The sequence below is a fragment of the Pannonibacter indicus genome (assembly GCF_001418225.1).
Classification (GTDB): domain Bacteria; phylum Pseudomonadota; class Alphaproteobacteria; order Rhizobiales; family Stappiaceae; genus Pannonibacter; species Pannonibacter indicus.
This window is the reverse complement of the sequence record NZ_LIPT01000002.1, coordinates 168,174-224,801: the sequence shown is the minus strand read 5'-3', so window position 1 is coordinate 224,801 and position 56,628 is coordinate 168,174. Positions and strand designations below refer to the sequence as shown.

Annotated in this window: 52 protein-coding genes, 1 tRNA gene and 1 pseudogene (2 of these 54 running past the window's edge); 30 read left to right on the top strand and 24 right to left on the bottom strand. The window is 62.7% G+C overall.

The window, feature by feature from the left end; all coding sequences use genetic code 11:
* The 8 genes and pseudogenes from ASC48_RS03975 to ASC48_RS03945 all read left to right on the top strand — a co-directional run.
* A protein-coding gene (locus tag ASC48_RS03975) for an extracellular solute-binding protein (RefSeq protein WP_055454508.1) crosses the window boundary here: on the top strand, positions 1-803 show its end. 1,132 nt of this gene lie to the left of the window's left edge; only the last 803 of its 1,935 coding nucleotides appear in the window; the start codon falls outside the window, past its left edge; its stop codon occupies positions 801-803.
* A gap of 52 nt (positions 804-855) precedes the next feature.
* Complete coding sequence (locus tag ASC48_RS03970; protein WP_019963744.1) at positions 856-1,971, top strand: microcin C ABC transporter permease YejB; 1,116 nt, start codon at positions 856-858, stop codon at positions 1,969-1,971.
* 3 nt (positions 1,972-1,974) lie between these two features.
* Positions 1,975-3,129 (top strand): ABC transporter permease, encoded by a 1,155-nt coding sequence (locus tag ASC48_RS03965; protein ID WP_055454507.1) that lies wholly within the window; start codon positions 1,975-1,977, stop codon positions 3,127-3,129.
* Between the two features lie 26 nt (positions 3,130-3,155).
* A complete protein-coding gene (locus ASC48_RS03960) occupies positions 3,156-3,395 on the top strand; it encodes a hypothetical protein (protein WP_141658864.1) in 240 nt (79 codons plus the stop codon).
* Complete coding sequence (locus ASC48_RS03955; protein ID WP_055454505.1) at positions 3,395-3,859, top strand: type II toxin-antitoxin system VapC family toxin; 465 nt, start codon at positions 3,395-3,397, stop codon at positions 3,857-3,859. The genes ASC48_RS03960 and ASC48_RS03955 overlap by 1 nt, the downstream gene beginning before the upstream one ends.
* Before the next feature lie 4 nt (positions 3,860-3,863).
* Positions 3,864-4,661: pseudogene (locus ASC48_RS20320) on the top strand (ATP-binding cassette domain-containing protein); the annotation flags it as partial.
* 24 nt (positions 4,662-4,685) lie between these two features.
* The gene (locus tag ASC48_RS20315) at positions 4,686-5,495 is read left to right on the top strand and encodes an ATP-binding cassette domain-containing protein (RefSeq protein ID WP_482809922.1); all 810 of its coding nucleotides are present in this window, start codon (positions 4,686-4,688) and stop codon (positions 5,493-5,495) included.
* Positions 5,496-5,790: 295 nt separating this feature from the next.
* Positions 5,791-7,848, top strand: coding sequence for a methyl-accepting chemotaxis protein (locus tag ASC48_RS03945; protein WP_055454503.1), 2,058 nt, complete (start codon positions 5,791-5,793; stop codon positions 7,846-7,848).
* Between the two features lie 117 nt (positions 7,849-7,965).
* On the opposite strand, the gene ASC48_RS03940 is transcribed toward ASC48_RS03945, so the two are convergent.
* The 6 genes from ASC48_RS03940 to aroA form a co-directional block, all read right to left on the bottom strand.
* Complete coding sequence (locus ASC48_RS03940; RefSeq protein WP_055454502.1) at positions 7,966-9,183, bottom strand: lytic murein transglycosylase; 1,218 nt, start codon at positions 9,181-9,183, stop codon at positions 7,966-7,968.
* Positions 9,180-10,136 (bottom strand): NAD(+) diphosphatase, encoded by a 957-nt coding sequence (gene nudC, locus ASC48_RS03935; protein WP_055454501.1) that lies wholly within the window; start codon positions 10,134-10,136, stop codon positions 9,180-9,182. Before nudC ends, ASC48_RS03940 begins: the two co-directional genes overlap by 4 nt.
* Positions 10,137-10,166: 30 nt before the next feature.
* Entirely contained in the window at positions 10,167-10,577 is a 411-nt protein-coding gene (locus ASC48_RS03930) for an HIT domain-containing protein (protein WP_055454821.1), read from the bottom strand.
* Between the two features lie 156 nt (positions 10,578-10,733).
* Positions 10,734-12,431, bottom strand: coding sequence for a 30S ribosomal protein S1 (rpsA, locus tag ASC48_RS03925; protein WP_055454500.1), 1,698 nt, complete (start codon positions 12,429-12,431; stop codon positions 10,734-10,736).
* A gap of 333 nt (positions 12,432-12,764) precedes the next feature.
* Complete coding sequence (gene cmk / locus ASC48_RS03920; RefSeq protein ID WP_050473402.1) at positions 12,765-13,391, bottom strand: (d)CMP kinase; 627 nt, start codon at positions 13,389-13,391, stop codon at positions 12,765-12,767.
* Positions 13,388-14,743 carry a 3-phosphoshikimate 1-carboxyvinyltransferase gene (gene aroA, locus ASC48_RS03915; RefSeq protein ID WP_055454499.1) on the bottom strand — a complete coding sequence of 452 codons (1,356 nt, stop codon included), beginning with the start codon at positions 14,741-14,743 and terminating at the stop codon, positions 13,388-13,390. The genes cmk and aroA overlap by 4 nt, the downstream gene beginning before the upstream one ends.
* 292 nt (positions 14,744-15,035) lie before the next feature.
* On the opposite strand from aroA, the gene ASC48_RS03910 reads away from it, so the two are divergent.
* From ASC48_RS03910 to ASC48_RS03900, 3 genes are all read left to right on the top strand, one after another.
* Complete coding sequence (locus ASC48_RS03910) at positions 15,036-15,419, top strand: TIGR02300 family protein (RefSeq protein ID WP_055454498.1); 384 nt, start codon at positions 15,036-15,038, stop codon at positions 15,417-15,419.
* A 299-nt stretch (positions 15,420-15,718) separates the two neighbouring features.
* Positions 15,719-15,794: transfer RNA gene (locus ASC48_RS03905), tRNA-Ala, on the top strand.
* Between the two features lie 109 nt (positions 15,795-15,903).
* Complete coding sequence (locus tag ASC48_RS03900; protein ID WP_055454497.1) at positions 15,904-16,251, top strand: cupin domain-containing protein; 348 nt, start codon at positions 15,904-15,906, stop codon at positions 16,249-16,251.
* A 115-nt stretch (positions 16,252-16,366) separates the two neighbouring features.
* Here ASC48_RS03900 and ASC48_RS03895 read toward each other — a convergent pair whose 3' ends face one another.
* The 6 genes from ASC48_RS03895 to ASC48_RS03870 form a co-directional block, all read right to left on the bottom strand.
* Positions 16,367-17,107, bottom strand: a complete 741-nt coding sequence (locus ASC48_RS03895) for a FadR/GntR family transcriptional regulator (RefSeq protein WP_082440002.1) — start codon at positions 17,105-17,107, stop codon at positions 16,367-16,369.
* 41 nt (positions 17,108-17,148) lie between these two features.
* A complete protein-coding gene (yjfF, locus tag ASC48_RS03890; protein WP_055454495.1) occupies positions 17,149-18,129 on the bottom strand; it encodes a galactofuranose ABC transporter, permease protein YjfF in 981 nt (326 codons plus the stop codon).
* The gene (locus tag ASC48_RS03885; RefSeq protein ID WP_055454494.1) at positions 18,126-19,160 is read right to left on the bottom strand and encodes an ABC transporter permease; all 1,035 of its coding nucleotides are present in this window, start codon (positions 19,158-19,160) and stop codon (positions 18,126-18,128) included. The genes yjfF and ASC48_RS03885 overlap by 4 nt, the downstream gene beginning before the upstream one ends.
* Entirely contained in the window at positions 19,157-20,722 is a 1,566-nt protein-coding gene (gene ytfR, locus ASC48_RS03880) for a galactofuranose ABC transporter, ATP-binding protein YtfR (protein ID WP_055454493.1), read from the bottom strand. Before ytfR ends, ASC48_RS03885 begins: the two co-directional genes overlap by 4 nt.
* 93 nt (positions 20,723-20,815) lie before the next feature.
* Entirely contained in the window at positions 20,816-21,778 is a 963-nt protein-coding gene (gene ytfQ / locus ASC48_RS03875; protein ID WP_055454492.1) for a galactofuranose ABC transporter, galactofuranose-binding protein YtfQ, read from the bottom strand.
* 190 nt (positions 21,779-21,968) lie between these two features.
* Entirely contained in the window at positions 21,969-23,654 is a 1,686-nt protein-coding gene (locus tag ASC48_RS03870) for a Na/Pi cotransporter family protein (protein ID WP_055454491.1), read from the bottom strand.
* Between the two features lie 472 nt (positions 23,655-24,126).
* Between ASC48_RS03870 and ugpB the strand changes: the two genes are divergently transcribed.
* The 4 genes from ugpB (at position 24,127) to ASC48_RS03850 (ending at position 28,357) form a co-directional block, all read left to right on the top strand.
* Positions 24,127-25,458 (top strand): sn-glycerol-3-phosphate ABC transporter substrate-binding protein UgpB, encoded by a 1,332-nt coding sequence (gene ugpB, locus ASC48_RS03865; protein WP_055454490.1) that lies wholly within the window; start codon positions 24,127-24,129, stop codon positions 25,456-25,458.
* Positions 25,459-25,527: 69 nt separating this feature from the next.
* Positions 25,528-26,412, top strand: a complete 885-nt coding sequence (ugpA, locus tag ASC48_RS03860) for a sn-glycerol-3-phosphate ABC transporter permease UgpA (protein WP_050473392.1) — start codon at positions 25,528-25,530, stop codon at positions 26,410-26,412.
* 11 nt (positions 26,413-26,423) lie between these two features.
* The gene (gene ugpE / locus ASC48_RS03855; RefSeq protein ID WP_055454489.1) at positions 26,424-27,272 is read left to right on the top strand and encodes a sn-glycerol-3-phosphate ABC transporter permease UgpE; all 849 of its coding nucleotides are present in this window, start codon (positions 26,424-26,426) and stop codon (positions 27,270-27,272) included.
* Entirely contained in the window at positions 27,272-28,357 is a 1,086-nt protein-coding gene (locus ASC48_RS03850; protein ID WP_055454488.1) for a sn-glycerol-3-phosphate import ATP-binding protein UgpC, read from the top strand. The genes ugpE and ASC48_RS03850 overlap by 1 nt, the downstream gene beginning before the upstream one ends.
* Before the next feature lie 60 nt (positions 28,358-28,417).
* Here the strand turns inward: ASC48_RS03850 and ASC48_RS03845 are convergent, their stop codons facing one another.
* Positions 28,418-28,915 (bottom strand): GH25 family lysozyme, encoded by a 498-nt coding sequence (locus ASC48_RS03845; protein ID WP_208975528.1) that lies wholly within the window; start codon positions 28,913-28,915, stop codon positions 28,418-28,420.
* A 289-nt stretch (positions 28,916-29,204) separates the two neighbouring features.
* Here ASC48_RS03845 and ASC48_RS03840 point away from each other — a divergent pair, with 289 nt between their 5' ends.
* Positions 29,205-29,756: a response regulator transcription factor gene (locus tag ASC48_RS03840; RefSeq protein ID WP_055454487.1), complete on the top strand. Its 552-nt coding sequence runs from the start codon at positions 29,205-29,207 to the stop codon at positions 29,754-29,756.
* A 91-nt stretch (positions 29,757-29,847) separates the two neighbouring features.
* Here ASC48_RS03840 and cydX read toward each other — a convergent pair whose 3' ends face one another.
* The 8 genes from cydX to ASC48_RS03800 form a co-directional block, all read right to left on the bottom strand.
* The gene (gene cydX / locus ASC48_RS03835) at positions 29,848-29,961 is read right to left on the bottom strand and encodes a cytochrome bd-I oxidase subunit CydX (protein ID WP_055454486.1); all 114 of its coding nucleotides are present in this window, start codon (positions 29,959-29,961) and stop codon (positions 29,848-29,850) included.
* A gap of 12 nt (positions 29,962-29,973) precedes the next feature.
* Complete coding sequence (cydB, locus tag ASC48_RS03830) at positions 29,974-31,134, bottom strand: cytochrome d ubiquinol oxidase subunit II (protein WP_055454485.1); 1,161 nt, start codon at positions 31,132-31,134, stop codon at positions 29,974-29,976.
* Between the two features lie 5 nt (positions 31,135-31,139).
* A complete protein-coding gene (locus tag ASC48_RS03825; RefSeq protein WP_055454484.1) occupies positions 31,140-32,741 on the bottom strand; it encodes a cytochrome ubiquinol oxidase subunit I in 1,602 nt (533 codons plus the stop codon).
* Between the two features lie 173 nt (positions 32,742-32,914).
* Complete coding sequence (locus ASC48_RS03820; protein ID WP_055454483.1) at positions 32,915-34,228, bottom strand: ATP-binding protein; 1,314 nt, start codon at positions 34,226-34,228, stop codon at positions 32,915-32,917.
* 117 nt (positions 34,229-34,345) lie between these two features.
* Entirely contained in the window at positions 34,346-35,401 is a 1,056-nt protein-coding gene (locus ASC48_RS03815) for a hypothetical protein (protein ID WP_055454482.1), read from the bottom strand.
* Positions 35,398-36,852, bottom strand: a complete 1,455-nt coding sequence (locus tag ASC48_RS03810; protein ID WP_055454481.1) for a c-type cytochrome — start codon at positions 36,850-36,852, stop codon at positions 35,398-35,400. Before ASC48_RS03810 ends, ASC48_RS03815 begins: the two co-directional genes overlap by 4 nt.
* On the bottom strand, positions 36,852-37,256 hold the full coding sequence (locus tag ASC48_RS19650) for a hypothetical protein (protein WP_167345109.1): 405 nt from the start codon (positions 37,254-37,256) through the stop codon (positions 36,852-36,854). The genes ASC48_RS03810 and ASC48_RS19650 overlap by 1 nt, the downstream gene beginning before the upstream one ends.
* Before the next feature lie 136 nt (positions 37,257-37,392).
* Positions 37,393-38,178, bottom strand: coding sequence for a DUF4394 domain-containing protein (locus tag ASC48_RS03800; protein WP_055454820.1), 786 nt, complete (start codon positions 38,176-38,178; stop codon positions 37,393-37,395).
* 209 nt (positions 38,179-38,387) lie between these two features.
* Between ASC48_RS03800 and ASC48_RS03795 the strand changes: the two genes are divergently transcribed.
* Positions 38,388-38,939 (top strand): sigma-70 family RNA polymerase sigma factor, encoded by a 552-nt coding sequence (locus ASC48_RS03795; protein WP_055454479.1) that lies wholly within the window; start codon positions 38,388-38,390, stop codon positions 38,937-38,939.
* Positions 38,936-39,658, top strand: a complete 723-nt coding sequence (locus ASC48_RS03790; RefSeq protein WP_055454478.1) for an anti-sigma factor — start codon at positions 38,936-38,938, stop codon at positions 39,656-39,658. Before ASC48_RS03795 ends, ASC48_RS03790 begins: the two co-directional genes overlap by 4 nt.
* Positions 39,659-39,661: 3 nt before the next feature.
* Here ASC48_RS03790 and ASC48_RS03785 read toward each other — a convergent pair whose 3' ends face one another.
* On the bottom strand, positions 39,662-40,084 hold the full coding sequence (locus tag ASC48_RS03785; protein WP_055454477.1) for an MmcQ/YjbR family DNA-binding protein: 423 nt from the start codon (positions 40,082-40,084) through the stop codon (positions 39,662-39,664).
* 155 nt (positions 40,085-40,239) lie between these two features.
* Here ASC48_RS03785 and ASC48_RS03780 point away from each other — a divergent pair, with 155 nt between their 5' ends.
* Both ASC48_RS03780 and ASC48_RS03775 read left to right on the top strand, forming a co-directional pair.
* On the top strand, positions 40,240-40,668 hold the full coding sequence (locus tag ASC48_RS03780) for an Hsp20 family protein (protein ID WP_050473386.1): 429 nt from the start codon (positions 40,240-40,242) through the stop codon (positions 40,666-40,668).
* Positions 40,669-40,713: 45 nt separating this feature from the next.
* Positions 40,714-40,986, top strand: coding sequence for a BQ00720 family protein (locus tag ASC48_RS03775; protein ID WP_055454476.1), 273 nt, complete (start codon positions 40,714-40,716; stop codon positions 40,984-40,986).
* Between the two features lie 84 nt (positions 40,987-41,070).
* Here the strand turns inward: ASC48_RS03775 and ASC48_RS03770 are convergent, their stop codons facing one another.
* Together ASC48_RS03770 and ASC48_RS03765 are read right to left on the bottom strand one after the other, a co-directional pair.
* Positions 41,071-42,351, bottom strand: a complete 1,281-nt coding sequence (locus ASC48_RS03770; RefSeq protein ID WP_279626031.1) for an OpgC family protein — start codon at positions 42,349-42,351, stop codon at positions 41,071-41,073.
* Between the two features lie 1,017 nt (positions 42,352-43,368).
* Entirely contained in the window at positions 43,369-43,956 is a 588-nt protein-coding gene (locus ASC48_RS03765) for a GNAT family N-acetyltransferase (protein WP_055454475.1), read from the bottom strand.
* 192 nt (positions 43,957-44,148) lie between these two features.
* On the opposite strand from ASC48_RS03765, the gene ASC48_RS03760 reads away from it, so the two are divergent.
* The 10 genes from ASC48_RS03760 to lpdA all read left to right on the top strand — a co-directional run.
* Complete coding sequence (locus ASC48_RS03760) at positions 44,149-44,724, top strand: protease inhibitor Inh/omp19 family protein (protein WP_055454474.1); 576 nt, start codon at positions 44,149-44,151, stop codon at positions 44,722-44,724.
* Positions 44,725-44,835: 111 nt separating this feature from the next.
* Positions 44,836-45,600 (top strand): DUF7662 domain-containing protein, encoded by a 765-nt coding sequence (locus ASC48_RS03755; protein WP_055454473.1) that lies wholly within the window; start codon positions 44,836-44,838, stop codon positions 45,598-45,600.
* 577 nt (positions 45,601-46,177) lie between these two features.
* Complete coding sequence (gene zapE / locus ASC48_RS03750; protein ID WP_055454472.1) at positions 46,178-47,359, top strand: cell division protein ZapE; 1,182 nt, start codon at positions 46,178-46,180, stop codon at positions 47,357-47,359.
* Positions 47,360-47,519: 160 nt separating this feature from the next.
* The gene (gene mdh / locus ASC48_RS03745) at positions 47,520-48,482 is read left to right on the top strand and encodes a malate dehydrogenase (protein ID WP_055454471.1); all 963 of its coding nucleotides are present in this window, start codon (positions 47,520-47,522) and stop codon (positions 48,480-48,482) included.
* Between the two features lie 78 nt (positions 48,483-48,560).
* Positions 48,561-49,760: an ADP-forming succinate--CoA ligase subunit beta gene (gene sucC, locus ASC48_RS03740; RefSeq protein ID WP_055454470.1), complete on the top strand. Its 1,200-nt coding sequence runs from the start codon at positions 48,561-48,563 to the stop codon at positions 49,758-49,760.
* Positions 49,760-50,662 (top strand): succinate--CoA ligase subunit alpha, encoded by a 903-nt coding sequence (gene sucD / locus ASC48_RS03735; protein WP_055454469.1) that lies wholly within the window; start codon positions 49,760-49,762, stop codon positions 50,660-50,662. The genes sucC and sucD overlap by 1 nt, the downstream gene beginning before the upstream one ends.
* Positions 50,663-50,959: 297 nt before the next feature.
* Positions 50,960-53,947 carry a 2-oxoglutarate dehydrogenase E1 component gene (locus tag ASC48_RS03730; RefSeq protein ID WP_055454468.1) on the top strand — a complete coding sequence of 996 codons (2,988 nt, stop codon included), beginning with the start codon at positions 50,960-50,962 and terminating at the stop codon, positions 53,945-53,947.
* An 84-nt stretch (positions 53,948-54,031) separates the two neighbouring features.
* Positions 54,032-55,279 carry a 2-oxoglutarate dehydrogenase complex dihydrolipoyllysine-residue succinyltransferase gene (gene odhB / locus ASC48_RS03725; RefSeq protein ID WP_055454467.1) on the top strand — a complete coding sequence of 416 codons (1,248 nt, stop codon included), beginning with the start codon at positions 54,032-54,034 and terminating at the stop codon, positions 55,277-55,279.
* A gap of 62 nt (positions 55,280-55,341) precedes the next feature.
* Entirely contained in the window at positions 55,342-55,950 is a 609-nt protein-coding gene (locus tag ASC48_RS03720) for an HXXEE domain-containing protein (RefSeq protein ID WP_055454466.1), read from the top strand.
* Between the two features lie 10 nt (positions 55,951-55,960).
* Positions 55,961-56,628, top strand: the beginning of a protein-coding gene (gene lpdA, locus ASC48_RS03715; protein WP_055454465.1) for a dihydrolipoyl dehydrogenase. 736 nt of this gene lie beyond the right edge of the window; the window shows 668 of its 1,404 coding nt (coding positions 1-668); the start codon lies at positions 55,961-55,963; its stop codon lies off the right edge, out of view.

The window sequence follows — 56,628 nt, the reverse complement described above, 5'->3', positions numbered from 1 at the left end:
AATGGTCGAACCAGAACCTCTTCCACGGCGCCTATACCCGCACCCAGTCCTTCTTCCAGAAGACGGAGATGATGGCCGAAGGCACGCCTTCGGCGGAGGAACTGGCGCTGCTGGAGCCTTTCCGTGCTGATCTGCCGGAAACCGTTTTTGAGGAAGCCGTCGTGGCGCCGGTCTCCGATGCGTCAGGCAATGACCGTAACCTGCTGCGCCGTGCCGCCGGCCTTCTGGCCGAAGCCGGGCTGAAGCGGGATGGCGGCACGCTGCTGGATGTGGATGGCAGGCCCTTCACCATCGAATTCCTCGACAATTCCTCCAGTTTTGACCGTGTGGTCCAGCCCTTCATCACCAACTTGCGCCGCCTCGGCATCGCGGCAACGTCCCGCGTTGTCGATCCGGCGCAGTATGAGTCGCGGTTGAACAGCTTCGACTTCGAGATGACGAGCCGCCGGTTTTCGCTGTCGCCGACGCTGGGCGAATCGGTCCGCAGTTTCTGGGGCAGCCGGGCCGCCACGACCAATGGCAGCTACAATCTGGCCGGCATCAGCAGCCCGGTCATCGATGCGCTGCTTGAAAAGGCCATCGGCGCAGCCACCCGCGAGGAGATGAACATCGCCGCGCGGGCGCTCGACCGGGTTCTGCGGGCCGGGCATTACTGGGTGCCGCACTGGTTCAAGCCTGTTCACACGGTGGCAATCTGGGATGTGTTCGGCTATCCCGATGAGCCGCCGTATTATGATTTTCCGGTGGAATCGACCTGGTGGTTTGACACCGAAAAGGCAAAGAAGATTGGCATGGGGGGCTGAGAGGCACTGACGCCTCGCATCCATTCCGGCACAAGGGCACAAGACCAGACACATGGGCGCCTATATTCTCCGCCGCTTGCTCCTCATGATCCCGACGCTTGTGGGGATCATGGCGATCAATTTCGTCATCATCCAGTTTGCCCCCGGAGGTCCGGTGGAGCGGGTCATTGCCCAGCTTTCGGGCACCGATGTTTCGGCCACATCGCGCATCAGCGGCGGTGGCGGCGGCGACTTCGGCGGTGCGGGCGGACAGGCGCAGGCCACCGCCGGCGACAGCGTCAGCTCGAAATACCGCGGTGCACAGGGGCTGGATCCCGATTTCATCAAGCAGCTCGAGGCTCAGTTCGGCTTCGACAAGCCGCCGCTGGAGCGGTTCCTCACCATGCTGTGGAATTATGCCCGCTTCGATTTCGGCGAGAGCTATTTCCGCGACATCCGCATCATTGACCTGATCAAGGAAAAGCTGCCGGTTTCCATGTCACTCGGCATCTGGATGACGCTGATTTCCTACACGATTTCCATCCCGCTCGGCATCCGCAAGGCGGTGAAGGATGGCTCGCGCTTCGATATCTGGACGTCAGGGGTGATCATCGTTGCCTATGCGATCCCCAGCTTCCTCTTTGCCGTGCTGCTGATCGTGCTGTTTGCCGGCGGCTCCTTCTACGACTGGTTCCCCTTGCGCGGCCTCACCTCCGACAACTGGGAACAACTGTCGCTCTTTGGCAAGATCGCGGATTACTTCTGGCACATGACCCTGCCGCTGGCCGCCATGGTGCTCTCCGCCTTTGCCACCACGACCCTGCTCACCAAGAACTCGTTCCTCGACGAAATCCGCAAGCAGTACGTGATCACCGCCCGTTCCAAGGGCTTGACAGAGCGCCAGGTGCTCTATGGCCACGTGTTCCGCAATGCCATGCTGATCGTGGTGGCGGGCTTCCCCGGCGCCTTCATCTCGTCCTTCTTCGCCGGATCACTGCTGATCGAGACTATCTTCTCCCTCGATGGTCTGGGGCTGCTCGGCTTTGAATCGGTCATCAACCGGGACTATGCGGTGGTCTTTGCGACGCTTTACATCTTCTCGCTCATGGGGCTTCTGGTGAACCTCCTCTCCGATCTCACCTACACCTGGATCGATCCCCGGATCGACTTTGAAAGCCGGGAGGTCTGAGCCATGGACAGCACCAGCACGGAATCCGCCTCTCCCGTGGCAGCGCCTGCCCCGCGCGGCCGCTTCTCCCTGTCGCCGATCAACCAGCGCCGCCTTGCCAATTTCCGGGCCAACCGGCGCGGTTACTGGTCACTCTGGATCTTCCTCGTGCTTTTCGGCCTGTCGCTCATTGCGGAGGTTCTGGTCAACGACAAGCCGGTGCTCGTCTCCTACAAGGGCGAGTTGCTGGCACCGGTTCTGATTGACTATCCGGAAGAGAAGTTCGGCGGATTTCTCGCCGTCACCGATTACCGCGATCCCTTCATTCAGGACGAGATCAGCGCCAATGGCTGGATGATCTGGCCGCCGGTACGCTATTCCTACCGGACGGTCAACCGCGACATTCCGGTGCCGGCCCCGGCGCCGCCCTCCTGGATGATGGACAAGGAGCAGCGCTGTGCCCGCTATCCGCTGGGTGCGGAAGATCCCGGCTGCACCATGGGCAACTGGAACTGGCTCGGCACCGATGATCAGGGCCGCGATATCCTCGCCCGCCTTGTCTACGGGTTCCGCATCTCGGTCATCTTCGGCTTCGTTCTCACCATTGCCTCCTCCGGTATCGGCATTGCCGCCGGTGCGGTGCAGGGCTTTTATGGCGGCTGGGTGGACCTGCTGTTCCAGCGTTTCATCGAGATCTGGAGCGCCATCCCAACGCTCTATCTCATCCTCATCATCTCTTCCGTGCTGATACCCGGCTTCTGGACCTTGTTCTTCATCCTGCTTGCCTTCTCATGGGTGTCGCTCGTGGGCGTCGTGCGGGCGGAATTCCTGCGCGGGCGGAACTTCGAATATATCGCCGCAGCCCGTGCGCTCGGCGTGTCCAACCGCACGATCATGTGGCGGCACCTTCTGCCCAACGCCATGGTGGCGACGCTGACCTTCATGCCCTTCATCCTCAACGGCTCGATCTCGACGCTGACGGCGCTGGATTTCCTCGGTTTCGGCCTGCCGCCCGGCTCCGCCTCGCTGGGCGAAATGCTGGCGCAGGGCAAGAACAACCTTCAGGCCCCGTGGATCGCCATCACCGGCTTCTTCGTCATCTCGCTCATGCTGAGCCTGCTGATCTTCATCGGCGAGGCGGTGCGCGACGCCTTCGATCCGCGCAAGAGTTTTGTGTGATAGACTTGCGCCAAAGGAGCTTGGCCATGAACAGGATCGTCAAGACAGGGTACCCGGTCGAGAACCTGCCAGAAGACCTGCGCGCAGGCCTTCCTGCCGGTACGCGTGTGCAGGTGACTGTAGAAGGACCAGGTCTTGAGCATCAGCAGGCCGGCCATAGTCTGGAGGCGCTTTTTGCGCAGGTTCCTGCGGGGCTTCGCTTGTCCTCTCAGGCTCTCGCAGAGGTCCTTGATGCCGAGCGCGACGGGTGGGGGCAGCAGAGCTGATGCTGCTTTACCTCGATACCATGGTGTTCATCAGCGCGATCGAGGGATTGGCTAACGATCCGGCCGCAGAATGCGTCCGGCAAGTCCTGCGTCTGGTCGCTCATAGGAAACTGAGTGCCGTGACGAGCGAGCTGACGCTTGCAGAGGTCTTGTCCTTCCGTTCAGCAGAGTTTGGTGCTGAAGACCGGAAATTGATCCGCTCCACCTACGAAACGCTTCTGATTGACAGTGGTTACGTTGCTCTCTTGCCTGTGCTGCGAGATCACATGTTTGTCGCAGCTGATCTCGCCACAAGTCTCTCGGCCAAGGTTCGTTTGCCGGACAGGCTTCATCTGGCGGCGGCTCTTTCAGCCAATGCAACGTATTTCATGTCTCTGGACCGGCGCCTGACGCCGCCTGCCCCATTGCAGAAGCTTGGCCTTGATGAGGCCGCTCTGACGATGTTGAGAACCCAAGGTGCCTGACCCAATGACCGACACGCCGCTTCTTTCCGTCAAGGATCTCTGCACCGCCTTTACGCAAGGTGGCGCGACCAGCCTTGCGGTCAACAAGGTGAGCTTCGATCTGCGGCCCGGCGAAACGCTGGCACTGGTGGGGGAAAGCGGATCGGGCAAGTCGGTAACGGCCATGTCGATCCTCAAGCTCCTGAACTATCCGGCCGCGTCCCATCCGGGCGGGACGGTCCATTTCAAGGGCAAGGAGCTTGTGTCAGCCAGCGAAGAGGAGATGCGCAAGCTTCGAGGTAACGACATTTCCATGATCTTCCAGGAGCCGATGACCTCGCTCAACCCGCTGCATACGGTGGAGCGGCAGATCGAGGAAATCCTCAAGGTCCATCGCGGCATGGGCGGCAAGGCCGCACGGGCGCGGGTGCTGGAACTGCTGACGCAGGTAGGCATTCCCGAGCCGGAGAGCCGCCTTGGCTCCTATCCTCATCAGCTGTCCGGCGGCCAGCGCCAGCGTGTCATGATTGCCATGACACTGGCCAATGAGCCTGAGCTCTTGATTGCCGACGAGCCAACCACGGCCCTCGACGTGACCGTGCAGGCGCAGATCCTGAAGCTCCTGAAGGACCTTCAAACGGCGCGCGGCATGGCCATGCTGTTCATCACCCATGACCTTGGCATCGTGCGCAAGATCGCCGACCGGGTCTGTGTGATGACGAAGGGCGAGATTGTCGAGCAGGGGCCGGTGGAAGAGGTGTTCCGTAATCCCCAGCACGCATACACCCGCCATCTGCTGGCTGCCGAGCCCAAGGGTGAGCCGCCTGCCGAGGACCTGAGCCGCCCGGTGGTGGTGGAGACAAAGGACCTGAAGGTGTGGTTTCCCATCCGCCGTGGCCTGCTGCGCCGCACCGTGGGGCACGTGAAGGCGGTGGACGGCATTGACCTCACCCTGCGAGAGGGGCAGACGCTGGGCATCGTCGGCGAAAGCGGCTCCGGCAAGACGACGCTGGGCCTTGCCATCCTGCGCATGATTTCCTCTCAGGGCGCCATCCGTTTCAAGGACAAGACCATCTCGGGCCTCTCCTGGGATGACATGCGCCCGCTGCGGCGCGACATGCAGATCGTGTTTCAGGACCCTTTCGGCGCACTCAGCCCGCGCATGTCGGTCGCTGATATCGTTGGCGAGGGACTGCAGGTGCATCAGCCGCGCCTGAACGAGGCAGAGCGGGACCGGATCGTTGCCAAGGCACTGGAGGAAGTGGGGCTCGATGCTGCCTCCCGCTTCCGTTATCCGCATGAGTTTTCCGGCGGCCAGCGCCAGCGTATTTCCATCGCCCGTGCCCTCGTGCTTGAGCCGAAATTCGTCATGCTGGACGAGCCGACGTCTGCCCTCGACATGAGCGTGCAGGCGCAGGTGGTGGATCTCCTGCGCGATCTGCAGATGCGGCGCGGCCTTGCCTATCTGTTCATCTCGCACGACCTCAAGGTGGTGCGGGCGCTGGCGAATGACGTCATCGTCATGCGCCATGGCAAGGTGGTGGAGGCAGGTCCGGCGACACAGGTCTTTACCAATCCCGCGTCCGACTACACCCGCGCCCTCATGTCCGCCGCCTTCAATCTGGAAACGGCCGATGCCGGAGTGGTGAGTGAGTGATACCGGTCCCCTGCGAGCTCGTCCCGCCGGGTGCAAATCCATGCTGCGTCCGGGTTTGCTTAAGGCGCTGAGCGCAGTGTCTCAAGTCCTTTGTAGAGTTGGTATTTTAGCCTAGGTATTTGTATTTACTCAGAGGTAGTTGGCCGGTTTTTTGTGCCATACAGGTTTATTTCGTCTGAAGTACCTCTTTTGGGCCGTTGTTATTCGATCGGGTTTACACTTTGTTATGCGCTATCCCTGAGAGTTGGGCTCTGTTTCCTTTTGGGAATGAGTCTGAGTTCGGGAGAGAACTGGCATGTTCGGGATGAAGCGCAGGCCGGAGGCAGCAATAGAGACGCAGAACCTGCCGGTGCCCAAGATGGAAGCCGCGGCAGAGCAGGGAGAGCACGCCGGGCCGCCCGTGCGCACGATTCGGACGGATGACAGCCTGTCCGGCCTCGCTGCGGCAGACCTTCAAATCAATGGCTCTGCGCCCCGTCTGGTTCTGGCCTATGTCTCGCCGAATGTAGACTTCCAGACCGTGATGAGCCGGCTGCAGTGCCTTGCGGAAGGGGCCATGGTCATCGGCACCACCACCGCAGGGGAATTGTGCGCCGAAGCGGGCGAAGGTGTTTACTGCAGTGCCTCGGGCAATTGGCGCTCTGTCGTGCTGCAGGTGTTCGGAGGTGCTCTCGTGGAGAAGGCCGAAGTCTTTGCCGTGCCGCTGCACAGCGAGGACCTGCGCGGCGGACAAAAGCCGCTGGACCGGGAAAGCCGCATTCATCGCATCATGTCCGGCCTGGAAAACGTGCGCCCCTCTTTCCCGCTGGAGGCCAGATCTGCCTTTGCGCTGACCTTCATCGACGGCCTGTCGCTCTCCGAAAACTACTTCATGGAAGCGGTCTACCGCACCCGGCGGTACCCTTGCTGCTTCATCGGCGGTTCGGCCGGCGGCACGCTGGACTTCAAGACCACGCGGCTTTTTGACGGAAAGCGTGTGCTGGAGAACCATGCTGTCGTCGTCTTCATCAAGGTTGCCGACGCCTACCGTTATGGTGTGATGCGCAGCCACAACTTCCGCAAGACACAGACCCGTTTTGTCGTTGTGGATGCCGACATGGACCGGCGCACGGTGAGCGCGGTGATGGACCCGGCCTCAGGCCAGACCATTTCCCTTGTCAGAGCCCTGTCGCATGCCCTTGGTGTCAATCCGGACGGGCTGGAAAAGGCGCTGCAGAACCGCACCTGCGGCGTGGAGATCGGCGGTGAGGTTTTCGTCCGCTCGATTTCCGGTATCGATCTTCAGAACGAAGTCATCACCTTCTACTGCGACATTGCGCCGGGTGATGCGCTCTACCTCCTGGAAGCAACAGGCTTCATCGAGCAGACCCGCCGGGACATCGGCCAGTTCCTGTCCGGCAAGCCGAAGCCGGTTGCGGTGATGATGAACGACTGCATCCTGCGGCGCCTGTCCAATGGCCCGGAGCTGCGCAATGCCACGGGGCTTTGGCCTGCGCCGGTCGCCGGGTTCTCGACATTCGGCGAGCTTCTGGGCGTTAACATCAACCAGACGCTTGTTGCTCTCGTCTTCTTCGAGAACGACGGCCGCAGCTGGAAGGACGAGTTCATCGACAACTTCCCCATCCACTACGCCAGCTTCGTCGAGTACTTCACCCGCCGCCGCCTCAATCAGGTGCAGGTGTTGAATATGCTGCGTTCGCAGGTGGTGGATGACATTGCCCATTACCTGGGGGCCTCCAGCCGGATCGAAAATGTCTTGGCGGAGGTGTCGGAAGTTGGCAACGTGATCAACAACATCCGCGGTGCCATGGCGGTTGATAGCGAGACTGCGGAGGGCGCGGGGGAAGACAAATCCGCTCAGCTCGCCAGTAAGTTCGGCAGTGTGGCTGAATCGCTCAACTCCCTGCGCCAGGTGCTCGGGATCATCGACAACATCACCGCTCAGACCAACCTTCTCGCCCTCAACGCCACCATCGAGGCGGCCCGTGCGGGAGAAGCAGGCAAAGGCTTCAGCGTGGTGGCCGGGGAAGTGAAGAAGCTCGCCAATGACACCAAGGCTTCGCTTGGCCACACCCAGAAGGCCATTGGCGATATCGAGGTGTCACTCGGCGAGCTGGGCGGGATCATCGATGCCACCCGTGACCAGTTCGCACGCGAGGGCGAACGGTACAAGCAAATTGTTTTACGGGTGGATGAGGTGTTCGCTCAGGCCGGCAACATCGAACGCTCACTGCATGACTTGACCGAAATCAGCCAGATGCACCAGCAGGGCTCTGCACAGGTCATGGACCGCATCGCATTCCTCAAGCGTCTCGACGAGACCAGCGAGGGGCGAAATGCCAAATCCAGGTGACGCTTGAGTCATCGGGATTTGGTCCAGCCCGTGCGGTGTATGAGCATGCTCAAGGCGTGATGTGTAAGTATCTCACGGCCCTGGTACAATACGGCGGGGTGAGGGAGGCTATCTCTCTCACTCCAGCCAGCATGTTGCAGTGCGGCCAGCTCTTTCCTGCATCATGCCAAGCGACCGGCGGGTCTTGAAGCCGATGAGGCCGTCGGGCTTGCCGACGTCATAGCCTGCCTTCTGCATCTTCAGCTGAAGGTCGCGCACGGCGCCGCGGGACAGATGCGGCGTGGGGTCCCAGTTCGCGGCAAAGCCCTCGTCGCGGCCATAGCGGTCGGCGAGGTGTCCGACAAAGAGGGCGTAGACATCGCTCTCGTTATAGGCCTTCAGCACATAGAAGTTTGCCGTCGCCAGAAAGGCCGGGCCATGGCGCCCGGCGGGCATCAGGATATTGGCGGACTTGCCGAGTTCGGCCTTGGGAAATTCGCGCCCGCGCACCCGGGTGACGCCCTCGCGGACAAAGCGGGAGATCGCCTGCTGCTGGTCCGGCCCCTCTCGGGAACAGGAGACGGACGGCGGCAGGACCACCTCATAGCCCCAGTCGCGGCCGCGCTCCCAGCCGTGCTGGCTGAGATAATTGGCGATGGAGGCCAGCGTGTCGGGCACGGAGCGCCAGATGTCGCGGCGGCCGTCGCCATCGAAATCGACGGCATATTTCAGGAAGGATGAGGGCAGGAACTGCGGCTGGCCCATGGCTCCGCCCCAGGAGCTTTTCAGTTCAGCGCGGGTGATATGACCATCGGCAAGGATCTGCAGCGCGGCCACCGTCTCACCCAGAAAGAATTCCCGCCGTTCGCCCATGAAGGCGCGGGTCGCCACCACGCGCAGGCCGTCATGCGGGATCTTCGCCGCGCCATAGCCGGTCTCCCGGCCCCAGATGGCGACGATGATCCGCGCTGGAACGCCATAGCGCGCTTCCACCGCCTTCAGGGTGGCGCCATGTTTCTGCATCAGGCTGCGGCCCGGACCTGCCAGTGCGCGGAACTGCTTATCCTGAAAATAGCCGCCGGGGGCCTTGAACTCGGCCTGGAAATTGACGGCAGGCGGGGCTTCCGGCCGGTCCGGGCGGCTGAGGCCAGGCAACTTTTCATCCGGCGTCAGGCCGGCGAGTTCCCGGTCGATCACGGATTGCGGAACGCCGGCGGCGCGGGCGGCAGGCGCCACCTTGCCGGACAGGAAGGCACGGAACTCGGCCTCATAGGCGGCCTGTACCGGGCAGAGGGCGGCAAGAAGCGCAGAAAGCGGCAGAAGTGCAGAAAGGAGCCTGCGGTGAACCAGTCTCATGCGCCTTCCTCCGCCAGCCAGCCTGCGATCAGCTGATGGGCAATGGAGATGGGCGGCGGGGTGCGGTGGCCGAGTGGATGGGTGCCGGCCATCATCTGGCGGACTTCTGCCCGGTCACACCAGCGGCAGGCTTCCAGCTCGTCCTGCTCGAAGGCAATTTCATCCGTCAGCGCCTTGCCCGTGCAGCCCAGCATCAGGTTGGCGGGGAAGGGCCATGGCTGATTGAGCACAATGGAGACATCACCCACACGGATGCGCGTTTCCTCGTAAGTCTCGCGCCGCACCGCGTCTTCGATGGTCTCGCCCGGCTCCATGAAACCGGCCAGGACGGTGAAGATGCCTTCCGCAAGGCGCGGCGGGCGGCCCAGCAGCACCTTGTCTCCATGGGTGATGAGCATGATCACCACCGGATCCGTGCGCGGGAAATGCATGGCTCCGCAGGCCGGGCAATCGCGCCTGTAGCCTGCCTCTGCCATGACGCTTTTCTGGCCGCAGCGCGAGCAGAAACGGTGGCTCATGTGCCAGTGCACAAGTGCACGCGTCTGCGCCAGCGCGCTCAGATCGGCCTCCGGCAGATCGGCGCGGACGGCCAGGCTGCGCAGATCGATGACCTCGAGATCCGGCCGCAGTTCCAGTTCCTCGTCCGTGCCGGTGCAGGCGAAGGCGAACAGCGGACGGCGCTCATCCCCTTCCAGATCCAGCAGAATGGCCTCCGCCGGATCAAAACCCAGCCGGCCGGCACCGGCCCGGCCATGGCGGATCGAGGGCGCGCCACCCTCACGGGTCAGCACCAGCTTTCCTGCAGTGGAGGCTACGAACCGGGCATCGGGCCGGGTCATCTGTTCGATGAGCCACTCCGTCTTGCCGCGCAGCTCCGAACAGCGGTCCAGCGGGTTCACGGTAAAGCTCATGCCGGCCGGTGTGTTTGCCAGGGCCACAGCGTCAGATGCCATCGGTTCAGTCTCCCTCGGAAATGCTTCGGCTCAGACTTCCAGCGCGGAGCGCAGACGGTTGATCAGATCTTCCGCGACGCCCGGTTCATACGGCTTTGCCGGAACGGCGCCCCACACCGGGCCGGGCCAGGCCGGGTCCTCGTGGAATCTGGCAATGATATGCAGGTGGAGCTGGGAGACCATGTTGCCAAGGGCGCCGACATTCAGCTTTTCGCAGACCGTGATGGCGCGCAGCGCCTCGCTGACACGGGCAATCTCACGCATCAGCTGCAGCCGGTCCTCTTCGGAAAGATCGATGATCTCAATCAGGTCGCTGTGGCGCGGCACCAGCAGTACCCAGGGATAATTGGCATCCTTCATCAGCCGCACTGCGCACAGCGGCAGATCGGTCACGTGCAGGCTGTCGCCTTCAAGGCGGGGATTGAGGTCAAAGCGGATCATGAGCGTCCCGGCGTCCTTCCAGCGCCCCGGCATCCGGGGCAGAGGCGGCAGACTACACGCGCCGTTCCGTCTTGGCGAGAGATGCCCCCGCACAAACAAAACGCCCCGGCTTTTGACCGGGGCGCTCCAGTTTCAGGTCAGGTGACCGGACGGGGATCAATCCTCGTCGCGGGCCTTCAGAGCGGCGCTCAGGATGTCGCCGAGCGAGGCGCCCGTGTCGGAAGAACCGTACTGTGCCACGGCTTCCTTCTCCTCGGCGATTTCAAGCGCCTTGATGGAGACGGAGATGCGGCGGCTCTTCTTGTCGAACTGGGTGATGCGGGCGTCGAACTTGTCGCCAACCGAGAAACGCTCGGGGCGCTGGCCGTCGCGGTCGCGGGCCAGATCGGCGCGGCGGACGAAGGTGGTCAGATCGCTGTCCGCAACCTTCACTTCCAGACCGCCATCCTTCACTTCGATGACTTCACAGGAGACGATGGCGTTCTTGCGCAGTTCGCCAGCGGCGCCAGCTTCGAACGGATCACCGCCGAGCTGCTTGATGCCGAGCGAGATACGCTCCTTCTCCACGTCCACGTCGAGCACCACGGCCTTGACCATGTCGCCCTTCTTGTATTCCTCGATGACCTGCTCGCCCGGACGGTTCCAGTCGAGGTCGGAGAGGTGCACCATGCCGTCCACGTCGCCTTCGAGGCCGATGAACAGACCGAATTCGGTCTTGTTCTTGACTTCGCCTTCGACTTCCGTGCCGACCGGGAAGCGTTCTGCGAAAGCATCCCACGGGTTCTGCAGGGTCTGCTTGAGACCGAGCGAGATGCGGCGCTTGACCGGATCGACCTCCAGGACCATGACGTCAACTTCCTGAGAGGTCGAAACGATCTTGCCCGGATGGACGTTCTTCTTGGTCCAGGACATTTCGGACACGTGGATCAGGCCTTCGATGCCCGGCTCCAGCTCGACGAACGCACCGTAGTCGGTGATGTTGGTCACGCGGCCCGAGAACTTGGCGCCGATCGGGTACTTGGCTTCGATGCCATCCCACGGATCAGTTTCAAGCTGCTTCATGCCGAGGCTGATGCGGTGCGTGTCCTGGTTGACGCGGATGATCTGCACGCGGACGGACTGGCCGATGGTGAGAACTTCCGACGGGTGGTTGATGCGGCGCCATGCAATGTCGGTGACATGCAGCAGGCCGTCGATGCCGCCGAGGTCGACGAACGCACCGTAATCGGTGATGTTCTTGACCACGCCTTCCACGGTCTGGCCTTCTTCCAGGCTCTGCACCAGCTCCGAACGCTGCTCGGCGCGGGTCTCTTCCAGCACGACGCGGCGGGACACCACGATGTTGCCGCGGCGCTTGTCCATCTTCAGGATCTGGAACGGCTGCGGGGTGTGCATCAGCGGGGTGACATCGCGCACCGGGCGGATATCGACCTGCGAACGCGGCAGGAAGGCAACGGCGCCATCCAGATCGACGGTGAAGCCGCCCTTGACCTGGTTGAAGATCTGGCCGGTGACCTTCTCGCCCTTCTCGAACGACACTTCGAGACGGACCCAGCTTTCTTCGCGGCGCGCCTTTTCGCGCGACAGCACGGCTTCGCCGAGAGCGTTTTCGACGCGCTCGAGATAGACCTCGACCTCGTCGCCAACCTTCAGGTCGCCATCACGGCCCTTGACGCCGAATTCCTTCATAGGAACGCGGCCTTCGACCTTCAGACCGACGTCGATGACGGCGAGGTCCTTCTCGATGGCAACGATGATGCCCTTGACGACGGACCCTTCATAGAGGTCGTTCGTGGTGAAGGACTCGTTCAGAAGGGCGGCGAAATCCTCGGTGGAGGGGTTCATTGCAGACATAAAAACTCCTGGTGCCATTGCTGGCGTCGCCGGCTGGGCTGGTGTTGATCATGGACCCCCATTCCTTCCGGGACACCACCGCGAGGCGGCATCCTTCCACGCAGAACCTGCCCCAAAAGCAGACCCGGCGCGGGCCGGCGGACGGAAGGCGGAAATCCGTAACGTCCTTGGTCCAGGCACTGCATCAGCGGCTGCCCGAACCGGAATTCCTTCATGCGGCCCATGCCGGCGGAGAGGGGGGCTGACCCGCCTGCCCGTCACAAGGCTGCCTGTTTGATCAAACCGAAATCCCGCTCTCCGGCACGGCCGGGCGGGTCTTTCCGAGGCTCCTGATCAGGATGCCCGGGCGGAGGTGACGATATCCACAGCCGCCTGGAACGCCGTCTCTATACCCATTCCGGTCGTATCTAGCAAGTGCGCACCGTCAGCCTGGCGCAGCGGAGCGACGGTTCTGTTCATGTCCCGCTCGTCCCGGCGCTTCAGATCCTCCAGCACGGAGGCGAATTCCGCCTCCTTGCCCTGCGAGAGGATTTCCGCCGTGCGGCGCTTGGCACGCGCCTCGGGGGCGGCGGTGACATAGAGCTTCACATCCGCATCCGGGCAGACCACCGTGCCGATGTCGCGCCCGTCCAGAACCGCACCGGGAGGGGTCTGGGCAAAGGCGCGCTGCAGGCGGACGAGTTCATCCCTGAGGCCCGGCAGCACGGCAATGCGCGAGGCGGCCTCGCCAACCTCATGGGCGGAGAGGGCGCTGCGGTCCATGTGGCCAAGGTCAAGGCGCCCGGCAATATCGACGGCCACCTTCTCGTCCCCGAGCGGCAGGCCCTGCGCCAGAAGCGCTGCGGCAACCGCCCGGTAGGTGAGGCCGGTGTCCAGATGCCGCAGGCCGAAATGGGCGGCGAGGCGGCGGGCAAGCGTGCCCTTGCCGGAAGCAGCGGGTCCGTCGATGGCGATGATCATGCGCGGGCGTCCTCCAGCTCGCTGATGTCTGCACCAAGGCCTGCAAAGAGGCTGGTGAAGGTGGGGAAGCTGGTGGCGATCACGGCGCCGTCGTCCACCGTCACGGCCTTGCTGCTGGCAAGACCGAGCACGAGGAAGCTCATGGCGATGCGGTGGTCGAGATGGGTCGTCACGATGCCGCCGCCAATGCCGGAGGCGCCGCCGGTCACGGTCAGTTCGGCCTCGCCTTCCTTGCAAGGAATGCCGTTGGCTTCCAGCCCGCGCGCCACGGCGGCCAGACGGTCGGATTCCTTCACGCGCAGCTCTTCAAGGCCGGGCATGTGAGTATCCCCTTCGGCAAAGGCCGCTGCCACGGCGAGCACCGGATACTCGTCGATCATGGACGGCGCGCGGTTCGCGGGGACGGTGACGCCCTTCAGCTTGCTTGCCCTGACGCGGATGTCGCCGACGCGCTCACCGCCCGCCATGCGCTCGTTCTCGATGGTGATGTCGCCGCCCATCTCGATCAGCGTGGTGATGAGGCCGGTGCGGTGCTCGTTCAGCAGCACGTTTTCCACCGTCACGTCGGAGCCGGGCGTGATCAGCGCGGCGACGATCGGGAAGGCGGCAGAGGAGGGATCGCCCGGCACGTCGATGGCCTGCGCCTTCAGCTCCGGACGGCCCTTGAGGCGGATGATGCGGGCGCCCTGCTCGTCCACGGTCACGGAGATATCGGCGCCGAAACCGGCGAGCATCTTCTCGGTGTGGTCGCGGGTGGCGATGGGCTCGATCACGACCGTTTCGCCCGGCGTGTTGAGGCCGGCCAGCAGCACGGCCGACTTCACCTGCGCCGAAGGCATTGGCACGCGGTAAGTGATCGGCAGCGGCATGCCGGCGCCGCGGATGGACAGCGGCAGCCGGTCCCCGGCGCGGGCGACAACCTGCGTGCCCATCTGGCGCAGCGGGTCGAGCACGCGGCCCATGGGGCGGCGGGACAGGGAGGCATCGCCGACGAAGGTGGCGGCAATCGGATGGGTGCCGAAGATGCCCATGGTCAGGCGCACGCCGGTGCCGGCATTGCCGAAGTCGATCACGTCTTCCGGCTCCAGCAGGCTGCCGAGGCCAACACCGTCGATGTGATAGGTGCCGCTCTCATCCTTGTGGATGCGTGCACCGGCCGCGCGCATGGCGCCGGCGGTGTTCAGCACGTCCTCGCCCTCCAGCAGGCCGGTCACGGTGGTGCGGCCGACAGCCAGGGCGCCGAACATCAGCGAGCGGTGCGAGACGGATTTGTCCCCCGGCACGCGGATGCGGCCCGTGAGGGCGGAAGCGGCGCGCGAACGCAAGGGGCGGGGCGTCGAAGCGTGAGACATGGTCAATTCCGGAAGTTGCGGAGCCTGAAAATTGGTCACTCCTAACACGGGTCCATGCCCCCGTCATCCGCGAGTGCGGGATGGCACGAATTTTTGCTTGCGCAGCGCCTGAGAATGCTTCAGTCAACGAGGCCGGTCATTTGGCTTTGACATGAGGGCGCGCCGCATTTAAGGGCCGCGCCTTGAGCAAGACGGCCCCGGCGTTTGCGGACTGGACAGAGGCGTTCCAGCCCGGAAGTGCCGGAGACAGTATTTTGGACAAACCCTCGAGCACGAACAAAGGGTAAGCACGGTGGCAAAACCTGAACTCGGCACAAAGCGGCTGTGCCCTAGCTGCGGCGCCAAATATTACGACCTGAACCACAACCCCATCACCTGCCCCAAGTGCGGCACCCTGTTCGACATCGTGTCGAGCAGCCGCGCTGCCAAGGCTTCCCGCGTCGTCCAGCAGGAGGACGAGGACGAGGATGAAGAGGATCTGGTGGCTCCCGAGCTGGTCTCCCTGGAAGAGGCTGATGCCGAGGTCGAGGGCGATATCGTTCCGGATCTGGACGATGACGACGACGCGGCCATCGACGATGACGCCGATGACGATGTTTTCATCGAGGACGAGGAAGACGAAGACGAAGCCGTCCCGGGCATCGTTGTCGAGATGGACGACGATACCGACCGCTGAGACCGGCGACTGTTGAAATGGGCATCCGGTGAGCTGCTGCTGCCGGACCCTTATTCTCCAGTCTTCAAGGGGGCGGGGCTGCAGGCCATCGGGGCAACCGGTGCGCCAGAGCCTCGCCCTTGCTGTTCCGGGCCTTCGCCGGCTCACGGATGCGCAGATTTCTGCGCGGCTTTTCAAGGGGTTGAGTTGTCCACAGGCGGTTTTTGATTTTTCTGGCGAAAGCCTCTTGATCAATTCGAAGACCCCCTCTATAACCCGCCTCCACAGACGCCGGTGACCCAAGCCGGTTCAAAAGTTTCGGGGCCATAGCTCAGTTGGGAGAGCGCTTGAATGGCATTCAAGAGGTCGTCGGTTCGATTCCGATTGGCTCCACCACTTCGAGGGTGACCTCGGCGAGGCAGGTTCAGGAAACTGAACCTGCCTTTTTCGTTTTCCCGTCCTGTGCCATGGTCCGGAACCGTCTTCGGAAATGCAGCGAGGCCGCATGAAGCACTTTCTTCCGCTCGATCTGGATCAGCTGACGCCGGAGCACGATGCGCCGGCCCCCGAAAAGGTAATCTCGGGGGAGCCGCGCTTCACCACCTGGCTGCTCGAGACCCGCGATGGTGAGCGGCAGTTCACCGGCGCCTGGGAATCAACGCCGGGCGCCTGGCGTGTCTCCTATGATGAATGGGAGTTCTGCACGATCCTGTCCGGCCATTCCCGCCTGACCGATGCGGAAGGTTCTGTGCGCGATCTGAAGACCGGCGACAGCTTCATCATCCAGCCCGGCTTTTCCGGCATCTGGGAGGTGATTGAAACCACCCGCAAGCTGTTCGTCATCCGTTTGTGATACCAGCTCCCGGTGAGCTTGGCGCACCGGGAGCTGATCAAGCCCGTGCAGCGCCTGAGCAATCCCGAGGCGAGATGCGTCATCATCGAAAGCCTTGGCATAAGAGTATCTGACTTCACGCAGAGGCGTCTGCGGCTTCCTGTCTGGCGCTGGGCAGCACGCGGTCGCGGCCGATGATGATGACGCGCTCCATGGCCTTTGCAGCAGCCTGAGGGTCGCGCTGGCCGATGGCATCAGCAATGGCGCGGTGCGTGCCGGCGGTTTCGGCAAAGCCTTCGCGGCTGCCCGTGGGAGAGCTGAGGCGGAAAATGCTGACAAGGGCCGCGCCAATGAGGCTGCCGACCGAACTCATGAACGGATTGCGCGAGGCTTCCAGCACGGCCAGATGGAACTTCATGTCGGCTTCGGCGAAGGCGCGGGCGTCTTCCGCGTCGCGCATGGCATCGGTCAGCCGGTGCAGGGTGCGGATGTCATCGTCACTGGCATTGAGGGCGGCCATGGACGCGGCCGCTGGCTCCAGCGCCAGCCGCACATCGGACAGATGATTGAAGAGGGCGGCATCGACGCCGCCGCTGAAGTGCCAGCTCAGCACATCGCCGTCGAACAGGTTCCAGAACTTGCGGTCGGTGACCTTGGTGCCGATGCGCGCGCGGGCCTGCACCATGCCCTTGGCGGCCAGTGTTTTCATGGCCTCGCGCAGCACGGTGCGCGACACCTGAAAGCGCTCGGCCAGCTCATTGTCACCCGGAAGAACGGCGCCGGAAGGGTATTTCCCGTCCACGATTTCCCGGCCCAGCACATCCACCACGCGCCCATGGCTGTTGCGCGGGGAGAAATTTGCGATACTGGGCTCCATCACGTTCATGTCCGGTTCCCAAGGCCCCCCGGGGGCCTCCTCTAGCTGGCTTGATGCATGCGCCTGTCCACCCCGCCGGTAAACCAAACCAGGCCCTTCTGCAACAAAATGAAGGCAAAGAGCAGCAATCCGATCACGATCTTGGTCCACCAGCTCGAAAGTGAGCCATCGAAGATGATATAGGTCTGGATCAGGCCCATGATCAGGACCCCGGCAAAAGTTCCCGCCACATAGCCGCTGCCGCCTGTGAGCAGGGTTCCGCCGATGACGACGGCAGCAATCGCGTCCAGCTCCACCCCCACCGCCGCCAGCGAGTAGCCGGCAGACGTGTAGAGTGAAAAGACGATGCCCGCGAGGCCCGACAGGAAGCCGGAAAGGGCATAGACCTGCACCGTGGTGCGGCCCACCGGCACGCCCATCAGCCGGGCCGTCTGCACTCCGCCGCCAAGGGCATAGACATTGGTGCCGAAGCGCGTGCGGTGGGCCAGGAAGATGCCGGCCGCAACGGTCAGCAGCATGACGCCGCCAATCAGCGTCAGGCGGCCCTTGCCGGGCAGGCGGATGAACATGTTCTGCAGCGTGCCGTAGAACTCATGCATGACAGGGATGGACTCCGTCGACAGCACGAAGGCAAGCCCCCGCGCCAGAAACATGCCGGCCAGCGTGACGATGAAGGCCGGCATGGCGAGGGCGTGGATGATGCCGCCCATCGCCGCACCGAAGGCAGAGGTCAGCACCAGCACCAATGCAAAAGCCGCCAGCGGGTGAATGGATGTATCACGCAGCAGTACCGCGAGCAGCACGCCGGTGAAGGCGATGACCGAACCTGCCGACAGGTCAATGCCGCCCGAGAGGATGACAAAGGTCATGCCGACGGCGGCGATGCCGAGAAAGGCGTTGTCCGTCAGAAGGTTGCCCGCAACGCGGGTGGACAGCATGGCCGGATACTGGGTGTAGCAGATGGCATAGGCCAGCACGAAGACGGCGAGCGTGATGAGAAGTGGAAGCTGGCGGGATGTCATGGCTTGGACAGCTCCCTCTTGGCTGGTCTTTCCGGCAGGCGCCGCAGCACGGTGAAAAGGCTCTGGATGGCAGGCGACTGGATCAGCAGGATCACGATGATGATGCTGGCCTTGATCACCAGATTGAATTCCGGCGGAAAGCCGGAGATCAGAATGCCGGTGTTGATCGACTGGATGATGAGTGCGCCAAGGGCGGTGCCGAACAGGGTGAAGCGCCCGCCGAGCAGCGAGGTGCCGCCGATGACGACGGCCAGAATGGCGTCCAGTTCCAGCCACAGCCCGGCATTGTTGGCATCGGCGCCGCGGATGTCGGCGGCGGCAATGATGCCGGCCACGGCTGCGGCAAAGCCGGAGATCATGTAGACGGCAACGATCAGCACCCCGGCATTGACACCGGCGAGGCTGCTGGCACGGCGGTTGATGCCGACGGCCTCGATGAGCAGGCCAAGAGCGGTGCGGCGCACCAGAAGAGCTGCAATGAGGGCGGCGGCCAGCCACAGCACCACCGGCATGGGCAGGCCGAAGAGCGAGCCGCTGCCGGCGAAGATCAGCCCCTCATGGGTGAAGGTCAGGATGGTGCCTTCGGTGATGAGCTGGGCAATGCCGCGCCCGGCGACCATAAGGATGAGGGTGGCAATGATCGGCTGGATGTTCAGCAGTGCAACGAGAATGCCGTTCCACAGCCCGCAGGCCAGACCAATCCCAAGGGCAACGGTGATGGCCGCCACGGCGCTGCCGCTGCTGGCCACCGTTGCTGCCGCCGCCGCGCCGCAAATCGCCATGACAGCACCCACCGACAGGTCGATGCCGCGCGTGGCGATGACCAGCGTCATGCCGATAGCGAGCAGGGCCACCGGAGCGCCGCGGTTGAGAATGTCGATCAGGCTGCCGTAGAGCCGTCCATTGGCAATGCCGATGTCGAGAAAGCCGGGAAACAGCAGGGTGTTCAGCGTCAGCACCACGGCGAGGGTGATCAGCTGCGGGGCAAAGCGCCGGAAAAAGCCGCCTGCGGCCTCGAGGAAGGGCTTCATTCGGCTGCTCCTCTGGCCTCGGCCTGAGCGGGCACATGTCCATGTCCGGCCTCTGCGATGGCCTGCATCACCTTGTGCGGGGTCACGTCCTCTCCTGTCAGTTCGGCCACATGCGCCCGGTCGCGCACCACGATCACCCGGTGGCTGTAGACCACCAGCTCCTCCAGCTCGGAGGAGATCACCAGCAGCGACATGCCCTTGGCGCAAAGATCCCCGATCAGGCGGATGATTTCCGCATGGGCGCCCACGTCGATGCCGCGTGTCGGCTCGTCGAGGATGAGAAACTTCGGATTGAGTGCCAGCCAGCGGGCGAGAAGCACCTTCTGCTGGTTGCCGCCGGAAAGCTGGCCGATGGGCTTTTCCCGGCTTGTGGTGCGGATATCGAGGGCCTTGATGTAATTGTCGGCGAGTGCCACCTGCTCCTTGCGCGGCACGGGCCGCATCCAGCCGCGCCGCGCCTGCAGCGCAAGGGCGATGTTCTCGCGGATCGAAAGCTCGGCGATGATGCCGTCATGCTTGCGGTCTTCCGGGCAGAAGGCAAAGCCTTCGGCAATGGCCTGACGCGGCGAGCCGAGTTTCAGCACCCGCCCATCCATTCGTGCCTCGCCGGTATCGGCGGGGGCGGCGCCGAACAGAACTTCAGCGGTTTCCGTGCGGCCGGAGCCGAGCAGGCCGGCCATGCCCACGGCCTCGCCCGCATGGACCGCCAGGTCAAAGGGGGCGACATGGCCCTTGCGGCCGAACTGGCGGAACTGCAGCGCAGCTTCACCTTCCGGTGCCGTGTGCACAGCCCGTTCCCGCGTTTCGGCCTCCAGATCGCGGCCGAGCATCAGGGCCACTAGATCAAGGCGCGGCAGCCCCTGGGCGGCGCGGGTGGCAACCTTACGGCCATTGCGCAGGATCGTCACCGTGTCACAGATTTCGTAGACCTGATCGAGGAAGTGGGAAATGAAGACGATGCCGAGGCCACGCGCCTTGAGGCCGCGCACCACGTTGAACAGCATCGCCACTTCCTGGGTATCAAGGCTGGCGGTGGGCTCGTCCAGGATCAGCACCTTGCCGGAGAGATCCGCTGCACGGGCGATGGCGATGATCTGCTGCACGGCGACCGGATAGGCCGACAGGCTGCGCCGCACGTCGATGTCAAGGCCGTAGCCGGCCAGCAGCACCTTGGCGCGTGCTTCCATCGCACGGGAGTGGACCATGCCGAAGCGCATGGGCTGGCGGCCGAGAAAGAGGTTTTCGGCCACCGTCAGGTTACCGAGGAGATTGACCTCCTGATAGACGGTGCCGATGCCCATGGTCTGGGCGTCCAGCGTGTCGCGCGGGTCGATCCTGCGGCCTTCCAGCAGGATGTCGCCCCGGTCGCGCCGGTAGGCGCCGGTCAGGCATTTCACCAGCGTGGATTTGCCCGCGCCATTCTCGCCGAGCAGGGCATGCACCTCGCCCGCCTGCAGGGTGAAATCCACGTTGTCGAGGGCGAGCGCGCCGGGAAAGGATTTGGTGATGCCGGTGGCCTGCAGCAGATGCTGCGGCCCGGCGTGGGTAGATCTGTCTGTCACGGCGCTGCTCCGCAGGCATTGGCCGCCGCAAGGGCGGTCAGAAGCTGGGGGACCGGCAGGAGGGTGTCTGCCGGTCCCCCAATCAGGACCGGCTCAGTAGCCGAGATCCTTCTTCTCTTCGTAGACCTTCTGCGGGTCGTCAGCCTTGGTGTAGAGCTTCGATTCCGTCTGGATGAACTTTGCAGGCAAAGTGCCGTCCTTGCGGAAGGCTTCCAGCGCGTCGAAGGCGGGGCCTGCCATGTTCGGCGTCAGTTCCACCGTGGCATTGGCTTCACCGGCGGCCATGGCGAGGAAAATGTCCGGCACGGCGTCGATGGAGACGACGAGAATGTCGGTGCCCGGCTTCAGGCCCGCTTCCTTGATGGCCTGAATGGCGCCGACCGCCATGTCATCATTGTGGGCATAAAGCGCACAGATGTTCTTGCCGCCGTTTTCCGCCTTGAGGAAGCTTTCCATGACTTCCTTGCCCTTGGTGCGGGTGAAGTCGCCGGTCTGGCTGCGGATGATCTTCAGGTTGTCATGCCCGGCCAGCGCCTGCTCGAAGCCCTTCTTGCGGTCGATGGCGGGGGACGAACCGGTCGTGCCCTGCAGCTCCACCACGTTGCAGGCCTTGCCGTTCACTTCCTTGACCAGCCATTCGCCAGCGACGGAGCCTTCATGCACCAGATCGGACCCCACGGCCGTCAGGTACAGGTCCTTGTCGCTGTCGACCATGCGGTCGAGCAGGATCACCGGAATTTCCGCTTCCTTGGCTTCCTTCAGCACCGCGTCCCAGCCGGTGGCGACGACGGGTGCCAGCAGAATGGCGTCCACGCCCTGTGCGATGAAGGAGCGCAGCGCCTTGATCTGGTTTTCCTGCTTCTGCTGGGCGTCGGCGAATTTCAGGTCGATGCCGCGCTGTTCCGCCTGCTGGCGGGTCAGGGTGGTCTCGGCGGCGCGCCAGCCGGATTCAGATCCGATCTGCGAAAAGCCAACCGTCAGCGCCATCGCCGAGGTTGAGGCAAGCGCGACCGTTGCGAGCATCGTCATGCCCGCCAGAGCTGTCTTCAATTTCATTGGTTCCTCCCAGAACACGAATGGCCGTGGCCAGAAGTAAAAAATCATACTATATTATTATTGTAAAGATGGCGCTTGAGTTCTGGTGCAACATTGCGTTGTGCATGTGCGAAAGCGCGCAACGCCGGGTGTCCGGATGGTGCGAATAAAGATTTGAAATGTATGAGAAATCTGCGGTGTCTGTATTGTCTTAGGCCGTCTGCTCCTGCATCTGGCTGCTGCGCCCGGCAAGGCGGCTTTCGAGGATCAGGCCCTGTTCGGCGAGAATGGGATGGGCGACGGTGACCAGCAGGGAGTTGATCTCCTTGAAGGCCCGCACCAGCTCCAGATGCATGTTCGAGGTCGCCATGCTGGCCGGATTGCCGGTCTGCAGCCGCTTCAGGTGGCGGTTCTGGCTGTCCCGCTCCAGCTTGCGCAGGACTTCCTTCTCGCGCATCAGCTGCTCGGCTGAATCGATGTCGGCGGATATCAGCACATTCATCGCCATCTGCATGTTGGCCAGAACCCGTTCATGCAGGCGGGTGATCTCGGCCCAGCCTTCGTCTGAGAAGCGCAGGCCCAGCCGGTTGCGCTCCTCGGCCAGCGGCAGCAGCATCTTGGCGATGATGTCGCCGATATGCTCCAGGTTGATGGCAAAGTCGGTCAGCTCGATGCTGCGCCGGGCATCTTCCTGCTTCAGCTCGCCCCGGTTCACCTCGGCAATGAACAGCTTGATCTCGGTGTGCCGCCGGTTGACCTCCTCATCAAGAGCGCGCAGCGCGGCAATCTGGCCGTCCTGCGCCCCGGCCAGAAGGTCGATGACTGGCCGGTACATCTGTTCCACCGTTTCGCCCATCAGCAGCAGCTCGCGCTTGGCCGAAGCCAGGGCAAGGCTGGGGATCCTGACGGTCGAGCGGTCCAGCGCGGAGCGCGGGCGCGTCTGCACCGGGGCCGCCACCACCGGCGGACGGGGCAGAATCAGCGCCGTCAGAGCCTGCATCGGCCCGGTAAAGGGCAGCGCCAGCACCAGCAGACCGGCATTGAACAGCACATGGGCGTTGACGATGCGGCTTTCCGGAGCCGCGCCGAGCCAGTCCAGCGGAGGACTGGCAACCCACAGCGCCAGCAGAGCGGCACCGGCGCCGATGGCCCTGAAGACAAGATTGCCCATGGGGATGCGGCGCGCCTCGATGCTGAGCCCGCGCGTCAGCCACACGGCGATGAGCCCTGCGCCCAGATTGGCACCCAGAACCATCGGCAGGGCCGCATTGAACGGCAGCAGGCCTGCGCCGGCAAGACTGGCGAGCAGCAGCACCATGGCAACAGAGGAATGCATGGCCCAGGTCAGCAATGCGGCAAGGGCGAAGGCGGTGAGCGGGTCGCCCTGCAGATAGGTGATCACCGCCGGCAATGCCTCGCTGTGGCGCAGGGGCGCGGTCGCCTCACCGATCATCTTCAGCGACAGCAGCACGAAGCCGATGCCCAGAATGATGCGGCCCAGCTGGCGCACCTGCCGGGCTTCAAATTTGAGGAACAGCACGCAGCCTGTCAGCAGCAGGAGGGGTATCAGTTCGGAGAGATCGAAGGCCAGAATGCGCACCACCAGCGCAGACCCAAGATCCGCCCCCAGAAGCGCAGCGAGCCCCATGGAGGCACCCAGCAACCCACTGGCGGCAAAACCGGCGGCCAGAACGCCCACGGCCGTGGAGCTTTGCAGCAGAATGGCCAGAACCATGCCGGCAAATGCCATGCCGAAGCGTCCGCCCTTTGCCTGCCTCAGCGCGTCCCTCAGCGCCGGGCCATGCGCCCGCTCCATGCCGGTGCGCACCATCCGGACGGCCCAGAGCAGAAGCATGACGGCCGCAGCCAGATGCAGGATGACGAGAAAGGGATGCATGGCGGCTCCAGGAATAGCCCGTCAAACGGGAAGGCTGATTGTATACGCTCTGTACAACCTGTTGTTCCTTCATACGCCTGAATGATGCAAATGATAAGGCGGAGAAGGAAAAATGCCGCTGAAACGCGCCATTTTGGCAGTAAAGAGAAAATAAGCTGGCAAAATTAATGAAGCCTGGCAAGGGGGGGTGTGGTGCGGCGCTGCCGTGGTGATTTGGCGCGCAGGCTTGCATGTCGTTATGCCCCTTCCGGAGGCGGCGGCACGGATATGGCCGTTGTCCTGTTCAAGGAACTGTCGTACAACGTTCATATGAACGACATATGCCGTTCATATGAACACAATAAGAAGCGCAGGGACAAACACGGACCGCTGCAGGAAAGCACGTCTTTCAGGTGCAGCTGATGTGTTCCAAGCGCTGTCAGGAGCCGGACCCGGAAAACGGGGCGGCCCTACGTTAGGGAGCAGAAAACCAATGGCTAAGCGTCATATCGCAGCCGGCCTCTTTGCCGCTGCCGCCCTCATGGGCACCACCTCTGCATCGTTCGCTGTCACGGAAATTGCCTGGTGGCATGCCATGGGCGGTGAGCTGGGCCAGAAGCTCGAAGAGATCGCCACCAAGTACAATGCCTCGCAGAGCGAGTACAAGGTTGTCCCGACCTACAAGGGCAGCTACGCCGAGACCATGACGGCCGCTATCGCCGCCTTCCGCGCCGGCCAGCAGCCGCATATCGTTCAGGTGTTCGAAGTCGGCACCGGCACCATGATGGCAGCCAAGGGCGCCGTTTATCCGGTCTACCAGCTGATGGCTGACGCTGGCGAAGCCTTTGATCCGAAGGCCTTCCTGCCGGCCGTCGTCGGCTACTACACCGACACGGACGGCAACATGCTGTCCATGCCGTTCAACTCCTCCACCCCGGTGCTCTATTACAACAAGGACGTCTTCGAGAAGGCTGGCCTTGATCCGGAAACCCCGCCGAAGACCTGGGAAGAGGTCGAGAGCTTCTCCAAGAAGATCATGGAATCCGGCGCTGCCAAGTGCGGCTTCACCACTGCCTGGGTTTCCTGGGCGCAGACCGAAAACTTCTCTGCCTGGCACAACCTGCCGATAGGCACTCTGGAAAACGGCTTCGGTGGCCTCGGCGCCGAGCTGACGTTGAACGGCGAGATCCAGGCCCGTCACTGGGGCAACCTGAAGAAGTGGCAGGACGAGGGCATCTTCCAGTACGGCGGTCCGGCCGGCGGCAACGACGCCCCCCCGAAGTTCTACTCGCAGGAATGCGCCATCTACATGAACTCCTCGGCTGCCCGCGCTGCCGTGAACGCAAACGCCAAGGACTTCAAGGTCGGCGTTGGCATGCTGCCCTATTACAGCGACGTTCCGGGCGCTCCGCAGAACACCATCATCGGTGGCGCCACCCTGTGGGTGCTGCAGGGCAAGCAGGCTGAGGAGTACAAGGGCGTAGCCTCCTTCTTCAGCTACCTGTCCTCCGCTGAAGTTCAGGCTGAATGGCACCAGGCCACCGGTTACCTGCCGATCACCCAGGCCGCCTATGACCTGTCCACGGAACAGGGCTACTACGAGAAGAACCCGGGCGCTGACGTCTCCATCAAGCAGATGACGCTGAATGCCCCGACTGCCAACTCCAAGGGCCTGCGCTTCGGCAACTACGTCCAGATCCGTGCGATCATCGACGAAGAGTTCGAGCAGATGCTCAGCGGTTCCAAGACCTCGCAGCAGGCTCTCGATGACCTCGTCAAGCGCGGTAATGCGCTGATCCGCGAGTTCGAAGCGGCCAACAAGTAAGCCTCAAACGGCAGGCAAGCCCGCGCATACCGCGCGGGCTTGCTTCTTTTTGCGTTCAGGGTGGGACCCATGCAGACAAAACGCGCCATCTTTCCCAACAGGCTGCTGCCTTATCTCTTGCTGGCGCCGCAGCTTGCGATCACGGGCGTCTTTTTCCTCTGGCCGGCCAGCCAGGCGATCTGGCAGTCGTTCCTCAGAGAGGATGCCTTCGGCTTCAAGACCACCTTCGTCGGGGTGGACAATTACATCCGCCTGCTGGCAGATCCCACCTATCTGAATTCGCTCTATGTCTCGGCGATCTTTGCCGTTTCGACGGCGCTGCTGTCGCTGGGGCTGGCGCTCGTTCTGGCCGTGGCGGTCAACAGCCTGATCCGCTCGCGCAATGTCTATTCCACCCTGCTGGTCTGGCCCTATGCGGTGGCCCCTGCGGTGGCGGGCATCCTGTGGTGGTTCATGTTCAACCCGTCCATCGGCATCTTCCCCTATCTGCTGCATGGGCTCGGCTACAACTGGAACCACAGCACCAGCAAGGTGGACGGGATGATCCTCGTGATCCTCGCCGCAAGCTGGAAGCAGATCTCCTACAACTTCATTTTCTTCCTGGCGGGGCTTCAGTCCATTCCCCAGTCGCTGCTGGAAGCAGGAGCCATTGACGGCGCCCGTCCGGTGAAGCGCTTCTTCACCATCGTGCTGCCGCTGCTCTCGCCCACCACCTTCTTCCTGATGGTCGTCAACTTCGTCTATGCGATGTTCGACACCTTCCCGGTGATTGATGCGACCACCAAGGGCGGCCCGGCGCAGGCCACCAACATTCTCGTCTACAAGGTCTATTCCGACGGCTTCGTCGGCCTCAACCTTGGCTCCTCGGCGGCTCAGTCCGTCATTCTGATGGCGATCGTCATCGTGCTCACCATCATCCAGTTCCGCTTCATCGAGCGGCGCGTGGCTTACTGAGAGAGGCGCAAATGGTTGAGAACAAACCCTGGCTGACCGCCCTCACGCATCTCGTGCTGCTGGCTGGCCTCTTCATCGTGGCCTTCCCGGTCTATGTTGCGGTGATAGCCTCCACCCATGGCCCGAGTGACTTCATGTCCGGCGTAATTCCGATGCTGCCGGGCAGCGAGGCGATTGCCAACTTCAGCACCATGATCACGAGGGGCAACAGCTCGGCCGGCGCGCCGCCGCTCGGGCCGATGATGTTCAACTCGCTGATCATGGCTCTGGCGATCGCCATCGGGAAGATCACCATCTCGATCATCTCGGCCTTCGCCATCGTCTATTTCCGCTTTCCCTTCCGCCAGCTGGCCTTCTGGCTGATCTTCATCACCCTGATGCTGCCGGTGGAAGTGCGCATCCTGCCCACCTACAAGGTGGTGGCGGATCTGGGCATGCTGAACAGCTACTCCGGCCTTGCCATCCCGCTGATTGCTTCGGCAACCGCGACGTTTCTCTTCCGCCAGTTCTTCCTGACGGTGCCCGAGGAACTGATGGAAGCCGCGCGTGTGGACGGGGCAGGCCCGATGAAGTTCTTCCGCGACATCCTGCTGCCTCTCAGCCGGACGAATATCGCGGCGCTCTTCGTCATTCTCTTCATCTACGGCTGGAACCAGTATCTCTGGCCGCTGCTGGTGACCACCGATACGTCCTATTACACGATCGTCATGGGCATCAAGCGCATGGCCGACGTGGCTGATGCGCATCCGCAATGGCATCTGGTGATGACCACCGCCGTGCTGGCCATGCTGCCGCCGGTCATCGTCGTCATCGTCATGCAGAAACTCTTCGTCAAAGGTCTCGTGGAGACGGAAAAGTAATGGCTACCATCACTCTTGATAACGTCCGCAAGGTCTATGCCGGCGGCGTCGAAGCGGTCAAAGGCGTGTCCATGGATATTGCCGACGGCGAGTTCATCGTGCTGGTCGGCCCTTCCGGCTGCGGCAAGTCCACCCTGCTGCGCATGATCGCGGGGCTTGAGGAAATCTCCTCCGGCGACATCCGCATCGGCGACCGGGTGGTAAACCGGGTGGACCCGTCCGAGCGCGACATCGCCATGGTGTTCCAGAACTATGCGCTCTATCCGCATATGACGGTCTACAACAACCTAGCCTATGGCCTGCGCAACCGCGGTGTGCCGAAGGACGAGATCGACCGCCGCGTCAGGGAAGCCGCGCGTATCCTTGAGATCGGCGCCTATCTCGACCGCAAGCCCAAGGCGCTGTCCGGCGGCCAGCGCCAGCGCGTCGCCATGGGCCGTGCCATCGTGCGCGAGCCGGCGGCCTTCCTCTTCGACGAGCCGCTGTCGAACCTCGATGCCAAGCTTCGCGTGCAGATGCGCGTGGAAATCAAGCGCCTGCAGAAGTCGCTGGCCACCACCTCCGTCTATGTGACGCATGACCAGCTCGAAGCCATGACCCTGGCGGACCGGCTGGTGGTGCTCAGCGGCGGCCAGATCGAGCAGATCGGCGATCCGATCTCCGTCTATGAACGCCCCGCGTCCACTTTCGTGGCCTCGTTCATCGGCTCTCCGGCCATGAACCTGATCACGACGGCTTCAGCCAACGGCCGCCTGTCGCTGCCGGGCGGTGCCGGTCTTGATGCGCCGGACATGGGCAAGGGCGCAGAGGTCATCCTCGGCGTGCGGCCGGAGCATCTGGCCCTCGCCAGCGAGCAGCCTGCGGAAGCGGGCGGCCTGACGCTGGACGTGGTGGCCGGTGTGCTGGAGCCGGTGGGGGCCGAAAGCTTCCTTTATGGCACCGTGGGCAGCGAAAGCGGGCCGCAGGTGGTCATCCGCGTGCCCGCCCATGCCCGCTACGAGCTTGGCCAGCGCGTCAGCTTCACCGCCAGCGCCGCCAAACTCCATGCCTTCGACAAGGCAACCGGCAAGCGCATCGAAGACTGAACGCGGCACGCCCGCTGATCTGAAGGCCCGGCCCCGCGCCGGGCCTTTGCATGTCCGGACTCAGAACCAGTGCGGCCTTGTCTGCGGTGCGGCGGGAGCCGTGCCCATGACATCGAGATCCACCGCACCGCTGATGCCGTTGACCGTGCCGCTCTGGCTGTACTGCCAGAAGGCGTAGCTGGCCCATTCCGGCGGCAGGGTGGGCGCCGGGGCCGTTGTGTAGTCAGCAACCCACAGCGGATATTCCGAAAAATCCGGATTGCCGAGACTGTTCCAGAAGCCGGGCGAGGCATGGATCAGCGGCTTCACGCGCAGATATATCTGCAGGACATGCAGGAGCTGCGGCAGGGCATAGCTGAACTCGGTATTTGTCACCCCATTGGTCTCTTCGCAGTCAATGGCGGGTGGCAGGTCCGTCTTGCTGTCATAGCCTGCTGCCTTCAGCTGCCGGATGAACAGCTCGGCCTGATCGAGAAAGCTCTCGCTGGGTTCAAAGAAGAGATAGGGCCTGCATTTCAGCCCGGCCGCCTTGGCGCCCTGCCAGTTGGTCTGGAACATGGGGCCGGCATGGGTTGTTCCTTGGTTGCCTTGATGAATGTGAAGCTGACACCGCCCGCCGCCACCTGTGCCCAGTTGACCGTGCCCGGATAATGCGAAACGCCGATGCCATTGACCGAACTGCTCATGCTTCATCTCCACTAGGAGTTGATGTCCACCAAGACGCGGCAGACGGCTTGCCGTGAGGCTGGTGCCCGGCGCGGCATGGCGTCGCGGGCACCCTGCAATCTGTCGCGCCGTCCCGCGTCCTGTGGCAGATCAGTTGTGCTGGGCTCAAGGGGAACTCAGGATGCGGACGCAGTCAAGGGATGTATCTCGGCGCCTGTTGATCGTCGAGGATGATCCGAAGCTCGGTGCAACGCTGTCAGCAAGCTTCACGCAGCGTGGTTACCAGGTGCAGGTGGCCAGGTCGGTGGAAGATGCATTGCTGCAGATGCAGCATCAGACACCTGACCGGGCGATCGTTGATTTGAAGCTGGCAGAAGGCAGCGGGCTGGATGTGATTACCGCGTTGGCCTGGCTCGATCCTGCGCCCCGGATTGTCGTTCTGACCGGCTTTGCTTCGATCGCCACAACGGTGGAGGCGATCAAGCTGGGGGCGACTCATTATCTGGCAAAACCTGCGACTGCGCGGGAGATCGAGGCAGCCTTCGAGCATGTGGCGGGGCGTGAGCCGGTGGAAATCAGCCCGCCGCGCGTATCTTCCTTGCGTACGCAGGAGTGGGAAACCATCCAGCGCATGCTTGCAGAAACGGATTTCAACATTTCGGAGGCTGCCCGGCGTCTTGGCATGCACCGGCGCACGCTGGCCAGAAAGCTTGCCAAACAGCCGGTTCGCTGACCCCTGAAAAGCAGCGGTGCCCGATGGTCTGGGCAATCCATCGGGCACCCTGTTGCGAAGGCCGGACTGGGAACGGCCCCCGGTTCACAGATCAACGTTTGGCGCGGGCCGTCAGGGCGCGGTCTGCGGCCATCTCAAGCCACATGGCATTGACAACGGCAAACAAGGCGGCGGGCAGTCCGAGAAGCCAGGCGAAGTACCACATCTTCCGTTCCTTTCAGTAGGCGTTGGGGTTACTGGAGATCTCGTCACTGCCGACCTTGCCCCACAGCACCTTGTAGACCCATGCGGTATAGGCAAGGACGATGGGCAGGAAGATCAGCGTGCAGATCAGCATGATGAACAGTGTCTGGTGCGAGGAGGAGGCATTCCAGACGGTGAGCGAGGCTCCCGGCTGCTTTGATGAGGGCAGGATGAAGGGGAACATGGTCAGGCCCACGGTGGAGATGACCCCGAAGATGCCGAGCTTTGAGGCAAGCAGCGAGAATCCTCCCAGCCCTTTGCGCAGGCCAAGTGTTGCAAGGCCGATACCGGCAAAGCCCATCAGCGGTGCTACGGCAATCCACGGGCGGATGGCGTAGGCATCCAGCCATGAACCGCCGCGCGCAATTTCCGCCAGAAGCGGGTTGGACGGACCCGACGGATCAATGCTCCCGGCGTAGCTGTAGGCGGGAATGCCAAAGGCAAGCCACACACCGGCCAGCGCGAAGGCGAGCATTGCCACCGGACCGCTGACCGAACCGATGGCCATGGCCCGCCGGGCCACGATGCCCTCGGCCTTGAAGGCCAGCCACGCAGCGCCATGAGTGACCAGCATGGCAGCGGAAACAACGCCTGCAAGCAGGGCAAAGGGGTTGAGCAGGCCAAGCAGCTTCAGGATGGCATGGCCTTCGTAGAGCGGCACGAGATGGCCGGTCAGTTCAAAGGGCACGCCCTGCAGGGCATTGCCAACTGCGACACCAAACACAAGTGCCGGAACGGCGCCGCCTGTGAACAGGGCCCAGTCCCAACGGCTGCGCCACGCGGCATCCGGCCGCTTGTTCCGGTATTTGAAGCCGACAGGCCGCAGGATCAGGGCCGAGAGCACCAGAAACATGGCAAGGTAGAAGCCGGAGAAGCTGACCGCATAAAGCGGCGGCCAGGCCGCAAAGATGGCCCCGCCGCCGAGAATGAGCCACACCTGATTGCCTTCCCACACCGGGCCAACCGTGTTGATGGCAATGCGCCGCTCCTCATCAGTGCGGCCAACAAAAGGCAGGAGCGCGCCCACGCCCAGATCAAACCCATCCGTCAGGGCAAATCCGATCAGCAGAACGCCGGGCAGAGCCCACCAGATGAGACGCAGAACATCATAGGAGAGCAGTTCATGAAGGATCATGGGAGTTACTCCGCAGGGAAAAGAGCCGGGTTGCTGGCGGTCAGCCGTGCCTCGTGGCTGGCCTGCCATTGCATGGTCACATCCACGTCCTGCACCGGTCCCTTGCGGATCGCAGCCAGCATCAGCTTCATCTCGATCACCAGCAGGACGGTGTAGAGCGCGACGAAACCGGCAAGCGTCAGGGCAAGGTCGAGCATGGAAAGGCGGCTGACAGAAAGGGCCGTGGGCAAAATGCCGTCGACAGTCCAAGGCTGCCTGCCGAATTCGGCAACGAACCAGCCTGCCTCAGCAGCAAGCCATGGCAGCGGCAGCAGGATGACAGCCGCGCGCAGGGCCCAGGCCGGATAACGTGCCTGGCGGAAATTGCCGTACCAGAACATCACCGTGATGAAGGCCAGCATCAGGAAGCCCGCGCCAACCATGAACCTGAAGGTCCAGAACATCGGCAGCACCGCCGGAACAGTATCCCAGGCTGCTTTGGCGATCTGCTCTTCCGTTGCCTGCCGTGGATCTTCCACATATCGCATCAGCAGCATGGCATAGCCGAGATTACGGCCATTGGCCTCGAAGGTTTCGCGCACGTCCGCCGGACTGGTATTGCGTTCGGCGCGGATCGTCTCCAGCGAGTCATAGGCCAGAAGCCCCGACCGGATGCGGCCTTCCGCTTCTGCCACCAGTTCCTTGATGCCGGTGATTTCTTCCGTCAGCGAGCGGGTGCCGATCAGGCCCATCACGTAGGGGATTTTGATGGCATAATGGGTTTCACGGGCCTCCTGATAGGGCAGGCCGATAAGGGTGAAGGCGGCAGGTGCAGGTTCCGTCTCCCACATGCCTTCCATGGTGGCGAGCTTCATGCGCTGGTTAAGCGTGCTTTCGTAGCCGCTTTCGTCGCCAAGCACGATGACGGAGAGAGCTGAGGCGAGGCCGAATGAGGCCGCAACGGCGATGGAGCGGCGGGCCATTTCCATGTGACGGCCATGCAGCATGTACCAGGCGGAAACGCCCATGACGAACATGGCTGCCGTGACATAGCCGGCCGAGACCGTATGCACGAACTTGGCCTGGGCTACCGGGTTGAACAATACGTCGAAGAAGCTCGAAAGCTCCATGCGCATGGTGTCCGGGTTGAACACGGCACCGACCGGGTTCTGCATCCAGCCATTGGCGATCAGGATCCACAAGGCCGAGAAATTGGACCCCAGCGCTACGCACCAGCCGACGATGGCATGGGCACGGGCCGACATCTTGTCCCAGCCGAAGAACCAGAGGCCGACGAAAGTCGCCTCAAGGAAGAAAGCCATCAGGCCTTCAATCGCCAGCGGTGCGCCGAAGATATCGCCGACATAGTGGCTGTAGTAACTCCAGTTCATACCTAACTGAAATTCCATTGTGATGCCGGTGGACACGCCCAGCACGAAGTTGATGCCGAACAGGGTTCCCCAGAATTTCGTCATCTGCCGCCACACCGGGCGGCCCGTCATGACGTAGACGGTCTCCATGATCGCCACGACGACCGACAGGCCGAGAGTGAGCGGCACGAAGAGAAAATGATACATGGCCGTCGCTGCGAACTGCAGCCGTGACAGGCTGACGATATCGAGCTCCATTGACTGGCTCCTCTTGCGTTTGACCCGGTGATTGCCGGGCGTGGAGCCAGTTCATGCCTTTTGACGTGTGGTGAATTGACATCCCGCAAGCAGGAAGAGGCGCCGCCCCGGTTTCTGCATGCCTTGGACACTCTGTCCAATCCGGTTTGGCTAGACGCTCCGGCCCCACATCTTCAGATTGCGCCTGTGTGGGTCAAAGTGGGAAGGGTGATGCAGGCGCGGGCACCGCCGCCGGGCAGATTGGAGAGGACGAGCTCTCCATTCAGCCGCCGCACCACGGACTGAACCAGCAGTAGACCAAGGCCATGGCCCTGTTTCAGGCGCGCTGCCTGTCCTCCGGAGTCTCGATTTGTTCGGCCTTCCAGAATAGGGGCAGGAAAGCCGGGTCTGTTGTCCTCGACGCAAAGGGTCAGGGCAGCGCCGGTATCGGCCAGTATGAGGGTCAGGGTTGTTGCGCCCGCTTCCCGCGCATTGTCGAAAAGGTTCTCCAATGCGCGCTCCAGCAGAATGTCTGCCAGCACGGCTCCGCCCGACTTCCGCTGGTCCTTGAGCATCAGCGTCACACCGGGATGTGTTGCGCACCAGGTCTCGACGATTGGCCCGGCAAAGGCGGCGGCATCCACTGGCCGGGAGTTTTCCAGACGGCTCTGCCCGGCGCTGCGCAGCATGTGCGATATGCTCTCCCGGCAGGTGGTCACGGCTTCCTGCATCAGCAGGGCCTGCTTGCGCAATTCCTCCTGCGGCGGAGGCCCAAGATCCACCCAGTCATCCAGAATGACGGCAAGGTTTGTCAATGGTGTGCCGAGGTCGTGGGCGGCCGTCCCTGCCATAAGTCCAAGGCGCAGAACCACAGTCTCTTCTTCCATCTGCCGCGTCATGCGCGTCATCTGCCGGTCGCGCCGGGCCAGATTGGATCGGATGCCGAGGATGAACATCACGGCCAGCGAGCCGCTGAGGAAGAAGCTCAGGAACATGCCCTGCAGATGCAGGTCAAAATGGCTGGGGCCTGCAGCGCCGTGCCCCATGTGATGCGTGCCGGGCATGTTCAGCGGCAGGCCGTTGCCCAAGAGCCAGAATTGTGCGGCCACCGTTGCCACGAAGATGGTGATCGCCTCCCAGGGCCTGAGCAGGATGGCCGCGACGATAGCCTGCAGCATGAAAAGTCCGGTAAAGGGATTTGTGGCACCTCCGGTCAGGAACAGCAGCGCGGTCAGCGCCGACACATCCAACAGCAGATCGCCCAGAATGGCGTTGGGCAGAAGCTTTCCGGGCCGCCAGGCGCGCCAGGCCGCGACAAGGTTCACCACCACGAGAAAGCCTAGCAGCAGCAGAATTTGCTGCATCGGCAGCGGCACCTTCAGGACGTAATGCGTGAAGATGACAGCAAGCATCTGCCCGCTGATCGCCAGCCAGCGCAGCCAGACAAGCAGCTTCAGGTTTCTCTGCTCTGCCCGCCGCTCGATATGAAGGGCCTGCTGACTGTTCATGGGATCTGCCGGTTCCTGTCTGGTGAATGCCAGGTACAGCCGGTCTGGAAACCGGCTGCCCCTGTGATACGGACTATTTTATGGAGCATTCCCGCAGGAGCCTGTCCCTGGAGCAGATCAGTTGCCTGTGTCATTCTGAAGCGCCCGCTTGCGGGCGTCTTCTGAAAGGGCACGGAATGTCTCCGTCTTCTGCTGCACGAGCGCCTGATGATCATCAATCGCTGCCTCGCGGTACATGTGCCGTCCCGCGCCCATCATGATCATGATGGCCAGCATTGAGATTGCCACCGAACCAAATCCATTTCCCGTCGTGGTATCCGGCCGGCGGATTTCCGCATAGACCGTAACGCAGAGAAAAAGCGCGACCACCATCGAGGCGAGGAAGATGGCCGTTGCCATGCCCGTAGGGCCCGGAACTTCCGGCAGGGTCAGCATGGCCCAGGGGCCCACAAGGAACTGAGCGGCTGTCGGCCACAACAGCCAGCGGTAGCCCAGCCGGACCATCTCTGCCCGGTCAAGGCCATGGGAAGCAAGCTCCTCCTGGTCGCGTCGGCGGTACATCCATACGACCATCAGGCCAGCCATGGCCGGGCAGGACAGGATGAAGTGAAAGTACCGCGGCCAGACGTTCGGCAGCATGAGGGCGTCGAAGAAACCCTTCACCTCCGGCCAGCGCTCCGGATAGAGCATCAGGTTGACATTGGTCAGGAAAATCAGCGGCACGAAGGCGAAGACCGCCACCACAATTGAAATCAGTCCCAGATGCAGCCAGACCGGCAGCCTTCCCCAGAGATACTTGTGGGCATAGGTCAGCAGGAAGGCCCCGGCGACCAGCGGGATGATCATGATCCAGAAGTCACCGGTCAGCGCATTTGCGGAGTAGAAATACACCGTGTAGAGCGTGTTGATGGCCAGCAAAGGCCCAACGCCAAGCACCACGGCTATGGACTTGTTCACGGTGATGGTTGCTGCCAGATCATGGGCCAGAGCTTCCCACTTGCTCTCCTTCAGCCCCTTCACCTGATACACCAGCGTCATGAACGTTCCGCCCACCATCATGGTGATGAAGAAGATGTGCATCAGGAAGAAGCCAACGAGCACGGCAACCAGAACCCATTCCGGTGCCGGCAGCGGCAGTGGAATGCCGTGAGGGACAGGGGTTTGGGAGTTCATTGCGGCTTGTCCTCCGGCGCGGCGGCAACGGCTTGCATGGCATCTCTGTTGACCGTGACGACGCCGCTGTGCTGGGCGCCTTCAATCGTGATGGGCGAGTGCTGCATCAGGGCAATGTATCCTGCGAGCTGGGCGAGTTCCGTATCCGTACCGGGGAAGGGCGGCATGTAGGGCCGTGCCTCATGCATGAAGGCCATGTAGCCGCCGGTCAGATCCGGGGTCCATTCCTGGCCGGGGAACATGCGTTCCATGTGGGCGCGGATGCCGTTGACGCCGTTGCCGGTGTGGCAGCGCGAACAGGCGATCATGAAGACGTCTTTGCCTGCCTGAATGTCCGCAACCTCTGTCCCGGCAGGGATGGCAGATCGTTCCTCTTCCGTCAGTGGATGACTGTAGGTGGCGAAGGCGAGCAGCCCCTTTTCCTTGTAGAGCGGATAGTCCTCCACCCTCAGGCCATTGGCATACATGTACTGACCGATGACATAGGGCTTGCGGATGAACTCGCGCACGCGCTCGAAATGACCGGTCAGCCAGACAATGCCGAGGAGAGGGACCATCAGCAACAGGCGCGGTATATAGTGCGGACGCAGGACGCCGAGTTGAGCCACCAGCAGAACGGACCCGGCAACCAGCGCCATGCCCCAAAGGAGGGTGCTCTGCCAATCCTCGAATTGCAGCGTCAGCAGGGATGTTGCCAGATTGTCGAGCATCGCGGCGGGCACGGCGGTATAGTACCAGTATCCCCCGATGACGACGAAAGGCGCTGCCATGACGCCGAAAAGCGACACCGCCCGAACCGCCTGATAACGGAATGGGTCATGACGGCTGGTGAAGAACAGGATCAGCACCAGCGCGATCACGGCGGCAAAGGCCATGGCAAGCGCCGTACGGAAGGCCAGCTGCGGCAGGTAGACCGGATTGGTGAAGCCGTTCCACAGGCTGTTGCCGCTCAGCCAGTTGCCGGGATCCATCATGAAGCCAAGGATCGAGACGATGATCGCCATTGTGATCCAGGAGAAAATGGCCAGAGCAAAACCAAGCCGGATGTGCGCGGCCTTGCGGGCCCCGGTCCACTTCTTCCATGTCAGGAAATAGGCGAGGATGAGCACCACTTCGGTGATGAACACCAGCCACTCGATGAACCAGCCCCAGAAGAAGACCCGGATCAGGCTGGCGATCGAATAGGGATTGACCAGCGACACCGACAGCCAGATACCGACACCTGTCAGCGCCCCTACCGTTGTGGTGATGAGGAAGGCGAAGAAGAGAATGCGGTGGGCCAGCTTGTCCCAGCGCTCGTCCTTTTTCCTGGCGCCATACCATTCCATGGCGGCAACCAGCGGCATCATACCCACTGCGAGCCCATGGTTGATGATCACATGCAAGATGGCAATGACCGCAATCAGCAGCCGGTTGCCCATCATGTCCAGATGAAAGATTGGAAAATCCATTACAGCACCTCCACCCGGCGCGGGGCTGCAACCTCCATGTGTTCCGGGTTTTCGAGGTCGCAGGCCCACCATGCAGCGATGACGGCGTGGAACGCGAAGATGGCGAGGCCCGGCAGCTTCATGCCAGGCAGCGTTGTCAGCCATAAGCCGATTGCAGCGACAGTGAGCGCTGCGGTCTGGGGCATGATGGCCAGAACCACATCATAGGCATGCACCGTCCGAAGGCTGCGGAGCCTGGCGAGACCTGCTCTCCAGGACAGAAAGGCAAGTCCTGCCAGAACAGCCATGGCAATGATGGTGAAGACCTGCCCGGCAAGGGCCAGAAGAAGAGCCGCCTGAATGACATTGAACAAATGCCACCGGCGGGGACTGGCGTCGAGCCAGTCAAGCAAGGGTGTGAACATGAGCGCGTCCGTAAAAGTCCAGATACAGCGCTTGACCACATCCTGAAGCTGAAAGGGATTGGACGGATTGTCCAAGGGGGAGGCAAGCCGAGCTTGCGGCCAGCGGCACCTGCCGCCAGCCGCAAGCGGGAGTGGATTACATCGCAGGCTGGATGGAGATGGCCCGCAGGGGCTGGCTGAGGCCGGTGATCTCGCCGGCCTTTGTTGCGGCGCCGGTCATCAGGTCAACCGTGTAGAGCACATTGTCCGCCACAAGCCAGGCCGTGTTCTGGCCATCGGCCGTTGCTTCAATGTCGAAGGCATAGGTCGCGGGCTTGCCTTCGAGGCCCAGCTTGCCGACTTCCTTCAACGTTCCGTCATTGGGCTTGGTCTGCTGCACCAGCGCGCCAAGGGTGGCGTCGATGTTGTACATGGCCGTCTTTTCCGGCTTGCCGCGTGAGTTGGTGTAGGCAGCAGCAGCGATATCCGGCGTTTCGCCCTTGTGCATGCTGCCCTCCTCATAAGCGAGGCTGCCATCAACGGTAACAGCGCCCGTATCGGGATGAACGCGGTGGTTCACCGTGCCTGTCATGTAGCGCAGCCGGTCGGCAGCAGGGTTGAAGTTCACGATAACCGGCATCTCGCCCATCGTCAGCGGAATGTCCATCTTCGCCACTTCCGTGGCTTTGCCGGTCTCCAGATCGATGGTGACGATTACATTTTCTGCCGTCACGCCGGTCAGCGCCTGATTGGCCGGGCGGAAGTCGATGCCTGCAAGGCGTCCGGCGCCTGTGATGTCCAGCGTGCGGGTCTGGCCCGGATTGGCCGTGTCGAACAGCACCAGCGTGTTGTCACCGGCAAGTCCGGCCACCTGCGCGGCCTGCGCGCCGCTGATTGCCAGGGTGGAAACCGCAGCAAGGGTCACAAGTCGGATCATGGTCATCTGCATCTCCTCAATCTTCGGGATGCACGGCCTTTCAGTGCCGTACAGTTTCCAGACACGGGAGAGCCGGGCATTGGATGCAGGGAGCCGGAATTTTTTCGCATCCATTTGCGCCGCTCACGTGTTGATGAGGCAGGATCGCCCGCAAGGAAAGGCTTGCCACGGGGGGGGCCGGGATACTCTCGCATCGGCAACAGAGGGAAAATTGCATGCAGGACCCGCAGCAGCGGCTGGAACAGGCCTTGAAGGCCTGTGCGGAAGGCAGCAGGGATGGCCTTGCCGCGATCTACGAAAGCGAAGCTGCGCGCATGGTCACCATTGCCTTGCGCATCCTGCGCCGCCATGACCTTGCCGAAGAAATTGTTCAGGAGGCATTCCTGCAGATCTGGCGCAAGGCCGGGCAATATGATCCTGCCCGTGGCAGCGCGCGGGGCTGGCTTTACACGATCGTCCGCAGCCGGGCGCTCAATGCCCTGCGCGATGCGGGCCGGGAGGAACTGGCATCCGCCGAAAGCCTTGACCAGCTGCGCGAGGATGGAGACGAGACGCTCTACACGGACCTGTTCGACGAACTCGATACCTCCAGCCGGCTGAAGGCCTGCCTGTCCCGTCTTGATGCCCTGCGCCGCAAGACGATCCTGATGGCCTATGTGTCCGGTTACAGCCACGGGGAAATTGCCGGGCGCCTGCGGCTGCCGCTGGGCACGGCCAAGGCCTGGATCCGCCGCTCTCTTCTGGCTCTGCGGGAGTGCATGACATGACCGGCTCCCTGACAGATGCCGAGATGGCCGACGCCTATGTCCTTGGGCTGATGGATGATGAAGAGCGGCGGGCCTTTGCACTCCGGCTGGAAACGGAACCGGAGCTTGCACGGCTGACCGGCATGGCGCAGGACCGGTTTCTGGAACTGGATCTGGCAGGGCCAGCCGCTGAGGTTTCCGCCGGTCTTTGGCAGAAAATCGAGGCGGAGCTGGACGGCCAGCCGCAGGCGGCCGGCGGAGCAGAGAAGGCCCCGCCACCTGCAAATGACAATCTGCTGGCACCAGCTGCAGGCCGGTGGAAGCGGCTGGCTCTGGCGGGCATGGCGGCTTGCCTGTTGCTGACGGCCGGGCTGACGTCTGTTCTCCTGCGCCAGCAGACGCCGCAAGTCATTGCCGTTTTGATGGATGCTGGCGGCAATCCGGTCGTGATGATCGAGGATTTTGGCGGCGACTCTGCCAGAGTGGTGCCGCTGGCCGATATCGCGGTGCCGGATGGACAGTCGCTGGAGGTCTGGACATTGCCGCAGCAGGCGGGTGCACCGGTCTCCATGGGGGTGCTCAATGCGCTCAGGGGGGCAACGCTGTCTCTGTCTGGCCTGCCCGAACCGCAGGAAGAACAGCTGTATGAGATCACCTTCGAACCGGCTGGCGGCTCTCCAACCGGCAGGCCTACGGGCCCCATCCTCGGCAAGGGCTTTGCTCGGATGCCAAGATCCTGAACCTCATCCCAGTCCCAGTCCCAGTCCCAGTCCCAGTTCCTGCCGCAGCTTGCGGGTAAGCTTGGCGGCAACGAGGCTGTGGGCGGCGCGGATATAGGCGAAGAGGTCCGCCTCGCTCAGGGCACCAAGCTCATGCAGCTGGATCCATTTGGCGCGGGCGAGATAGGGGGCGGGGGCAAGGCCGGGCTGTTCGCTCAGCATCTGATAGGCCATGTCCGAGCATTTGAAGCTGACAGCGGGCGTGCCCTTCCAGTCAGACCAGATGGCGAAGATCTTGCCGCCGACCTTCCAGACGGACGCCCCTTCCCATTGAATGACGTGGGTGGTGGCGGACAGCGAGGCGCAGAAGCTGTCGTAGCTTGCTCTGGTGGCCCGGCCGGACGCTTCCTCGCCGATGTGCTCTTCATGAGCCTTTTTGTTAGCCATATTTGGTCTCCCCTGTGCAGGGCGCTGCTGCCCCTTGCTTGAAACTGCTGCCGCCAGCCGCCATATTGAGGACAAACGGGGTGATTGGCACCCCGGCTCCGGATGCCTCAAGAGAGGGTCCGGTTCTCAAGGTCGCTTTGTAGAGGACTTTGACGATGACGCGAATGTCAGCGTTTTCAAGCCCGTTCATGCTCGGCTTTGACGACATTGAACGGGTTCTCGACCGGGTGTCAAAAGCCGCCAACGACGGCTATCCACCCTATAATATCGAACGCCTTCCCAAGTCGGACGAGCATGGCGAAGTCATTCGCATCACGCTGGCCGTGGCAGGCTTCACCCGTGATCAGCTCGATGTCTCCGTGGAGGAGCGCCAGCTGGTGATTCGCGGGCGCCAGTCCGAAGACAAGTCCCGGCAGTATCTGCATCGCGGCATCGCTGCCCGCCAGTTCCAGCGCGCCTTCGTGCTGGCGGAGGGCATCGAAATCCTCGGAGCCGATCTCAAGGATGGGCTTTTGTCGATCGATCTTGTCCGTCCGGAGCCCGAACGCGTGGTGCGCCGGATTGAGATCACTGCAAGGGACTGACTTTCAAGGGGGCAGGATCTGCCGCCCAATCAAGGAGACAATGCCATGACGCGCGACACCAATGAACGCGCAATAGGCCCGCATGAGCTGACGCCGGAGCTGTTCGCACGGCTCGGCGCCGGACAGGTGGGTTATCTGCGCCAGATAAGTTCCGATGATCTTGCCCGGCTCTTTCCCGGCGCAGCGCACATCGCCCGGGGCCTGCGCCTGTGGGCGCTGCTCAACGCGGACGGCACGCCGATCATCGTGGCCGACAGCCGCGAGGCGGCCATCGCCAATGCTTATGAGCACCACCTGACCATGCTGTCAGTTCACTGACCGGCAGCCGCCAGGCCAGAATAGAGAAAAGGCGCAGCCCGTGCAGCTGCGCCTTTCGCGTTTCAATAGATCTGGCTGGCGTGTTCAGGCACCTTGCGGCAGGGCGCCCGGTGTCCGCGCCGGCCGCGCCGGCCGCGCCGGCGGCCCGTAGACGGGAACTGCAGTCCGGCCGGACGGAGCCGCAACAGAGGGCTTGGCCGGTAGCGGTGCCGGAGCAGGCTTGGGCACCTTGCGCCAGGGCTGGCTCTTGAACCAGGCAGCGATATAGGCGACCGCAGCAATGGCGGTGAGGCCTGCAATGTTGGAGATGGCCTGGATCAGCCAGTCACCGCGCCCGCCTGCCATGTCGCGCAGGATCGCCGTGGCCTGGGCGATGGGAAGGCTGGCGAGGAACACCGGCAGCGACTGCTGTCCCACCTTGCGCAGCACCGCCACCACCGGGCCGGTAATGCGCCCCCCGGCATGCAGGCGCACGCCATTGGGGCCAACTGCCACATAGGCAATATAGGCCAGCGCCAGGAAGTGGACATAACGCAGGATGCCGAAGTCGGTCTTGATCCAGAGCGGCTTTGAGGCCTCGCGCAGTGCCTGGAAGCCCGGCACAGCCTCGTAGATCCGGAAATTGGTGAAGGGGATGCTGGCCAGAACCAGCGCAACCGCCAGCCAGACAAGGCGCCGGTCAACGGGGGGCGCCGGAATCCAGCCCTTCATGAAGGCAAAACCGGTGAAGAACACCAGCTGCCAGGCGAAGGGGTTGAAGAACCACTGGCGGTTCGACCAGGGCTCGGCCGGAAAGCTGACCAGATGCAGGGTGGCGGCAACCCACATGCCGATCACCGCGGCAAAGAAGGCAATGCGGCTCTTGGCGGCGATGAACATCATCACCGGAACCATGGCGAGCAGCGCCACATACATCGGCAGGATGTCGAAGTAGTTCGGCACATAGGTGAGGCTGAGCAGGCCCGGCAGGTTGCCCACCGGATCATTGAAGAAATAGCGCAGGTTCAGAGCCTGAACGTAATCTTCCTTGAGCCCGCAGCAGCGCTCCAGATAGCCGCTGTTCATGAGCGCGGCAAGGCCTGCGGCGATCACCAGGAACTGGCAGATATGCGCCCAGTAGACCTGCCACATGCGGTGGCCGATGCGGGCAGTGCCCATCAGCATGCCGCTCTGGTCGAAGATCTTGCCGAAGGCAATGGCCGAGGCCATGCCGGAGCAGAACACGAAGATCTCCGTGGCGTCGGAAAAGCCGAAGCGCGCCGGAATCCAGTTCGCCCACCAGCTCTGCGGCAGATGGGAGATGAAGATGATGAACATGCCAAGGCCACGAAACACATCAAGGCGAATGTCTCGTGGTCTTTGCACGGCCTGAGCCGGCAACTGAGGGGTCGGATGGAAGGTCAAGCGCTTCAGGCTCCCCGCTGGACAGTTGATCGAAATGCCACCCCGGAGCGGCACGGGGCCTCGAACCGGGCATGAAAGCTGTGCAACGCCGCGCAGTGGCACGGGCGGCAAATTGCTGTCCGGCGGTCGCGGCTGTCCCTGCGGCCCGGGTGAGGGGCGTGGGGCTTGGACGGCCGGACATCTCCGGCCGGACTTGCGCGCAAGGCTCCGGTCAGGCCTCTTGGCCTGCAGCCGGTGCGCCGTGCCCGTGATCGTCCAGATGCAGACAGTCCGGGTGCAACAGAGCGGCAAAGCCAGCCTGGCACGGGCATGGTGGGGGAGGCATAGCCCCCCGGCCGCCCATCCTCAACCCTGAAAGGTCCTGCCGTATGAGGGGTCTCCACAGATTTAGCCAGCTCATGACCGGCATGCGGACATGCAACTAAATGTGTCAGCCTGCCGGCCTTATGCAATTGCCGTTGCATCGCAGCCTCCCTGTTGGACAAGCCAGAGTGCAGGATCCTGATGGCGGATCTGGGGATGATCTGTGGCGATCTTCGCCCAAATTTGCCGCCATCGTGCACCGGGTTTCATGCGGACTGGAACGCAGCGGTCCGCCATTTGGTTGCCTCTGGCGGCACAGAATCTGCAAAATTGTGACGGCATCTGGAAGAGGGTGAATAAATTCAGGGGCTTGCGTGCGTTCGTCGCAGCGGCATTCACGGGCAATTGATCTTGCGCTTGCGGAGTTGCGCGTTAAGCTCATCCTGTCTGCAACTGTTGAAAGGAGGTGAGCCCATGTCGAGTGAGACCCCGAGCCTGACCCCGATGCCTGGGCGGAACGGAACGGTGCTGGAGCAGCCTCTGGCAGCGCGAGGTTTTGCCGGGATCTGATCCGGACACGAGGTCAGCCGATCTCACGGAAGGGCCGCCATCGCGGCCCTTCTTTGTTTTTATGGGCTTTGTTTTTATTGGCTTTGTTTTTGCAGGATCGGACAGTCAGCCTTCTGCGGCCCGGGCGTGGGAGGTAAGGCCAAAGACCTTGCGGGCCATGCCGAAGGCAAAGCGGCTCCAGTTGCCAAGCGGATCGGCAGGCGGGATGCCGGCGGACTGCGGCAGAAGATGTCCCACCACGTCGCCGCATTCGAACCTTAGATCGGCGGAGAACTTGCGGGCGAGGGCCTGCATGGAGCGGTTGGTGGCCAGGCAGTTCATGTAGATATGCTGGCAGTCGCGCGCTCTGGCGGCAATCAGCAGCAGTTCCATCAGTTCGGTGCCCAGCCCCATGCCGCGCCAGCCTTCTTCCACGCAAAAGGCGGCTTCTGCAGCCGCAGCGCTGCCGACGGGGCGCAATTCTGCCGTGCCGCGCAGCACGCCGTCCTCGAAATAGCCGTAAATGACTGTATCAAGCGCGAAGCTGGTTTCCACATAGGCCCGCAGAAAGCTGTCGCTGGCGAGCATGGCAAAGCGGCTGCGGCGGGTCTCTGGGTCCAGACGCAGGAGATGATCACGGAAGAGGTGTTTGTCTGCGCTGCCCAAGAGGCGGATACGCCCATTGGTGCTGCCATTGTTGTTAAGGTGCGGCATTCCAGCGGTCCTTCGGTGAAGTGACTCGCCGCCCTTGGGTCCTCCATAGACTTGGACCATATATGACGCGGAATGGCGTCCGGATCAATCACGTTTGCCCCATACGGTGAATTGGGGCATAGCGGGGGAAGAAATTTTTCGCCCTTGCGGTTAGACTAAACGTCCCTGTGGGGCAGGAAGGACTGATTCGACATGACACGAGTTGCAACGATCGCGGTTCTGGCATTTGCCGTTGGTGTGGCCGGCTGTTCGCGGCTGGGCATGGATGGCGGCCGGGCTCCGGCGCCGCTGCCCGCTTCCCCGACGACGCCGGTGGCCGGTGGTCAGCTGCAGCCGCTCACGCCTGCGCCGGGCGTGGTGATGAGCGATCCGTCAATGTCCGGGCCGCAGCCCGGCCAGCCCATGGGCCAGCCGCTGGGTGCGCCGCAGCCAGGCACGGCTGCGCCCGGTGCCATGGCTTCGGTCACGCCGCCCGCAGGCGCCGCGGAAGTGGGACGCAATGACATGCTCGGCGGCTGGAAGATTGCCTCCGGCAGCTCCAATTGCATGCTGTTCATGACCCTGACCACCTGGTCGGGCGGCTACCGCGCCAACACCCGCGGCTGCAATGACAGCACGCTCGCCGGTATTGCCGCCTGGGACCTGAGCGGCAAGCAGGTCGTGCTCAAGGATGGAACCGGCGCCACAGTGGCCCAGCTCTATGGCGCAGGCGGCGAGCGCTTCAACGGCCAGACCGTGGGCGGCATGCCGGTATCTCTCTCCCGCTGAAGCCGGAAACGCCTGAGCGCATACGGACTTGCACCCCAAAACCCGTTTCCCGGAAATTTCACGGGAAACGGGTAAGTGTGCCGGGGTGTAACTATCGGATGCTGCTGGCCCATGGCAAAATACGACCCGCTGCGTGAACATCTGGCCCGTCTGGACGAAGTCGTCTGGGCTGCGAAGCTTGACGAACTGGAGATGATCCTCGGCGTTAGCCTGCCAATGAGTGCCCGGGAGCACCGGACCTGGTGGGCCAATTCCGGCGGCAGCCTGGTGCATCAGAATGCCTGGCTCGACGCTGGCTGGCGGGTCGATCATACGGATCTGCGCCGGGATCTGGTCGTCTTCCGCCGTCTGCGTATTTCCGGCACCTCGGCTGCTGCCGAAAATGCCGGGCCCTCGCGCTCCGGACGTCATCAGGAAAACCTTGATCAGTTGCGGCGGTATGCCCGCGAAATGCGGGAGCCGGTCAATCTGACCGTTCGTGCGGAATGGACCGGGATCGGCATCGTGACTGAAACCCCCTGCAACAGCCGCCTTGTGCCTGCGCTTCCGGGCCTCTACCGGCTGGCGGTGCTGGCGGGCGGCAAGGTTCAGACTTTCATTCTGGATACGGGCGATCTGGGCGCGCTGCACCGGGATCTTCAACGGCTCAGCCATCCGGATGGACCGGATGTCACCCGGATCGCAGAGAAGCTCGGCCTTGCGGCGGGAACAGCCGCCATGGCCGACATGGTGACGCCCGGCAACATCTGGCTGATTGCAGATGGCCGCGGCAAACCGGCTGATCTGGCCAGCCCGGCCGGGCGCGAGCTTGCGGGCCGCCTGCTGTGCCTTCACGAAAGGCAGAACGGCCGCAAATCCCGTTTCGTGCGCCTGTGACGGCCTGCCGTTCCTTGGTGACGGATACCAGCTCACGATGAGCTTGATGCCACGTAAGCTGGTTGAGCCCGTGCGGCGCTTGAGCAATTTCAAGGCGTGATACGTGAGCATTGGAAAACTGAGCATCCGAATGCAGCCGCATGTCTGAGCGGCTGCGCATTGCTGTACTCTGTCTGCCAGCCGTCTCCCGCAGCTGAGCGGTCAACGTGTGCCCGCCAACCAGCCGTCTGGCCGCATTTTTCCTGAAACTGTGCCGATTGCAATCCCGCGGGATACACCTTCCTGCCGGCGCCTCTGATGGTTGTGTTGCGGAGGCGCCGGGTCCGGGAAAGGCCGCGCTTTTGCCGCTTTCCTCTTGCAATTGACGAAGAAGCTTTACGTTTGGGTGCCCGTCTTGTGCTAAAAATCGCGCGCCGGCTGGAGAAGGGGCTTGCGCCGACGTGGCTTTGTCCGTATCGCAGCAGCGGAAAATTGTATGCGCTTGTGCGCAGTCGTGCAGCAGATGCCCGTCTGGCAGACCGTACAGGAAGGCGGAAGGCCATTCGGTGCAGGCGGAGAGCCTACATTGAAGCCGACGATGAACATGGATCTTCCGGTTGCAACCGCACTGGCCAGCAGGTACGACGCGCTGGTTGCATCCGGTGCAATTGCCCGTGACGACGCCCAGGTGGAAGTCGTCCGCAAGCTCGATTCCCTGAATACCCGCCTTGCGGAAGTCCGCCTCGCCTCGAAGAAGAGCGCACTGGGCTGGCTGTTTGCGCGCAAGAAGAACGAGATGTGGGCCGCCGTGCATGGCCTCTACATCTGGGGCGGTGTCGGGCGTGGCAAGACCATGTTGATGGACCTCTTCATGGAGGTGACGGTTATCCGCCGCAAGCGCCGGGTGCATTTCCATGAATTCATGGCCGAGACGCATGAGCGCATTTTTGCCTGGCGTGAGGCTCTGAAAAGGGGCGAAGTGAAAGGGGATGATCCCATTCCCCCGGTGGCTGACCAGATCGCCGCCGAGACCCGCCTCCTGTGCTTTGACGAGTTCTCCGTGACCGATATTGCCGATGCCATGATCCTTGGCCGGCTGTTCACACAGCTCTTCGCAAGAGGGGTTGTTATGGTTGCAACGTCGAATGTTGCACCCGGCGATCTTTACAAGGACGGGCTCAACCGGCAGCTCTTCATGCCCTTCATCAACCTGCTGCAGAAACAGGTCGAGGTGCTGATGCTCGATTCGCCAACCGACTACCGGATGGAGAAACTGGGCGGCGCCGAGGTCTATATCAGCCCGCTTGGCGAGGCGGCAAAAGCGGCTGCGGACGGCATCTGGGCGAAGCTCACAAACGGCTTTCCGGAAGAGCGCCAGCAGCTGGACATGAAGGGCCGGCATATTGACGTGCCGCGCGCCGCCAACGGCGTGGCCCGCTTCACTTTCGCAGATCTCTGCGCAAAACCGCTGGGTGCAGCGGACTATCTGCGCATCGCCCATACCTATGATACGGTCTTCATCGAGGATGTGCCTGCGATGGACCAGACCCGCCGCAACGAGGCCAAGCGCTTCATCAACCTCATAGATGCTCTCTATGACAACGGGGTGAAGACGGTGGTCACCGCAGAGGTTGAACCCGATGGCCTCTACAGGGCGCCAAGCGGGGCAGAGATGTTCGAATTCGACCGGACAGTGTCCCGTCTCATCGAGATGAGGTCCGAGGCTTACCTGTCCGGAGACAACAGAAGCCATGCACGCGTTGATATGCATTCCGTATAGGTCATGCACGTAAGCGCGCAAGGGACGCCAGAATCTTCGGGTGTCCTGGCGTAATATTCTTTTGATTGGCTTGCGTGAGCGGATCAAAGGGAGTAGTGCCATCCCCAGTCATTGGCGGATGGCATTGAGTTCCATCTTACGTAAAGGGAAACGTTCGGATATGGCGCGCAATAAGATTGCTTTGATCGGTTCGGGTCAGATCGGCGGCACGCTCGCTCATCTTGCCGGTCTCAAGGAACTCGGGGACATCGTCCTCTTCGACATCGCCGAGGGCACGCCGCAGGGCAAGGCGCTCGACATTGCCGAGTCTTCCCCGGTGGATGGCTTCGATGCCAAGCTGGCCGGTGCCAACTCCTACGATGCGATTGCCGGCTCCGACGTGGTGATCGTCACCGCCGGTGTGCCGCGCAAGCCCGGCATGAGCCGCGATGACCTTCTGGAAATCAACCTGAAGGTCATGGAGCAGGTGGGTGCGGGCATCGCCAAGCACGCTCCGGACGCTTTCGTCATCTGCATCACCAACCCGCTCGACGCGATGGTCTGGGCCCTGCAGAAGTTCTCCGGCCTGCCCGCGCACAAGGTTGTCGGCATGGCCGGCGTCCTGGACAGCGCCCGCTTCCGCTACTTCCTGGCCGACGAGTTCAACGTTTCCGTTGAAGACGTCACGGCCTTCGTTCTGGGCGGCCACGGCGACACCATGGTGCCGCTGACCCGCTACTCTACGGTTGCCGGCATCCCGCTGCCGGATCTGGTCAAGATGGGCTGGTGCACGGCCGAGCGTCTGGAGCAGATCGTCCAGCGCACCCGTGACGGCGGCGCCGAAATCGTCGGCCTGCTCAAGACCGGTTCTGCCTTCTACGCTCCGGCTTCCTCCGCCATTGCCATGGCTGAAAGCTACCTCAAGGACAAAAAGCGCGTTCTTCCCTGCGCTGCTGCTCTCAGCGGCCAGTACGGCCTCAAGGACACCTACGTTGGCGTTCCGGTCGTGATCGGTGCCGGCGGCGTCGAGCGCGTCATCGAAATCGACTTGAATGCCGACGAGAAGGCCATGTTCGACAAGTCCGTCGCATCCGTCAATGGTCTGGTTGAGGCCTGCAAGAAGATCCAGCCGTCGCTCGCCTGAGCCCGGTTGTAACCTCACAGGAATGACCTCCGCTGCCGGGTGCCCCGGCGGCGGTTCTCCGAACACACGGGGGAGAGAATGAACATTCACGAGTACCAGGCCAAAGCGGTCCTGAAGGAATATGGCGCTCCGGTTGCCGAGGGCGTTGCAATCTTTTCGGCGTCTGAAGCCGAAGCGGCTGCAAAGCAGCTCCCTGGCCCGCTCTGGGTCGTCAAGTCCCAGATCCACGCCGGCGGCCGCGGCAAGGGCAAGTTCAAGGAACTGCCTGCTGATGCCAAGGGCGGTGTGCGTCTCGCCTTCTCGCTGGAAGAGGTGGTCAAGCACGCTGGCGAAATGCTCGGCAACACCCTCGTCACCGCCCAGACGGGCGATGCCGGCAAGGTGGTGAACCGCCTCTACATCGAGGACGGCGCCGACATCGAGCGCGAGCTGTATCTCTCCATCCTCGTGGACCGTTCCGTTGGCCGCCCGGCCTTTGTGGTTTCCACCGAGGGCGGCATGGACATCGAGGCCGTTGCCGAACACACCCCGGAAAAGATCGTCACGCTGCCGATTGATCCGGACACCGGTGTGACGGATGCCGACGCTGCCAAGCTCTGCGATGCGCTGAAGCTTGAAGGCGAAGCCCGAGCCGACGCGATGAAGCTTTTCCCGGTCCTCTACAAGGCCTTCATGGAAAAAGACATGAGCCTTCTGGAGATCAATCCGCTGATTGTTATGAAGAACGGCCGCGTGCGCGTTCTCGACGCCAAGGTCTCCTTCGACGGCAACGCCCTGTTCCGTCATCCGGAAATCGTTGCCCTGCGCGACGAGACCGAAGAGGACGCCAAGGAAATCGAGGCTTCCAAGTGGGACCTCGCCTACGTTGCCCTCGACGGCAACATCGGCTGCATGGTCAATGGCGCTGGCCTTGCCATGGCAACCATGGACATCATCAAGCTCTACGGCAAGGAGCCGGCGAACTTCTGTGACGTCGGTGGTGGCGCAGGCAAGGAGAAGGTCGCTGCGGCCTTCAAGATCATCACGGCTGACCCGAAGGTCGAGGGCATCCTCGTCAACATCTTCGGTGGCATCATGAAGTGCGACGTCATCGCGGAAGGCGTTCTGGCCGCCGTGAAGGAAGTCGGCCTCAAGGTTCCGCTGGTGGTGCGCCTCGAAGGCACCAACGTCGAACTCGGCAAGAAGATCATCGCCGAAAGCGGTCTGAACGTGATCGCCGCTGATGATCTGGACGATGCCGCCCAGAAGATTGTCGCTGCCGTGAAGGGAGCCGCCTGATGTCCATTCTCGTCAACAAGGACACCAAGATCATTGTCCAGGGCCTGACCGGCAAGACCGGCACGTTCCACACGGAACAGGCTCTGGCCTATTACGGCACCCAGATGGTCGCGGGCGTGCACCCGGCCAAGGGCGGTGAGAAGTGGACCGGCTCCAAGGGCGAAAGCCTGCCGATCTATGCATCCGTGGCTCAGGCCAAGGATGCCACAGGCGCTGATGCTTCCGTGATCTACGTGCCGCCTGCCGGTGCTGCTGCTGCCATCATCGAGGCGATCGACGCCGAGATTCCCTTCATCGTCTGCATCACGGAAGGCATTCCGGTTGCCGACATGGTGAAGGTCAAGGCGAAGCTGGAGAAGTCCAAGTCGCGCCTGCTCGGCCCGAACTGCCCCGGCATCCTGACCCCTGAAGAATGCAAGATCGGCATCATGCCGGGCTCCATCTTCAAGAAAGGCTCGGTAGGTATTGTGTCGCGCTCCGGCACGCTTACCTATGAAGCCGTATTCCAGACCTCCAAAGCCGGCCTCGGCCAGACGACGGCTGTCGGCATTGGCGGTGACCCGGTCAAGGGCACCGAGTTCATCGACGTGCTGGAGATGTTCCTGGCCGACGACGCCACCCAGTCGATCATCATGATCGGTGAAATTGGCGGTTCCGCCGAAGAGGATGCAGCCCAGTTCCTCAAGGACGAGGCCAAGAAGGGCCGAAAGAAGCCGATGGCCGGCTTCATTGCGGGCCGCACGGCTCCCAAGGGGCGCACGATGGGGCACGCCGGTGCCGTGATCTCCGGCGGCAAGGGCGGTGCGGAAGACAAGATTGCCGCCATGGAATCGGCCGGCATCCGCGTCTCTCCGTCTCCGGCCAAGCTCGGCGAGACCCTCGTCGAAGTCCTGAAGGGCTGATACGATTTCCGGGCGGGGCGCATGGCGCCCCGCTTCGGCAACCACCGGGCCCCCGGCGGCCACGCGGTAATCCAGGGGGATTTCCGCCAGCAAAGTGCCGGAAACGTGTCTTGGCTGCGTAGTTTGTTTACGTATCGTAAGGCATAAGGGGCACCCGAGCGGACGCGGCGTTGCCGTCTCGTTCGCACTCTTGAGCGGGGTCCGCGCCGCAAGGCCGGGCCCGAACGTGCAAACCAAGGGCCTGCCCTCCGGCTGGTCCGCCAAAATAAGGGCGGAGTAACCCTCCGCTGATGCAGCATGGCTCGGCAGGACGCGAACAATGTCTTCGCGATGACGTCGTTTCTCTACGGCGCCAACGCAGCCTATATCGAAGAACTCTACGCCCAGTATCAGGAGAACCCCGCCTCGGTTGACACCGAGTGGCAGGACTTCTTTGCTGCGCTGAAGGACGACAAGGCCGATGTGCTGAAGGAAGCGCGTGGCGCTCCCTGGAAGCGCGCCGACTGGCCGCTCGCCGCGAAAGGCGATCTCGTCAATGCCTGTGACGGCAACTGGGCTCCGGCCGAAAAGGCCGTGGGCGACAAGCTGAAGCAGAAGGGCGATGCCAAGGGCAAACCGCTCTCGGATGCCGAAGTGCAGCAGGCGACCCGCGACAGCGTGCGTGCGCTGATGATGATCCGCGCCTACCGCATGCGCGGCCATCTGCATGCCGATCTTGATCCGCTGCGCCTCTCGCCCCCGGGCGATCACGAGGAGCTGCACCCCTCGTCCTACGGCTTCACGGATGCTGACTGGGACCGTCCGATCTTCATCGATCACGTGCTGGGCCTGGAATATGCCACCCTGCGCCAGATGCTGGAGATCCTGAAGCGCACCTATTGCTCGACTCTCGGCGTCGAGTTCATGCACATTTCCGATCCGGCTGCCAAGGCCTGGATCCAGGAGCGCATCGAAGGGCCGGACAAGCACGTCGAGTTCACCCCGCAGGGCAAGCGCGCCATCCTGAACAAGCTGGTCGAGGCCGAAGGCTTCGAGAAGTTCCTTGATGTGAAGTACACCGGCACCAAGCGCTTCGGCCTTGATGGCGGCGAAGCGCTGATCCCGGCTCTGGAGCAGATCATCAAGCGCGGCGGCCAGCTCGGCCTCAAGGAAATCGTTCTCGGCATGGCCCACCGCGGCCGCCTGAACGTGCTGACCCAGGTGATGGGCAAGCCGCACCGCGCCGTATTCCACGAGTTCAAGGGCGGCTCCTACGCCCCGGACGATGTGGAAGGCTCGGGCGACGTGAAGTATCATCTCGGTGCGTCTTCCGACCGTTCCTTTGATGGCAACGATGTTCACCTGTCGCTGACGGCGAACCCCTCGCATCTGGAAATCGTCAATCCGGTGGTGCTCGGCAAGTCCCGCGCCAAGCAGGACCAGATCTCCGCCGTTGACGGCCGCTGGTTGATGGACACGGCGCAGATCGACCGTTCTCCGGTTCTGCCGCTGCTGATCCATGGTGACGCAGCCTTTGCCGGCCAGGGTGTCGTGGCTGAGTGCTTCGGCCTGTCGGGCCTGCGCGGCCACCGCACGGGCGGTTCAATCCACGTCATCATCAACAACCAGATCGGCTTCACCACCAATCCGCGCTTCTCGCGCTCCTCGCCCTATCCGTCTGATGTGGCGAAGATCATCGAAGCGCCGATCTTCCACGTCAACGGTGATGATCCGGAAGCCGTGGTCTATGCTGCCAAGATTGCAACCGAGTTCCGCCAGACCTTTGGCCGCCCGGTCGTGATCGACATGATCTGCTACCGCCGCTTCGGCCATAACGAAGGCGATGAGCCTGCGTTCACGCAGCCGATCATGTACCGCAAGATCCGCAAGCACCCGACGACGCTGCAGCTCTACACCGACCGCCTGATTGCGGAAGGCGTGGTTTCGGCTGAAGAGGTTGAGGGCATGAAGGCCGCCTGGCGTGCCAAGCTCGACACCGAGTTCGAGGCAGGCCAGGTCTACAAGCCGAACAAGGCCGACTGGCTCGACGGCAAGTGGTCCGGTCTGAAGCGCGCTGACGACGAGGAAGATCCGCGCCGCGGCTCAACCGGCGTTGCCATGGATGACCTCAAGGCTCTGGGCAAGAAGCTCACGGAAGTGCCGGAGGGCTTCAACGTCCACCGCACCATCTCGCGCTTCCTTGCCAACCGTCAGACCATGATGGAAACCGGTGAGGGCATCGACTGGGCAACGGCCGAGGCGCTGGCCTTCGCGAGCCTGCTGAAGGAGGGGCACCCGGTCCGCCTGTCCGGCCAGGACTGCGAACGCGGCACCTTCTCCCAGCGCCACAGCGTGCTCTACGATCAGGAAGACGAAAGCCGTTACATCCCGCTGAACCATATCAGCGAGGATCAGGCCCGCTACGAGGTCATCAACTCGATGCTCTCGGAAGAGGCCGTGCTCGGCTTCGAATACGGCTACTCGCTGGCAGAGCCTAATGCGCTGACCATGTGGGAAGCCCAGTTCGGTGACTTCGCCAACGGTGCCCAGGTGCTGTTCGACCAGTTCATCTCCTCTGGCGAACGCAAGTGGCTGCGCATGTCCGGTCTCGTCTGCCTTCTGCCGCATGGCTATGAAGGTCAGGGTCCGGAGCACTCCTCCGCCCGTCTGGAGCGTTTCCTCCAGCTCTGCGCGGAAGACAACATGCAGGTCGCCAACTGCACCACGCCGGCGAACTACTTCCACATCCTGCGCCGTCAGCTGAAGCGCGACATCCGCAAGCCGCTGATCCTGATGACGCCGAAGTCGCTGCTGCGCCACAAGCGTGCGGTGTCCAAGCTCGTCGAGCTGGGTGAGGATTCCACGTTCCACCGCCTGCTGTGGGATGATGCCGAGTACCAGCCCGATGGCGCCACCCGCCTCGTCGCGGATGACAAGATCCGCCGGGTCGTCATGTGCTCCGGCAAGGTCTACTACGACCTGCTGGAAGAGCGTGAAAAGCGCGGCATCAACGACGTGTACCTGCTCCGTGTCGAGCAGATCTACCCGTTCCCGAAGAAGGCCCTCGCCCAGGAACTGGCCCGTTTCCGCAATGCCGACATGGTCTGGTGTCAGGAAGAGCCCAAGAACATGGGGGCCTGGTTCTTCGTCGAACCCTACATCGAATGGGTGCTCGACCAGATCGGCGCCAAGTGCCGCCGCCCGCGCTATGCCGGCCGCGACGCCATGGCCTCGACGGCAACGGGCCTGATGTCCAAGCATCTGGCCCAGCTCCAGGCATTCCTGGACGAAGCATTCGCAAGCTGATCCGGTCCGGCCTGCCATCCCCGGGATGGCGGGCCACCGGTCTACAGAATTGGCCAAGGCAGATTTTTTTAAGAGAAGGCGACCATGGCAACCGAAATCCGCGTGCCCACCCTGGGCGAATCCGTGTCCGAAGCGACGATTGCCCAGTGGTTCAAGAAGCCGGGCGAAGCCATTAAGGCCGACGAGCCGCTGGTGGAACTGGAGACCGACAAGGTCACCGTTGAAGTTCCCGCTCCCGCTTCCGGCGTTCTGGAAAGCATCGTCGTCAAGGAAGGCGAGACCGTAGGCGTCAACGCTCTCCTCGGCTACATCGCAGCTGGCGAAGGCGCCGCAGCGGCTCCCGCAGCCAAGGCAGAGGCTCCGGCCGCCGCTGCTGCACCTGCCGCTGCAGCTCCCGCTGCTGCTGCACCTGCCGCTGCTCCCGCAGCTCCGTCCTCCATGCCCCCGGCCCCGGCTGCCGGGAAGCTGCTGGCCGAAACCGGCCTGCCGGCTGATCAGGTTGCCGGTTCCGGCAAGCGCGGTCAGGTACTGAAGGGCGACGTGCTGGCAGCTGTTGCCGCTGGCGTTTCCGCAGCTCCGGCTGCCGCTGCAGCTCCTGCAGCCGTACGCGCCGCCGTTCCGGTGGAAGACGAGGCCCGCGAAGAGCGCGTGCGCATGACCAAGCTGCGCCAGACCATCGCGCGCCGCCTGAAGGATGCCCAGAACACCGCCGCCATGCTCACCACCTACAACGAGGTGGACATGGGCCCGGTGATGGACCTGCGCAGCGCCTACAAGGACGTGTTCGAGAAGAAGCACGGCGTGAAACTCGGCTTCATGGGCTTCTTCACCAAGGCCGTCTGCCACGCCCTGAAGGAGATCCCGGCCGTGAACGCCGAGATCGACGGCACGGACGTGATCTATAAGAACTTCTGCCACATCGGTGTGGCCGTCGGCACGGACAAGGGCCTTGTCGTGCCGGTGGTGCGTGATGCGGACCAGATGTCGATCGCAGAGATCGAGAAGGAAATCGCCAACCTCGGCCGTAAGGCCCGTGACGGCAAGCTCGGCGTCGCCGACATGCAGGGCGGCACCTTCACCATCTCCAACGGCGGCGTCTATGGCTCGCTGATGTCCTCGCCGATCCTCAATGCCCCGCAGTCGGGCATTTTGGGCATGCACAAGATCCAGGAACGTCCGATGGCCGTGAACGGTCAGGTCGTCATCCGTCCGATGATGTATCTGGCATTGTCCTACGATCACCGCATCGTTGACGGCAAGGAAGCCGTGACCTTCCTTGTCCGCGTCAAGGAAAGCCTGGAAGATCCGCGCCGTCTGGTGCTGGATCTCTAAGCGCTCCACAGCTCATCCGCCGCCGGCTCTCCGGCGGCGGGCCTGCAAAAGGGCCGCTGGTCATGAGAGGCACGCTCGAAAGGCTGCAAGCCAACTGGGTCTACGGCGGTTTCCTCGCCGGTCTCGTCCTGCTGGCCATGACCAGCGTCTTCACCAAGACCTGGCCCTTTCCGGAAAAGCTCGTCTATCTGAGCCTTCCCTTCTATATGCTGCATCAGCTTGAAGAGCATGATGCCGACCGTTTCCGGCGCTTTGTGAACTATGTCATCGGCGGGGGGCATGATGTGCTCACGGCTCGGGCCGTGTTCATCATCAACGTGGCGGGTGTGTGGGGCGCCGTGGCGCTGTCACTCTGGCTCATGCGCTCCATCGCGCCGGGCTGGGGGCTGATTGCGGTCTATCTGCTGCTGATCAACGCAGCCTTGCATGTGGCGCAGGGGCTTGTCCTGCGCCTCTACAATCCGGGCCTTGCCACCGCCGTGGCCCTGTTCTTTCCCCTGGGCGTCTATGCGATCTATGGCCTCTGGCCTCTGACGACGCCCCTCCAGCACGGGGTTTCGATCCTCCTTGTGCTGGCGCTCCATGGCGCCATTGCCTTGCGCGTGCGCCAGAGGCTGCAACGGCTTGAAGCCGCTGCCGCATCTTCAAACGATTTCCCTTCGCAAACCTAGAGGCGACCTCATGTCCCAATACGATCTCGTCGTCATCGGCACCGGCCCCGGTGGTTATGTCTGCGCCATCAAGGCGGCCCAGCTTGGCCTGAAGGTCGCCGTTGTCGAAAAGCGCGCCACCCATGGCGGCACCTGCCTGAACGTCGGCTGCATTCCCTCCAAGGCACTGCTGCATGCCTCCGAGCTGTTTCATGAAGCCGGCCACGGCTTTGAAAGCCTCGGCATCAAGGTGGGTGCACCCACGCTGGACCTGCCGGCCATGATGCAGCACAAGCAGGCCACAATCGACGCCAATGTCGGCGGCGTCGGCTTCCTGCTGAAGAAGAACAAGATCGATGCCTTCCACGGCACCGGCAAGATCCTGGCGGCCGGCAAGGTCTCCGTCACGGCGGAAGACGGCAAGGTCACCGAGATCGGAACCAAATCCATCGTCATCGCCACCGGCTCCGACGTGATGCCGCTGCCGGGCGTCGAGATCGACGAAAAGACGGTCGTTTCCTCCACCGGCGCGCTGACGCTGGAGAAGGTTCCGGGTCACCTGGTGGTCGTCGGCGGCGGCGTCATCGGTCTGGAGCTTGGCTCCGTCTGGGGCCGTCTGGGCGCCAAGGTGACTGTCGTCGAGTTCATGGACAAGATCCTCGGGCCGATGGACGGGGAGATCTCCAAGCAGTTCCAGCG

Bases quoted from the DNA above. Each gene is read 5' to 3' on its own strand.
- ASC48_RS03970 (WP_019963744.1), top strand. From the start codon at position 856: ATGGGCGCCTATATTCTCCGCCGCTTGCTCCTCATGATCCCGACGCTT.
- ASC48_RS03965 (WP_055454507.1), top strand. From the start codon at position 1,975: ATGGACAGCACCAGCACGGAATCCGCCTCTCCCGTGGCAGCGCCTGCC.
- ASC48_RS03960 (WP_141658864.1), top strand. From the start codon at position 3,156: ATGAACAGGATCGTCAAGACAGGGTACCCGGTCGAGAACCTGCCAGAA.
- ASC48_RS03955 (WP_055454505.1), top strand. From the start codon at position 3,395: ATGCTGCTTTACCTCGATACCATGGTGTTCATCAGCGCGATCGAGGGA.
- ASC48_RS03945 (WP_055454503.1), top strand. From the start codon at position 5,791: ATGTTCGGGATGAAGCGCAGGCCGGAGGCAGCAATAGAGACGCAGAAC.
- ASC48_RS03940 (WP_055454502.1), bottom strand. From the start codon at position 9,183: ATGAGACTGGTTCACCGCAGGCTCCTTTCTGCACTTCTGCCGCTTTCT.
- nudC (WP_055454501.1), bottom strand. From the start codon at position 10,136: ATGGCATCTGACGCTGTGGCCCTGGCAAACACACCGGCCGGCATGAGC.
- ASC48_RS03930 (WP_055454821.1), bottom strand. From the start codon at position 10,577: ATGATCCGCTTTGACCTCAATCCCCGCCTTGAAGGCGACAGCCTGCAC.
- rpsA (WP_055454500.1), bottom strand. From the start codon at position 12,431: ATGTCTGCAATGAACCCCTCCACCGAGGATTTCGCCGCCCTTCTGAAC.
- cmk (WP_050473402.1), bottom strand. From the start codon at position 13,391: ATGATCATCGCCATCGACGGACCCGCTGCTTCCGGCAAGGGCACGCTT.
- aroA (WP_055454499.1), bottom strand. From the start codon at position 14,743: ATGTCTCACGCTTCGACGCCCCGCCCCTTGCGTTCGCGCGCCGCTTCC.
- ASC48_RS03900 (WP_055454497.1), top strand. From the start codon at position 15,904: ATGAAGCACTTTCTTCCGCTCGATCTGGATCAGCTGACGCCGGAGCAC.
- ASC48_RS03895 (WP_082440002.1), bottom strand. From the start codon at position 17,107: ATGGAGCCCAGTATCGCAAATTTCTCCCCGCGCAACAGCCATGGGCGC.
- yjfF (WP_055454495.1), bottom strand. From the start codon at position 18,129: ATGACATCCCGCCAGCTTCCACTTCTCATCACGCTCGCCGTCTTCGTG.
- ASC48_RS03885 (WP_055454494.1), bottom strand. From the start codon at position 19,160: ATGAAGCCCTTCCTCGAGGCCGCAGGCGGCTTTTTCCGGCGCTTTGCC.
- ytfQ (WP_055454492.1), bottom strand. From the start codon at position 21,778: ATGAAATTGAAGACAGCTCTGGCGGGCATGACGATGCTCGCAACGGTC.
- ASC48_RS03870 (WP_055454491.1), bottom strand. From the start codon at position 23,654: ATGCATCCCTTTCTCGTCATCCTGCATCTGGCTGCGGCCGTCATGCTT.
- ugpB (WP_055454490.1), top strand. From the start codon at position 24,127: ATGGCTAAGCGTCATATCGCAGCCGGCCTCTTTGCCGCTGCCGCCCTC.
- ugpA (WP_050473392.1), top strand. From the start codon at position 25,528: ATGCAGACAAAACGCGCCATCTTTCCCAACAGGCTGCTGCCTTATCTC.
- ugpE (WP_055454489.1), top strand. From the start codon at position 26,424: ATGGTTGAGAACAAACCCTGGCTGACCGCCCTCACGCATCTCGTGCTG.
- ASC48_RS03850 (WP_055454488.1), top strand. From the start codon at position 27,272: ATGGCTACCATCACTCTTGATAACGTCCGCAAGGTCTATGCCGGCGGC.
- ASC48_RS03845 (WP_208975528.1), bottom strand. From the start codon at position 28,915: ATGTTCCAGACCAACTGGCAGGGCGCCAAGGCGGCCGGGCTGAAATGC.
- ASC48_RS03840 (WP_055454487.1), top strand. From the start codon at position 29,205: ATGCGGACGCAGTCAAGGGATGTATCTCGGCGCCTGTTGATCGTCGAG.
- cydX (WP_055454486.1), bottom strand. From the start codon at position 29,961: ATGTGGTACTTCGCCTGGCTTCTCGGACTGCCCGCCGCCTTGTTTGCC.
- cydB (WP_055454485.1), bottom strand. From the start codon at position 31,134: ATGATCCTTCATGAACTGCTCTCCTATGATGTTCTGCGTCTCATCTGG.
- ASC48_RS03825 (WP_055454484.1), bottom strand. From the start codon at position 32,741: ATGGAGCTCGATATCGTCAGCCTGTCACGGCTGCAGTTCGCAGCGACG.
- ASC48_RS03820 (WP_055454483.1), bottom strand. From the start codon at position 34,228: ATGAACAGTCAGCAGGCCCTTCATATCGAGCGGCGGGCAGAGCAGAGA.
- ASC48_RS03815 (WP_055454482.1), bottom strand. From the start codon at position 35,401: ATGAACTCCCAAACCCCTGTCCCTCACGGCATTCCACTGCCGCTGCCG.
- ASC48_RS03810 (WP_055454481.1), bottom strand. From the start codon at position 36,852: ATGGATTTTCCAATCTTTCATCTGGACATGATGGGCAACCGGCTGCTG.
- ASC48_RS19650 (WP_167345109.1), bottom strand. From the start codon at position 37,256: ATGTTCACACCCTTGCTTGACTGGCTCGACGCCAGTCCCCGCCGGTGG.
- ASC48_RS03800 (WP_055454820.1), bottom strand. From the start codon at position 38,178: ATGACCATGATCCGACTTGTGACCCTTGCTGCGGTTTCCACCCTGGCA.
- ASC48_RS03795 (WP_055454479.1), top strand. From the start codon at position 38,388: ATGCAGGACCCGCAGCAGCGGCTGGAACAGGCCTTGAAGGCCTGTGCG.
- ASC48_RS03790 (WP_055454478.1), top strand. From the start codon at position 38,936: ATGACCGGCTCCCTGACAGATGCCGAGATGGCCGACGCCTATGTCCTT.
- ASC48_RS03785 (WP_055454477.1), bottom strand. From the start codon at position 40,084: ATGGCTAACAAAAAGGCTCATGAAGAGCACATCGGCGAGGAAGCGTCC.
- ASC48_RS03780 (WP_050473386.1), top strand. From the start codon at position 40,240: ATGACGCGAATGTCAGCGTTTTCAAGCCCGTTCATGCTCGGCTTTGAC.
- ASC48_RS03775 (WP_055454476.1), top strand. From the start codon at position 40,714: ATGACGCGCGACACCAATGAACGCGCAATAGGCCCGCATGAGCTGACG.
- ASC48_RS03765 (WP_055454475.1), bottom strand. From the start codon at position 43,956: ATGCCGCACCTTAACAACAATGGCAGCACCAATGGGCGTATCCGCCTC.
- ASC48_RS03760 (WP_055454474.1), top strand. From the start codon at position 44,149: ATGACACGAGTTGCAACGATCGCGGTTCTGGCATTTGCCGTTGGTGTG.
- ASC48_RS03755 (WP_055454473.1), top strand. From the start codon at position 44,836: ATGGCAAAATACGACCCGCTGCGTGAACATCTGGCCCGTCTGGACGAA.
- zapE (WP_055454472.1), top strand. From the start codon at position 46,178: ATGAACATGGATCTTCCGGTTGCAACCGCACTGGCCAGCAGGTACGAC.
- mdh (WP_055454471.1), top strand. From the start codon at position 47,520: ATGGCGCGCAATAAGATTGCTTTGATCGGTTCGGGTCAGATCGGCGGC.
- sucC (WP_055454470.1), top strand. From the start codon at position 48,561: ATGAACATTCACGAGTACCAGGCCAAAGCGGTCCTGAAGGAATATGGC.
- sucD (WP_055454469.1), top strand. From the start codon at position 49,760: ATGTCCATTCTCGTCAACAAGGACACCAAGATCATTGTCCAGGGCCTG.
- ASC48_RS03730 (WP_055454468.1), top strand. From the start codon at position 50,960: ATGGCTCGGCAGGACGCGAACAATGTCTTCGCGATGACGTCGTTTCTC.
- odhB (WP_055454467.1), top strand. From the start codon at position 54,032: ATGGCAACCGAAATCCGCGTGCCCACCCTGGGCGAATCCGTGTCCGAA.
- ASC48_RS03720 (WP_055454466.1), top strand. From the start codon at position 55,342: ATGAGAGGCACGCTCGAAAGGCTGCAAGCCAACTGGGTCTACGGCGGT.